The sequence below is a fragment of the Massilibacterium senegalense genome, assembly GCF_001375675.1.
Classification (GTDB): Bacteria; Bacillota; Bacilli; order Bacillales; family Massilibacteriaceae; genus Massilibacterium; species Massilibacterium senegalense.
Window position 1 is genome coordinate 64488 of the sequence record NZ_LN831786.1, and the last position, 57671, is coordinate 122158.

56 protein-coding genes, 2 riboswitches and 1 other annotated feature (2 of these 59 cut by a window edge) are annotated in these 57671 nt (G+C 35.6%); of the genes, 52 read left to right on the plus strand and 4 right to left on the minus strand.

All coding sequences use genetic code 11. From position 1 onward, the window contains the following. The 25 genes from BN1372_RS03720 to bioF form a co-directional block, all read left to right on the plus strand. Positions 1 to 222: the 3' portion of a rhodanese-like domain-containing protein gene (locus BN1372_RS03720; RefSeq protein WP_062197515.1), read on the plus strand. 156 nt of this gene lie to the left of the window's left edge; 222 of the gene's 378 nt are visible here — the last part of the coding sequence; its start codon lies beyond the left edge, outside the window; it ends in the stop codon at positions 220 to 222. 15 nt (positions 223 to 237) lie between these two features. Further along, positions 238 to 540, plus strand: coding sequence for a rhodanese-like domain-containing protein (locus BN1372_RS03725; RefSeq protein ID WP_062197516.1), 303 nt, complete (start codon positions 238 to 240; stop codon positions 538 to 540). A gap of 13 nt (positions 541 to 553) precedes the next feature. Continuing rightward, the gene (locus tag BN1372_RS03730) at positions 554 to 1123 is read left to right on the plus strand and encodes a sulfurtransferase TusA family protein (RefSeq protein ID WP_407656431.1); all 570 of its coding nucleotides are present in this window, start codon (positions 554 to 556) and stop codon (positions 1121 to 1123) included. A gap of 43 nt (positions 1124 to 1166) precedes the next feature. Further along, entirely contained in the window at positions 1167 to 1562 is a 396-nt protein-coding gene (locus tag BN1372_RS03735; protein ID WP_062197518.1) for a DsrE/DsrF/DrsH-like family protein, read from the plus strand. 26 nt (positions 1563 to 1588) lie between these two features. Next, a complete protein-coding gene (locus BN1372_RS03740) occupies positions 1589 to 1816 on the plus strand; it encodes a sulfurtransferase TusA family protein (protein WP_062197519.1) in 228 nt (75 codons plus the stop codon). A 146-nt stretch (positions 1817 to 1962) separates the two neighbouring features. Further along, positions 1963 to 4161 (plus strand): MMPL family transporter, encoded by a 2199-nt coding sequence (locus tag BN1372_RS03745; protein ID WP_062197520.1) that lies wholly within the window; start codon positions 1963 to 1965, stop codon positions 4159 to 4161. Positions 4162 to 4676: 515 nt separating this feature from the next. Next, positions 4677 to 5246: a TetR/AcrR family transcriptional regulator gene (locus BN1372_RS03750; RefSeq protein WP_062197521.1), complete on the plus strand. Its 570-nt coding sequence runs from the start codon at positions 4677 to 4679 to the stop codon at positions 5244 to 5246. A gap of 139 nt (positions 5247 to 5385) precedes the next feature. Next, positions 5386 to 6009: a phosphatase PAP2 family protein gene (locus tag BN1372_RS03755; RefSeq protein ID WP_062197522.1), complete on the plus strand. Its 624-nt coding sequence runs from the start codon at positions 5386 to 5388 to the stop codon at positions 6007 to 6009. Between the two features lie 177 nt (positions 6010 to 6186). Beyond that, entirely contained in the window at positions 6187 to 7227 is a 1041-nt protein-coding gene (gene hemE, locus BN1372_RS03760; protein WP_062197523.1) for a uroporphyrinogen decarboxylase, read from the plus strand. Positions 7228 to 7237: 10 nt separating this feature from the next. Further along, entirely contained in the window at positions 7238 to 8176 is a 939-nt protein-coding gene (gene hemH / locus BN1372_RS03765; protein WP_062197524.1) for a ferrochelatase, read from the plus strand. 4 nt (positions 8177 to 8180) lie between these two features. Continuing rightward, complete coding sequence (hemY, locus tag BN1372_RS03770) at positions 8181 to 9587, plus strand: protoporphyrinogen oxidase (protein WP_062197525.1); 1407 nt, start codon at positions 8181 to 8183, stop codon at positions 9585 to 9587. Between the two features lie 103 nt (positions 9588 to 9690). Continuing rightward, entirely contained in the window at positions 9691 to 10266 is a 576-nt protein-coding gene (locus tag BN1372_RS03775; protein WP_062197526.1) for a TetR/AcrR family transcriptional regulator, read from the plus strand. A gap of 77 nt (positions 10267 to 10343) precedes the next feature. Then, positions 10344 to 12908, plus strand: coding sequence for a YhgE/Pip domain-containing protein (locus BN1372_RS03780; protein WP_062197527.1), 2565 nt, complete (start codon positions 10344 to 10346; stop codon positions 12906 to 12908). Between the two features lie 115 nt (positions 12909 to 13023). Further along, on the plus strand, positions 13024 to 13473 hold the full coding sequence (locus tag BN1372_RS03785) for a YueI family protein (protein ID WP_062197528.1): 450 nt from the start codon (positions 13024 to 13026) through the stop codon (positions 13471 to 13473). 84 nt (positions 13474 to 13557) lie between these two features. Then, a riboswitch (glycine riboswitch) is annotated at positions 13558 to 13630 on the plus strand. A 98-nt stretch (positions 13631 to 13728) separates the two neighbouring features. Continuing rightward, positions 13729 to 14007, plus strand: a complete 279-nt coding sequence (locus tag BN1372_RS03790; protein WP_062197529.1) for an ACT domain-containing protein — start codon at positions 13729 to 13731, stop codon at positions 14005 to 14007. A gap of 12 nt (positions 14008 to 14019) precedes the next feature. Next, positions 14020 to 15381: a PFL family protein gene (locus BN1372_RS03795; protein ID WP_062197530.1), complete on the plus strand. Its 1362-nt coding sequence runs from the start codon at positions 14020 to 14022 to the stop codon at positions 15379 to 15381. 107 nt (positions 15382 to 15488) lie between these two features. Further along, entirely contained in the window at positions 15489 to 16478 is a 990-nt protein-coding gene (locus BN1372_RS03800; protein WP_062197531.1) for a lipoate--protein ligase, read from the plus strand. A gap of 570 nt (positions 16479 to 17048) precedes the next feature. Continuing rightward, entirely contained in the window at positions 17049 to 17426 is a 378-nt protein-coding gene (locus BN1372_RS03810) for an EAL domain-containing protein (protein ID WP_062197533.1), read from the plus strand. Between the two features lie 154 nt (positions 17427 to 17580). Further along, a complete protein-coding gene (locus tag BN1372_RS03815; protein ID WP_062197534.1) occupies positions 17581 to 19131 on the plus strand; it encodes a long-chain-fatty-acid--CoA ligase in 1551 nt (516 codons plus the stop codon). A 157-nt stretch (positions 19132 to 19288) separates the two neighbouring features. Then, positions 19289 to 20278: an ABC transporter substrate-binding protein gene (locus BN1372_RS03820; RefSeq protein ID WP_062197535.1), complete on the plus strand. Its 990-nt coding sequence runs from the start codon at positions 19289 to 19291 to the stop codon at positions 20276 to 20278. Positions 20279 to 20304: 26 nt separating this feature from the next. Further along, positions 20305 to 21318 (plus strand): ABC transporter permease, encoded by a 1014-nt coding sequence (locus BN1372_RS03825; protein ID WP_062197536.1) that lies wholly within the window; start codon positions 20305 to 20307, stop codon positions 21316 to 21318. Further along, the gene (locus BN1372_RS03830; RefSeq protein WP_062197537.1) at positions 21302 to 22096 is read left to right on the plus strand and encodes an ABC transporter ATP-binding protein; all 795 of its coding nucleotides are present in this window, start codon (positions 21302 to 21304) and stop codon (positions 22094 to 22096) included. The genes BN1372_RS03825 and BN1372_RS03830 overlap by 17 nt, the downstream gene beginning before the upstream one ends. A gap of 92 nt (positions 22097 to 22188) precedes the next feature. Further along, complete coding sequence (locus BN1372_RS03835; RefSeq protein WP_062197538.1) at positions 22189 to 22683, plus strand: hypothetical protein; 495 nt, start codon at positions 22189 to 22191, stop codon at positions 22681 to 22683. Further along, the gene (locus tag BN1372_RS03840; RefSeq protein ID WP_062197539.1) at positions 22667 to 23425 is read left to right on the plus strand and encodes a 6-carboxyhexanoate--CoA ligase; all 759 of its coding nucleotides are present in this window, start codon (positions 22667 to 22669) and stop codon (positions 23423 to 23425) included. The genes BN1372_RS03835 and BN1372_RS03840 overlap by 17 nt, the downstream gene beginning before the upstream one ends. After that, entirely contained in the window at positions 23422 to 24552 is a 1131-nt protein-coding gene (gene bioF, locus BN1372_RS03845; protein ID WP_062197540.1) for an 8-amino-7-oxononanoate synthase, read from the plus strand. The genes BN1372_RS03840 and bioF overlap by 4 nt, the downstream gene beginning before the upstream one ends. A 68-nt stretch (positions 24553 to 24620) precedes the next feature. Here the strand turns inward: bioF and BN1372_RS03850 are convergent, their stop codons facing one another. Then, positions 24621 to 25178, minus strand: a complete 558-nt coding sequence (locus BN1372_RS03850; RefSeq protein ID WP_062197541.1) for a helix-turn-helix domain-containing protein — start codon at positions 25176 to 25178, stop codon at positions 24621 to 24623. Positions 25179 to 25275: 97 nt separating this feature from the next. Between BN1372_RS03850 and BN1372_RS03855 the strand changes: the two genes are divergently transcribed. From BN1372_RS03855 to BN1372_RS03900, 10 genes are all read left to right on the plus strand, one after another. Continuing rightward, positions 25276 to 25989, plus strand: coding sequence for an AzlC family ABC transporter permease (locus tag BN1372_RS03855; RefSeq protein WP_062197542.1), 714 nt, complete (start codon positions 25276 to 25278; stop codon positions 25987 to 25989). Further along, on the plus strand, positions 25979 to 26284 hold the full coding sequence (locus BN1372_RS03860; protein WP_062197543.1) for an AzlD domain-containing protein: 306 nt from the start codon (positions 25979 to 25981) through the stop codon (positions 26282 to 26284). The genes BN1372_RS03855 and BN1372_RS03860 overlap by 11 nt, the downstream gene beginning before the upstream one ends. A 92-nt stretch (positions 26285 to 26376) precedes the next feature. After that, positions 26377 to 27576, plus strand: coding sequence for an MFS transporter (locus BN1372_RS03865; RefSeq protein ID WP_062197544.1), 1200 nt, complete (start codon positions 26377 to 26379; stop codon positions 27574 to 27576). A gap of 273 nt (positions 27577 to 27849) precedes the next feature. Next, positions 27850 to 28614: a TerC family protein gene (locus tag BN1372_RS03870; RefSeq protein WP_062197545.1), complete on the plus strand. Its 765-nt coding sequence runs from the start codon at positions 27850 to 27852 to the stop codon at positions 28612 to 28614. A 66-nt stretch (positions 28615 to 28680) separates the two neighbouring features. Next, on the plus strand, positions 28681 to 29271 hold the full coding sequence (locus BN1372_RS03875; RefSeq protein ID WP_062197546.1) for an undecaprenyl phosphate transporter UptA: 591 nt from the start codon (positions 28681 to 28683) through the stop codon (positions 29269 to 29271). 347 nt (positions 29272 to 29618) lie between these two features. Then, positions 29619 to 31214 carry a malate synthase A gene (aceB, locus tag BN1372_RS03880; RefSeq protein ID WP_062197547.1) on the plus strand — a complete coding sequence of 532 codons (1596 nt, stop codon included), beginning with the start codon at positions 29619 to 29621 and terminating at the stop codon, positions 31212 to 31214. Positions 31215 to 31258: 44 nt separating this feature from the next. Further along, positions 31259 to 32542, plus strand: a complete 1284-nt coding sequence (gene aceA / locus BN1372_RS03885) for an isocitrate lyase (RefSeq protein ID WP_062197548.1) — start codon at positions 31259 to 31261, stop codon at positions 32540 to 32542. A 274-nt stretch (positions 32543 to 32816) separates the two neighbouring features. Further along, positions 32817 to 33788, plus strand: coding sequence for a magnesium/cobalt transporter CorA (gene corA / locus BN1372_RS03890; protein ID WP_062197549.1), 972 nt, complete (start codon positions 32817 to 32819; stop codon positions 33786 to 33788). Between the two features lie 55 nt (positions 33789 to 33843). Continuing rightward, positions 33844 to 33976: riboswitch (cyclic di-AMP (ydaO/yuaA leader) on the plus strand. A gap of 99 nt (positions 33977 to 34075) precedes the next feature. Beyond that, on the plus strand, positions 34076 to 34729 hold the full coding sequence (locus BN1372_RS03895) for a potassium channel family protein (RefSeq protein WP_062197550.1): 654 nt from the start codon (positions 34076 to 34078) through the stop codon (positions 34727 to 34729). A 7-nt stretch (positions 34730 to 34736) separates the two neighbouring features. Further along, positions 34737 to 36095: a TrkH family potassium uptake protein gene (locus BN1372_RS03900; RefSeq protein ID WP_062197551.1), complete on the plus strand. Its 1359-nt coding sequence runs from the start codon at positions 34737 to 34739 to the stop codon at positions 36093 to 36095. 13 nt (positions 36096 to 36108) lie between these two features. Here the strand turns inward: BN1372_RS03900 and BN1372_RS03905 are convergent, their stop codons facing one another. Beyond that, a complete protein-coding gene (locus BN1372_RS03905) occupies positions 36109 to 37407 on the minus strand; it encodes a hemolysin family protein (RefSeq protein ID WP_062197552.1) in 1299 nt (432 codons plus the stop codon). 303 nt (positions 37408 to 37710) lie between these two features. Between BN1372_RS03905 and BN1372_RS03910 the strand changes: the two genes are divergently transcribed. Further along, positions 37711 to 37881 (plus strand): twin-arginine translocase TatA/TatE family subunit, encoded by a 171-nt coding sequence (locus tag BN1372_RS03910; protein WP_062197553.1) that lies wholly within the window; start codon positions 37711 to 37713, stop codon positions 37879 to 37881. Positions 37882 to 37973: 92 nt separating this feature from the next. On the opposite strand, the gene BN1372_RS03915 is transcribed toward BN1372_RS03910, so the two are convergent. Next, positions 37974 to 38135, minus strand: coding sequence for a hypothetical protein (locus BN1372_RS03915; protein WP_154662971.1), 162 nt, complete (start codon positions 38133 to 38135; stop codon positions 37974 to 37976). 169 nt (positions 38136 to 38304) lie between these two features. Between BN1372_RS03915 and BN1372_RS03920 the strand changes: the two genes are divergently transcribed. The 3 genes from BN1372_RS03920 (at position 38305) to BN1372_RS03930 (ending at position 41683) form a co-directional block, all read left to right on the plus strand. Next, complete coding sequence (locus tag BN1372_RS03920; protein WP_062197555.1) at positions 38305 to 39012, plus strand: VIT1/CCC1 transporter family protein; 708 nt, start codon at positions 38305 to 38307, stop codon at positions 39010 to 39012. Positions 39013 to 39061: 49 nt separating this feature from the next. Continuing rightward, positions 39062 to 39272 (plus strand) — a binding site (T-box leader). 6 nt (positions 39273 to 39278) lie between these two features. Next, positions 39279 to 40433, plus strand: coding sequence for a glutamate 5-kinase (gene proB, locus BN1372_RS03925; protein WP_082418940.1), 1155 nt, complete (start codon positions 39279 to 39281; stop codon positions 40431 to 40433). 2 nt (positions 40434 to 40435) lie between these two features. Then, positions 40436 to 41683, plus strand: a complete 1248-nt coding sequence (locus BN1372_RS03930; protein WP_062197556.1) for a glutamate-5-semialdehyde dehydrogenase — start codon at positions 40436 to 40438, stop codon at positions 41681 to 41683. A 71-nt stretch (positions 41684 to 41754) separates the two neighbouring features. Here BN1372_RS03930 and BN1372_RS03935 read toward each other — a convergent pair whose 3' ends face one another. Next, positions 41755 to 42510 carry an alpha/beta hydrolase family protein gene (locus tag BN1372_RS03935; protein ID WP_062197557.1) on the minus strand — a complete coding sequence of 252 codons (756 nt, stop codon included), beginning with the start codon at positions 42508 to 42510 and terminating at the stop codon, positions 41755 to 41757. 328 nt (positions 42511 to 42838) lie between these two features. Between BN1372_RS03935 and BN1372_RS03940 the strand changes: the two genes are divergently transcribed. From BN1372_RS03940 to BN1372_RS04000, 13 genes are all read left to right on the plus strand, one after another. Next, entirely contained in the window at positions 42839 to 43468 is a 630-nt protein-coding gene (locus tag BN1372_RS03940) for an FMN-dependent NADH-azoreductase (protein ID WP_062197558.1), read from the plus strand. 122 nt (positions 43469 to 43590) lie between these two features. Further along, positions 43591 to 43788: a hypothetical protein gene (locus BN1372_RS03945; RefSeq protein WP_062197559.1), complete on the plus strand. Its 198-nt coding sequence runs from the start codon at positions 43591 to 43593 to the stop codon at positions 43786 to 43788. A gap of 122 nt (positions 43789 to 43910) precedes the next feature. Next, the gene (locus BN1372_RS03950) at positions 43911 to 44231 is read left to right on the plus strand and encodes a phasin family protein (protein ID WP_062197560.1); all 321 of its coding nucleotides are present in this window, start codon (positions 43911 to 43913) and stop codon (positions 44229 to 44231) included. 3 nt (positions 44232 to 44234) lie between these two features. Beyond that, positions 44235 to 45917 (plus strand): ABC1 kinase family protein, encoded by a 1683-nt coding sequence (locus BN1372_RS03955; protein ID WP_062197561.1) that lies wholly within the window; start codon positions 44235 to 44237, stop codon positions 45915 to 45917. Positions 45918 to 45991: 74 nt separating this feature from the next. Then, complete coding sequence (locus tag BN1372_RS03960; protein WP_062197562.1) at positions 45992 to 46615, plus strand: flavin reductase family protein; 624 nt, start codon at positions 45992 to 45994, stop codon at positions 46613 to 46615. 51 nt (positions 46616 to 46666) lie between these two features. After that, positions 46667 to 47122 carry a pyridoxamine 5'-phosphate oxidase family protein gene (locus tag BN1372_RS03965; protein WP_062197563.1) on the plus strand — a complete coding sequence of 152 codons (456 nt, stop codon included), beginning with the start codon at positions 46667 to 46669 and terminating at the stop codon, positions 47120 to 47122. 172 nt (positions 47123 to 47294) lie between these two features. After that, positions 47295 to 47918, plus strand: a complete 624-nt coding sequence (locus BN1372_RS03970) for a TVP38/TMEM64 family protein (RefSeq protein ID WP_062197564.1) — start codon at positions 47295 to 47297, stop codon at positions 47916 to 47918. A gap of 107 nt (positions 47919 to 48025) precedes the next feature. Then, complete coding sequence (locus BN1372_RS03975; RefSeq protein WP_062197565.1) at positions 48026 to 48226, plus strand: hypothetical protein; 201 nt, start codon at positions 48026 to 48028, stop codon at positions 48224 to 48226. Between the two features lie 2 nt (positions 48227 to 48228). Beyond that, the gene (locus BN1372_RS03980; RefSeq protein WP_062197566.1) at positions 48229 to 48747 is read left to right on the plus strand and encodes an endolytic transglycosylase MltG; all 519 of its coding nucleotides are present in this window, start codon (positions 48229 to 48231) and stop codon (positions 48745 to 48747) included. A gap of 173 nt (positions 48748 to 48920) precedes the next feature. Then, complete coding sequence (addB, locus tag BN1372_RS03985) at positions 48921 to 52388, plus strand: helicase-exonuclease AddAB subunit AddB (protein WP_062197567.1); 3468 nt, start codon at positions 48921 to 48923, stop codon at positions 52386 to 52388. After that, the gene (locus BN1372_RS03990) at positions 52378 to 53616 is read left to right on the plus strand and encodes a UvrD-helicase domain-containing protein (protein ID WP_062197568.1); all 1239 of its coding nucleotides are present in this window, start codon (positions 52378 to 52380) and stop codon (positions 53614 to 53616) included. Before addB ends, BN1372_RS03990 begins: the two co-directional genes overlap by 11 nt. A gap of 732 nt (positions 53617 to 54348) precedes the next feature. Next, complete coding sequence (addA, locus tag BN1372_RS03995) at positions 54349 to 56808, plus strand: helicase-exonuclease AddAB subunit AddA (RefSeq protein ID WP_062197569.1); 2460 nt, start codon at positions 54349 to 54351, stop codon at positions 56806 to 56808. Positions 56809 to 57112: 304 nt separating this feature from the next. After that, on the plus strand, positions 57113 to 57671 hold the 5' end (the start) of the coding sequence (locus BN1372_RS04000; protein WP_062197570.1) for a long-chain-fatty-acid--CoA ligase. 1028 nt of this gene lie beyond the right edge of the window; 559 of the gene's 1587 nt are visible here — the first part of the coding sequence; the start codon lies at positions 57113 to 57115; its stop codon lies off the right edge, out of view.

The following is a 57671-nucleotide window of genomic DNA, read 5'->3' on the forward strand; positions in this document are numbered from 1 at the left end:
GAATTTAAAAGTGGGCACGTTCGCGGATTTAAAAATATTCCATTACAAGCTTTGCATGCAAAAGCAAGTACATTAGATCCAAATAAAAAAACGATCATTATTTGCCGAAGCGGGAACAGAAGTAATACGGCTTGTAAAATGTTAAAAAAGAAGAATTTTGCACAAGTTATTAATGTTAAAGGTGGCATCATTCAATACCCAGGTAGAATTGTTCAAAAGTAAGGGGAGAGGATTTACATGAACACAATTACAGTGCAAGAAGTAGAAGAGTTAATCGCGAACGGTGTTCCAGAAAACGTTGAATTAGTAGACGTACGTGAACCGTTTGAATTAGCAGCAGTAAAAATTCCAGGTGTAAAAAACATTCCACTAGGGGAACTACCAGCACATCTCGATGAATTTAAACCTGGAAAAACATACATCATGATTTGCCGTAGTGCAAACCGCAGTGGAGTGGCAACAAATTATTTGAACAGCTTAGGTATGAACGCAACGAACATGCTTGGGGGAATGGTTGCGTGGGCTGGACCTGTAGAATAAGGAGGGAATTGTGTTGAGTTTAAAAGCTGACCAAACACTTGATTGTAAAGGACTTAGCTGTCCAATGCCAATTGTTAAAACAAAAAAAGCAATTGATGCAATGCCTGTTGGTGAAGTCTTAGAAGTACAAGCAACAGATAAAGGTTCTTTAGCTGACTTACAAGCTTGGGCCAAACGTACTGGACATAATTATTTAGGTACATTAGAAGAAGGAGATGTATTAAAACATTACCTTCGTAAATGTAATGTGGACGGGGAACGAGAAGAAATGAAATTTGCGAACACTGTCCAAAACGATGAATTAAAAAGCAAATTAGGGGAAAATATTATCGTTTTAGACGTACGTGAAGAAGCAGAATATTTCTTTAGTCATATTCCTAATGCAGTTTCTATTCCACTAGGAGAACTAGAAGAAAAAGCAAATGATTTAGATAAAGAAAACGAAATTTACGTTATTTGTCGTACAGGCAATCGTAGCGATTTAGCTTGTCAACAACTAGATGAAAAAGGGTTTAAACATATATTTAACGTTATTCCAGGTATGAATGAATGGGATGGTCCCACAGAATCAGACAAAGAATAATGTTGAAAAATAAATGAATCAAACAATTAGGAGGAAGATGATAATGAGTAAAAAAGTAGCGATTATTGCAGCAAACGGTGGATTATTTGATGCATACAAAGTATTTAACATTGCAACAGCGGCAGCAGCAACAGATTCTGAGGTAACAATTTTCTTCACGTTTGAAGGATTAAACTTAATTCATAAACAAGGAATGCAACAATTACCAATGCCTGCTGGAAAAGAGCATTTTAAAGAAGGTTTTGAAAAAGCGAATGTACCAGCAATTCCTGAATTAGTTGAGATGGCAAAAGATCTAGGTGTAACATTTATTGCTTGTCAAATGACAATGGACGTAATGGGCTTAACAAAAGAAGACTTTACAGATGGTATTGAAGTAGGCGGAGCAGTAACATTCCTAGAATTTGCTGGAGAAGCAGACGTAACATTAACATTCTAACTTTAAAATGAGGGGGCATTTTATCAATGAATAGCGATTTTTTTGTAGATGCAACAGGACTTAGTTGTCCAATGCCAGTAGTGAAAGCGAAAAAAGGGATCGATACATTACAATCAGGTCAAACGCTTGAAATTCATACAACAGACCAAGGTTCAAAAAGTGATTTAACAGCTTGGGCAAAATCAGCTGGTCATGAGTTAGTGAATGTAGAAGAAGTAGATGGCGTTTTTAAATTCTTTATTAAAAAGGCATAAGTGGGATTTTCCCTCTTATGCTTTTTTTATGAAAAGGCAGAGAAGAGAAATCAATTGACACTTTTGTCGGAATCATATACCATAACGTTAGATTATTTTTTTATTACTATTTCCGACACTTTTGTCGATTTGGAGAGGTGACACATATGTTTAATATAATCCACAAAATTACTGACTTTTCAAGCAGTAAAAAAGGAGCAAAGTTAGTTGTTCTTTTTTGGATTATTCTTGCCGTTGTGCTAAGTGGCGTAACAGAAGGCGCCAAAGCATACAAAACTGGTTTGAATACAACTGGTTTACCCGATGATGCAAAATCAGTGATTGCATCTGAAAAAGTGGACCAGTATTTTAAGGAAGATACGGGTGTACCTGCATTGTTAGTCTTTTATAAAGAAGAAGGACTAACGAATGAAGATGTAGAAAAAATTTCATCTATTAGTAAAACGATTGAAGATGAAAAGTTTGATACGGTAAAAGAAGTAGTACCTGTATATAATCTTCCGCCACAAGCATTAGGACAATTCATGTCTGAAAATAAAAAAGCGATGATTTTGCCAGTTATTTTGAAAGACGAATTAGAACGCTCTGTGATGAGAGATACTGTTAAAGAAATGAATGGACTTGTCAAAGATGAGTTAGGAAAAAATAGCGATATTACATTTAAAACAACTGGTCCAGCAGGAATTGTATCAGATATGTTATCACTATTTGCAAGTGCTGACATTGTCTTATTATTATCTACCGTTGTTTTAATTTTTGTCTTATTAATTATCATTTATCGCTCTCCAATTTTAGCATTAGTACCATTAATTGCAGCAGGTATTATTAATCAAGTAGTAGGACAAACGCTTGGCTTTTTCGGAAAAGCTGGTATGTTAATTGAAAGTCAATCATTATCCATTATGTCAATCTTATTATTTGCTGTGATTACCGATTATTCCTTATTTATCGTTTCTCGTTTTAAAGAAGAGTTAGTAAAAGAAGAAAATAAATTTGTTGCGATGAAACGTGCGATGAGAGAAGTAAGTGAAGTAATCTTCTTTAGTGGAAGTACCGTTTTAGCAGCAATGCTTATTTTATTTGCAGCTATCTATGTACCATATCAAAACTTTGCGCCGATTTTCTCGGTTGCACTTGTCATTATTTTGCTTGCTGGTCTTACATTACTTCCAGCGCTATTCGTTTTATTTGGTAGAAAAGCATTTTGGCCAGCCATTCCAAAAGTTGGCGCTCAAAAACTTGAGAAAAAAGGATTTTGGGACAAGTTTGCAGCTGGTGTGACGAAACATCCTGTTACAAGTGGAATAGTCGTTGTCGCATTGTTAGTTGTGTTCTCTTTAAATGTGTTTAATATTCATTATTCTTTTAACTTAATTAAATCATTCCCAGACGATATGGAATCACGGGTAGGATTTGAATTGTTAGAAGAAAACTATTCACCAGGTGATTTGGCACCGATAAAAGTTGTGATAGAATCAAACGAAGCTTTAACAATGGACCAAATTAAACATATACAAAAAGAGTTAGAAAAACAAGACGGTGTTGCCTCAGTGACACCAGCGTTCTCCAATCCAATGGAAGAAGCCCGTTTTAAAGAAGAATCGATGCGTAACAATGATAAAGTTGCGAAGATAGAATTAACATTTGAAAACAATCCATACGACTTAGGAACGTTAGCTCAACTAGATAAAATAAGAGATAACGAAAAAGATATCATGAAAAAAGCAGGATTAGCCGATGCTTCCCTTCATTTTGCAGGGGAAACAGCAACACAAGCAGATACAAAAGCAGCAAGTGAGCGAGATACGATGGTAGTTGCTATTTTAATCACGGTCTTAATCACGTTGTTACTTGGTTTCCAAACAAAATCGCTTATTGCACCAATTTATATGATGATTACTATTCTTTTCTCTTTCTTTGCCGCACTTGGTATTAGCTCCTTTATTTTTGATAAAGGATTTGGTTTAGACGCGATTAGTTATCGAATTCCATTATATTCCTTTATCTTCTTGGTGGCATTAGGTGTGGATTACAATATTATGTTAATCTCACGGATTAAAGAAGAAGTAAAAACTCATCCAATTAACGAAGCAATTGAAATTGGTTTAGCGAAAACTGGCGGGGTTATTTCATCAGCAGGATTAATTCTTGCCGCAACATTTGCCGTTTTAATTACACAACCAATTATGGAACTTTACATGTTTGGGGCAACGGTTGCTATCGGAATTTTAATCGATACATTTTTAGTGCGTACCGTACTTGTACCATCGATTATGATGAAACTTGGTAAGTGGAGTTTATGGCCACAAAAATTAGAAATTTCAAAAGAAAAAGTAGAAAAATAAAAATAGGTAGTTAGTCATGCGTTTTTGTAACGTGTACTACTTAACTAGAAAGCATTTGATAATAGAGAAAAAGAAAACTCTTTTATTAGATGCTTTCTTTTTTTTTAGAGTATGATGCTTGTCGCCCTAACCTGAGCCTCCTCTGCTTTTTTATGTAATCCAGCTCTGGACGCTAGTGGCTCGAGTCATAAGCTGTATTGCTCCATGAGGAAAGACCGCCTCATTCCGCAATCCATCTTATGCTTGTCGCCCCAACCCGAGCGTCCTCCGCTTTTTTATGTAATCCAGCTCTGGACGCTAGTGGCTCGAGTCATAAGCTGTATTGCTCCATGAGGAAAGACCGCCTCATTCCGCAATCCATCTTATGCTTGTCGCCCCAACCCGAGCGCCCTCCGCTTTTTTATGTAATCTAGTTCCGAGAGGCTACGGACAGAGCCTTCCTCCACTTTTTTGTGTGTTTGTGGTTGTGCTTTGTGTTATAGTGGTTATAAGACGTTTAATAAGGTGAGATTATCATGGCCCGTAAAAAATTAGAATACAATGAGCTTATGGATGCTACAGAAAAGTTATTGCTTGAACGAGGATACGGTGGATTTAATTTTTCCGTTTTAGCACAAGCTTTAGGGATTGGAAGAAGTACATTATATGAATATTATTCAGCAAAAGATGAGTTAATTGCTGAGTATATGAAAAATGTAATGGACAATTTTAATTGCGAATTACGTTCTATTTCTCTTCAGCAAGATGCAAAAGAACAATTACAAGCATTAATTAATTTAATGTTAAAATATTCACAAATCCATAGCATCATTAAAATATTACCTCTATTAGAAAATAATTCAGAATCAGTCATTCAAATGAAAGAACAATTTAAACAAGAGCATTTGGATATCTTACAACATGTAAAAGATATAATCGAGAAAGGGAAACAAGACTTGGTTATACGTTCTGAAATTCCAACAGACATTCTTTCTATGTTGTTGTTTAATACGATTAATGATGCTGGCTTTTTGCCTGTTGATCCAGAAGTATGGGCAAAGTGGATTTGGGATATCCTTTATAAAGGAATAGAACCTAGAGTATAGAATTAAAAGTAAATAATATGCCGAAACCTTCATTTCATATAGAATGAAGGTTTTTTTATGTTCGTATAATAATATAAGCGTTGCTTAAGGTACTTTAGTATAATAAAAAATATCGCCTAGGAAAGGGGAGGTTTATTTGATGAAAAAAAGAAAACAGGTAATCGGGATTGCAGCTTGGGTTAGCGCAGTCGTTATCCTTATTTGGCTAGCGAGCGTCGTACCAAAAAAAGGTCCCATGTTGTTCGATGAGCAAGTCATACGTATCATAGAAACGTTTCAGTCTAATTGGATGACGAATGCGATGGAATGGATTACAGAACTTGGTGGGAAGCCATTTCTTATTTTTGTTTTGCTTGCGGGTACTGCATTCTTTTTGTTTATTTATCGCTCTTATTTCATAACGATTTTATTTGTGATTATAGTGCCCCTTAGCGCCCAGTTAAATCATATGTTAAAACAAGTGTTTGTTAGAGAGCGTCCAGCGATTAATCCGTTAGTAGATGCGGTTGGTTACAGTTTTCCGAGCGGTCATTCAACAAGTTCGATGGTTGTGTATGGATTTTTTATTTTTATTTTTCAACAAAGTGAGTGGAAGTATAAAAATATAGCCATTGTTTTTTTGGCGCTTTTCATTTTACTAATTGGTATATCAAGAATTTATTTGCATGCGCATTATCCAACTGACGTGCTTGCGGGATTTGCATTTGGTTTTATTATTTTCTATCCGTGTACTCGCTTGTTCCACTTATTAAAGCAACGATAATAAGGGGGAAAGGTTACCATTTTTTTCAGAATTCTCGGCAAATTTTCGACATTTGTTCATTCTATATACATAATTGGTGAATAAACGATATAGTAGGGTGTAGAAACATGACTTTTCTGTCGGTTTTTAATACAATGTAATGGGGAAAGAGGAATATTTCGAGAAAGGTGTGGACCAATGACTAAACAATTTAACGATCGTTTTATTAAGGCTTGTAGAGGAGAACAAACAGATTATGTCCCAGTATGGTATATGAGGCAAGCGGGGCGTTATCAACCAGAATATAGAGAAATTCGTTCAAAATATACATTTTTTGAGGTTAACCATCAACCAGAAGTAGCTGCGGAAGTAACACGTCTTCCGGTGGAGCAATTAGGAGTAGATGCAGCTATTTTATTTGCGGATATTATGACACCACTTCCATCACTTGGTATTCAAGTAGATATTGAATCAGGAATTGGCCCTGTTATTGACAATCCAATTAAAAATGAAGAAGATATCGACAAATTAGGAATTTTACAACCAGAAAAAGACGTTCCATATATTATGGAAACGATTCAATTATTACGTGAACAACTAAATGTTCCTTTAATCGGATTTGGTGGAGCGCCGTTTACGTTAGCGAGCTACATGATTGAAGGTGGACCTTCTAAAAATTATAATAAAACAAAAGCATTTATGCATAGCGACCCAAAAGTATGGGGAAAATTAATGGACAAATTAGCCGACATGACAGTGGCTTATTTATCTGCTCAAATTGATGCTGGCGCTCAAGCAATTCAAGTATTTGATTCTTGGGTTGGCGCGTTAAGTAAAGAAGATTATGCAAAATATATTAAACCTGTGATGCACCGTGTCTTTGAACAATTAAAAGGAAAAGGTGTGCCACTCATTATGTTTGGTGTAGGAGCTAGTCATTTGATTAAAGAATGGAATGAGCTTCCGGTAGATGTACTTGGCTTAGATTGGCGTTTAAGTGTGAAAGAAGCACGGGAAATGGGTGTAACGAAAACGTTACAAGGAAATTTAGATCCTGCGTTGCTATTAGCACCTTGGTCTGAAATTGAAAAGAAAGCAACTGAAATTTTAAATGAAGGTATGGAACAACCAGGCTTTATTTTCAACCTTGGCCATGGATTATTCCCACAAGTAAAAGTAGAAACCGTTCAACGTTTAACAGAATTCGTGCACGAATACTCGTTCAAAAATAGAAAGTAGAGGGATAGCGATGGAGAAAAAAGTAATTGGATTACTTGTTATGGCGTACGGTACTCCACGCAGCACAGAAGAGATTGAATCTTACTATACACATATTCGTCGTGGACGACGCCCAAGTGATGAACAATTAGGAGACTTAACGAGACGATATGAATCAATTGGGGGAGTTTCTCCGTTAGCAAAAATTACCGACGAACAAGCGATAAAACTAGAAAAACGTTTAAATGAGCTTAGTGATGAAGTGGAATTTAAAATGTATTTAGGATTAAAACATATCGATCCATTTATTGAAGATGCTGTTCGTCAAATGAAAGACGATGGCATCGAAGAAGCAGTGGCAATTGTTTTAGCACCTCATTATTCTACTTTTAGTGTGAAGTCGTATAATGGTCGAGCAATAGAGGAATCGGAAAAAATTAGTGGCCCTAAAATTTATGCGGTTGATAGTTGGTATAAAGAATCGAAATTTATTCAATATTGGGTAGAACAAATTAATGACACCATGAGAAAGATGAGCGAAGAAGAAACAGAAAAAGCAATCGTTATTTTCTCTGCACATAGTTTGCCAGAACGAATTATTAAAATGAAAGACCCTTATCCAGAGCAATTAAAAGAAACAGCTGATGTAATTGCGAAAGAAGTAGGAATTCCTCATTATACAATCGGTTGGCAATCTGCTGGAGCAACACCAGAACCATGGATTGGTCCAGATGTTCAAGATTTAACACGGGATTTATATGAACAAGGATATCGCTCGTTTGTATATTGTCCAGTTGGATTTGTAAGCGAGCATTTAGAAGTGCTATATGATAATGATTACGAATGTAAAGTAGTAACAGATGAACTAGGAGCAAATTATTATCGTCCAAAAATGCCAAACGCAGATCCATTATTTGTGGATGCGATGGCAACGGTTGTGTTAAATAAGCTACAAGAAGAAAGTAAGTGATCGTATGGCGAAAAAGGTATTTATTATTGGTGCTGGTATTACTGGACTAACTACTGCTTATTATTTGCAAAAAGCAGCAAAAGAAGAAAATATACCAATCGATGTAACGCTAGTAGAAGCAACAAATCGTATTGGCGGACAAATGCAAACGGTTGTGAAAGATGGTTTTGTTATTGAACGTGGTCCAGACTCCTTTTTAGTTCGGAAAGAAAGTGCTTCCCGTTTAATTCGGGAAGTAGGGCTAGGGGACGAACTTGTTCGAAATGCGACCGGACAATCGTATGTTGTAGTAGGAAGTGAGCTTCATAAAATGCCAGAAGGCTCTTTTATGGGGATTCCAACACAAGCTGGACCGTTTATTGCTTCTGATTTATTTTCCTGGAAAGGAAAATTACGTGCAGGATTGGATTATATTTTGCCACATGAAAAAGAAGAAGGAGACCAATCAGTTGGGAATTTCTTCAGAAAACGTTTAGGAAACGAAGTCGTTGAAAATTTAATTGAACCATTGCTATCAGGTATTTACTCTGGGCATATTGACCGATTAAGTTTACGGGCTACTTTTCCACAATTCGAAAAGGTAGTAGATAAAAATCGCAGTCTTATTCTCGGAATGAAAGATGCGATGCCAAAACCTAAAAAAGCACCAGCGGATCAACCGAAGAAAAAAGAAGGTATTTTTTATACAGTCAAAACAGGATTAGAATCGGTTGCAAAGGCTATTGGTTCTCAATTAGATACCGAATCTATTTTATTAAATACATCTGTTTCTTCTATCGAAAAACAAGAAGAAGGATATAAAATTACGACAGATGATGGCAGAACGTTTGACACGGACGATGTTGTATTAACTGTTCCACATCATGTAGCAGCAAACATCTTAAAAGGGTTCCAAAAGCAAAAAGAGTTAGCGTATGCGCCACTTGGTTCTGTTGCAACCATTGCGATGGCTTTTGATCAAGACGCGGTCGAAGATGATGTGGATGGTACTGGATTTGTCGTATCACGAAATTCTGATTATACGATTACGGCATGTACTTGGACACATAGAAAATGGCCGCATTCTACACCTGAAGGAAAAGTGCTACTTCGTTGTTTTGTCGGACGAGCAGATGATGATGTGATTGTCGATGAAGATGACGATACAATCGTACAAACAGCTATTCGTGATTTAAATAAAGTAATGACGATTACAAAAAAACCGGAATTTTCTATCGTCACAAGATGGAAAAAAGCACGACCACAATATGTGGTTGCTCATAACACACGTATCGAACATGTAGAAAAAGAATTAGAAAAAAATTGGCCAAACGTATATATTGCAGGTTCGTCTTATCACGGGGCGGGCATTCCAGATTGTATCGATCAAGGAGAAAAAGTAGTTCAAACGATTCTAGAAAAAATGCGCTAAGTTATAGCGCATTTTTTTATTGCTTTTTATATAAAAAGGTGGTAATATGTGTATGTGAATATATGACTAAATTGGTTTTTTGGTCATATAGGGAGGTGAGAACATGACCGTCGATCGAAAACAATCTATTTTAGAAGCAGCCGCAAAATCGTTTACGTTATTCGGATATAAAGCAACAACGATGGATCAAGTAGCTAAATTAGCGAATGTAGGAAAAGGAACGATTTATAATTTTTTTAAAAACAAAGAAGAACTTTTTAATGAAATTATTGAATCATTAATTATCGAAACGCGTACAATTGCAGAAGATAGTATTTCTAAAGAAGAACCGTTTCATAAAAATTTACATCGTGCCTTGTATCGTATTTTAGAATATCGAAAAAAGCATCAATTAACGATTAAGTTATTCCAAGAACAACGTGAAATTGGGACAGTTGTCGTGCAAGAGGCAATGAATCGGTTAGAACAAGAAATTTTATCATTTCTTCGCACATACGTACAAAAAGCAATTGATAAAGGCGAAATAAAGCAATGTGATCCAGAATTTACTGCTTTCTTATTGCTTCGACTGTATGTGTCGCTCATCTCTGATTGGGAAAAAAATCATGAGCCGTTTTCAAATGAAGAAGTGTCCCATATTTTTCAACTGTATTTAATGGAAGGATTGTCGACAAGATAATCCTTTTAGTTAGCAATGATATGACTGAATGAGGAAAACGGTCATATATTTTAAAGGGAATAAGGAGGTAACAAATAATGCGAGGCTTTCAATTGTTGAAAGAAGAAATTGTCTCCATTTTTTCGAATAAAAAAATGCTTATTCCAGTCATTGCTGTCATGTTTGTTCCAGTTTTATACGCGGGGCTATTTTTATGGGCGTTTTGGAATCCTTACGAGAAACTAGATAAATTGCCTGTAGCAGTCGTGAATAAAGATATTGGGGCAGAGATGGAAGATAAGCGATTGGAAATCGGAAAAGATTTAGAAGACGAACTTAAGAAAAATACAGATTTTGGGTGGAGTTTTGTTTCCGAAAAAGAAGCAAAAGATGGGTTAGAACACCGTGAATATTATATGATGGTTGTCATTCCAGAAAACTTTTCTGAAAATGCCTCCACCGTTTTAGATGATCATCCCAAACAGCTAGAAATTAAATATATTCCGAATGCAAGTTCTAACTTTTTATCGGCTCAAATTGGCGGAACTGCAATGGAAAAAGTAAAAGAAAAAGTAGCAAATGAAGTATCAAAATCATATGCAGAAGTATTATTTGACAACTTCGACACCATTTCAGATGGATTCCAAAAAGCTGCCGATGGTGCCGGAGAATTAAATGACGGCTCAAACCAACTTAACGATGGTGCTAATCAGCTTAATGATGGTATCCAAACAGCTGAAAAAGGGGCAAACGACTTACATGATGGTGCCGTAAAAGCAGAAAAAGGAGCTAATGACTTAAGCAACGGAATTGGCACAGCAGCAAACGGTACAAATGAATTAAAGAAAAATATTTATCTTTTAGCCGAAAATCAAACGAAATTAGCAGATGGCGTCAATACAGCTAAAGCAGGCTCTAGCAAGTTACAAGACGGTGCTGGGCAATTAAAAGAAGGCACTAATACATTAACGAATGAATTAACGAATAAAAAATCAAGTATTTTAGCTTTAAACGAAGGAGCGCAAGCTGCTAGTGAAGGAGCGCAAAAGCTAAATACTGGACTTAATCAATTAAATCAAGACATTCCGAGCTTAGTCGCTGGATCTCAAAAACTAAATGATGGTATTAATGGCGAAAAAGGTTTAAAAGTAGGGGCTCAACAATTAGCATCAGGAACAGCATCGCTTGGTGTAGGAGCTCAAGAATTAGATAATGGATTAAATGCTTTGAGTCAAGGAGTTCAAGATTTTAGTGATAAGGCAAATGGTATTTTAACTTCTCCTGATTTGACAGATGAACAAAAGGTAGTAGCTATGCAACAACTGATGAACAATGATAAAATGAAAAAATTAGTTCCAAATGTTAATGCATTATCAGAAGGAGCTCAACGATTAAATTCTGGCATTAATGGGGAAAAAGGTTTAAAAATAGGTGCTCAACAATTAGTATCAGGAGCAGAAATGCTTGGTGCTGGATCTGAACAATTAGCAACAAGTTTAGAAACAAAAGTAAGTCCAGCTGTAAACCAATTAGCACAAGGTTCTAATCAATTAGTAGATGAACAAAAAGGATTACCTGCATTAGCAGCGGGAACAAATACGCTAGTCGCTGGTTGGGATGGTGCGATTGCTGGTGCTTCTAAATTAGATGCTGGTGTTGGTCAACTACAAGGTGGTATTAATGAGTTGGCTGGCGGTATGAGTCAATTGCAATCAGGTTCTAGCCAATTAGCAGACGGTTCTTGGAAACTAGCTGCAGGGTCTGATCAATTAGCAAATGGAATGGGACAATTACAAGATGGTTCTACGAAATTAGCAAGTGGATTAGGTTCTTTAAATGAGGGAACATTAAAATTATCAGATGGTATGCTTCAACTTGCTGATGGTTCAGGTAAGTTAGCGGAAGGTACAGAGAAGTTAACGGACGGTTCAGATGAACTAGCCACGAAACTTCAAGATGCAGCGGATGAAATAGGAGATGTGAATGCTAACGATGAAACGTATACGATGTTTGCAGATCCGGTAAGTTTAAAAGAAGAAGTATTAAATGAAGTGCCAAACTATGGTACAGGATTTGCACCTTATTTTATTTCATTAGGAATTTACGTAGGTTCATTAATTTTATCTATCGTATTAGTGTTTAAACAACCAGCAGCTAAACCGCGTTCTGCATTCTCATGGTACTTTAGTAAATTTTTATTAATTAACTCAATTGCAATCATGGAAGCACTTATCGTGGATGTACTTATGTTATTTGGATTAGGTTTAGAAGTTCAAAGTGTCGGATACTTCGTATTATTTAGTATCGTAACAGCGGTTACCTTTGCAACATTAATTCAATTTTTAGTGACATTATTAGGAGACCCAGGTCGCTTTATTGCAATTATTCTCTTAATCTTACAATTGATTTCGAGTGCAGGTACATTCCCACTTGAACTTGTACCAAACTTTGTTCAAGGATTTAACGCTTGGTTACCAATGACATATACTGTGTTTGGATTTAAAGCGGCAATCTCTAGCGGGGACTATGCATTCATGTGGCAAAATATTGGAGTTCTCTTTATCTTTATCGGTATTCATATAGTGCTGACGCTTTTATACTTCATGCGTCAATATCGCTTAAATTACAGCGGTTTTGCCCAAGAAGAAGCAGCAGAAGCATAAAAACAAAAAGGCTTTCTTACTTCATTTTGAGTAAGAAAGCTTTTTTTGAAATTGCTTTGTTGTTAGTTTTATCATGCAAAGGGAAAAGACTTGAATAAGAGAGGAGAAAAAAATCATGAGGAATAAGCCAAATATAGATGATTATTTACAAGAAGGTATTTATGGTGCTAGGGAAACACTGCCTGATGAGAGAAGAAAGTTTTTAGGAACGATTCGAGAACGGATTGTCATTGCTTTAAAGAAAGGGCAAGTACGTGAAGAAGAAATATATCCAGAAGTAGAACAGGCGATTCAACAACATAAAGAAGTGAAGATGTACTTAAATGGTCATATGAATTATGAGCCACTTGTAAAATATACTCGTCTAGCAGATAAACATGAGATACGATTTAAAATGGTAACAAATCAAGACTATAATTCAGAAATTGGTTTAATCATTGCTTGTGATGATGCTATTGATAAAGAAACTATTTATGTACCCAAACGACCGGAAAAAGAAGAAGAAACAAAACAACGAAAGTCGTTCATTGAGCGATTATTTGATATATCAGAAACGAAAGAGTAAAATTCCTTCATTTTTCTATGATGAAAAAAAGAAAGAAAAGGTGTATAATAAGAAAGCTATGAATGTTATGGGAAGACTATAGCAGGAGCAGCTTCTGGAGAGACCATTATGGCGCCGAAGGGTTCACGATCTCAGGCAAAAGGACAGAAGACACAAAAATACATCATCTACTTATATATTTTTGTGTTTTCCTTTATCCTAAAGTCCTGATGAAATATTCAGGTCTTTTTTATTTTAGAAAGGAAGATGAAAAGAATGAAGCAACAAAGAGCAGTAGTAAGCGTAATAGGAACAGATAAAGTAGGGATTATTGCAAATGTTACTAAAATTTTAGCTGATCACAAAGTAAATGTGTTGGACATTAGCCAAACAATTATGCAAGAGTTTTTTACAATGATGATGGTGGTTGATTTAAAAAATATTACGGTTCCCGTAGACGAAGTCCGCGAGATGCTTGAAAAAGTAGGAAATGAGATGGGATTAACAATCCGTCTACAACAAGAAGAAATTTTTCATGCGATGCATCGTATTTAAGGGGGCTTTGAAATGGAAATTCAAATAAATGAAATGTTAGAAACGATTCGTATGGTCCAAATGGAACATTTAGACATTCGGACGGTAACGATGGGGATTTCACTGCAAGATTGTGCTAGTGACGATTTTGAAAAAGTAAAAGAAAACGTATATAAAAAAATCACCACGTATGCTAAAAACTTAACGGAAGAAGCAGAAAAAGTAGAACGTGAATTTGGTATTCCGATTGTAAATAAACGAATTAGTATTACTCCGATTGCGAATATTATTGGGAAAGCAACGGAAGAACAAGTGGTAGAGTTAGCAAAAGTAATCGATCGTTGTGCAGAAGAATTACGAGTTGATTTTATCGGTGGATTTTCCGCACTGGTTCATAAAGGAATGACTAAAAGTGATGAAACATATTTAAATGCGTTACCGAGAGCGTTAGCAGAAACAAAATATGTGTGTGGTTCTGTTTCTATCGGTTCCACGCGTGCGGGGATTAATTTAGATGCCGTAAAGAAAATGGGCGAAATTGTGAAAGATGCAGCGGAATTAACAAAAGATACACAAGGATTAGCATGTGCCAAATTCGTTGTTTTTTGTAACCCAGTAGAAGATAACCCATTTATGGCAGGTGCATTTCACGGAACAGGTGAAGGAGAAGTAACGCTAAGCGTTGGGGTAAGTGGACCAGGTGTTGTGTTAAATGCATTAAAACGATATCCTGATGTTTCAATTGATAAAGTGTCGGAAGTGATTAAACAAACTGCCTTTAAAATTACTCGAGCAGGGGAATTAATCGGTCGAGTGGTGGCAGAACGACTTAACGTTCCATTTGGTATCGTCGATTTATCGTTAGCACCAACGAATGCGATGAATGATAGTGTGGCAGAAATATTAGAAGAAATCGGATTAGAAAAATGCGGAACGCACGGGACGATTGCTGCTCTTGCATTAATGAATGATGCTGTGAAAAAAGGAGGAGCGATGGCTACTTCTTTTGTTGGTGGATTAAGTGGAGCTTTTATTCCAGTTAGTGAAGATAATGGGATGATTTCATCGGTAGAGCAAGGGGCACTTTCACTTGCAAAGTTAGAAGCGATGACGTGTGTTTGTTCGGTTGGTTTAGATATGATTGCACTTCCTGGTGATACACCGGCAGAAACAATTGCTGGTATTATCGCAGACGAAGCTGCTATTGGGATGATTAATAAAAAAACAACTGCTGTTCGTGTCATTCCGGTTCCAGGAAAATCGTGCGGAGAAATGGTTGAATTTGGCGGATTACTCGGTCGTGCTCCTGTTATGGAAGTATTACCATTCTCATCTAAACGAATGATTAATCGCGGTGGACGGATTCCGGCACCATTACAATCGCTGATTAATTAAAGATAAAAAGATAGATAATCGTTGAATAAGATAACGATATCTATCTTTTTTAGAATCGCTTAAAAAATTGGTATAATGAATAAAAATAGTTAATAGGGGGCCATATAATGAAATTTATTAATAATCAAAATATTACCGACCCAACGATAAACTTAGCAATCGAAGAATATGCTGTATCTGAATTAGATCCAAATGAAACATATTTATTATTTTATGTAAATGAACCTTCTATTATTATCGGAAAAAATCAAAACACGATAGAAGAGATTAATGATACATACGTAAAAGAAAATGGTATTCATGTCGTACGTAGATTGTCAGGTGGCGGGGCAGTATATCATGACTTCGGTAATTTAAATTTTAGTTTTATTACAACAGACGATGGAGATAGTTTTCATAATTTTAAAAAGTTTACCGATCCAGTTGTGACGGCACTGCAACGTTTAGGAATTGATGCAAAGTTAAGCGGAAGAAATGATATCCAAGTCGGGGAACGAAAAATTTCTGGAAATGCACAGTTTAAAACAAAAGGTCGTATGTTTAGTCACGGAACACTTTTATTAGATTCTCACTTAGATGATGTTGTCAAAGCATTACATGTGAAAACCGATAAAATTGCGTCTAAAGGGATTAAGTCTATTCGTTCACGCGTTGCAAATATTAATGAATTTTTACAAGAACCATTAACGATGGAAACATTTAAAAAACAATTACTTGTCTCTATTTTCCAAGGGGAAGAAAATATTTCATTTTATGAATGGACAGAACAAGATTGGGAACGGGTGCATGAAATTTCTGAGCAACGTTACCGTAATTGGGATTGGAATTACGGTAAATCACCAAAATTTAATGTTCAACATGCCAAACGATTTCCTATCGGACAAATTGAAGTTCGTTTATTCGTAGAAAAAGGATATATTGAAGAAGCTAAAATTTTTGGTGATTTTTTCGGGGTGAAAAATGTACAAGATATCGAAAAGGCATTAATAAAAAAACGCTATGTACGAGAAGAGATTCAATCCACTCTTGAAACATTTTCATTACCCGAGTACTTTGGGAATGTGACGCTAGATGACATATTGGACATGTTATGTTAACAGAAGGAACGCAGATAAAGATTACTTATCTGCGTTTTTTAATAGTCAAATAAATATGAAAGATTTAATACGTAAAGCAGAAACGGCCTTTTCTTTTTCGCGAAAACAACCAGTCATTTACGCTGCTACGTACACGCAAGAGAGAAGTGAGATACTCAAAAAGAAAATGAGGATTATGAATCATATGAACGTGGCGTTAGAATAGGATGAATTATCTGTATATCTGCAACCAAAAGTGAGTTGTGGAGATAAAGAGATTGCGAGCGTGGAGGATTAGTTCGTTGGCATTCAAAAGAACTTGGATTTGTGTCTTCAGCAGACTTCCTCCTAGCAGCAGAGAGTATTGGTAAAATTATGGACGTTGATAATGTTGTCATTATAAAAGTAGTGGCATGGCTTCGAAAACGCCAAAGCGCGGGGAAAAAAACTGTATCGAGTGGCGGTGAATATTTCACCAGAACATTTTTTTACACCTAATTTTGTAAAATGTTTACCATTTCCAGTAAATACTTATGAAGTAAGTCCGAAAAATCTTATTATCGAAATTACTGACATATCGGACTTGTAGATATGGAAAAAGCAATTAATATTAGGAAAGAATTAAGGAAATATGGATTTATCATTTCAGTCGACGATTTTGGTGTAGGCTATTTCTTATTGCGTTACGTACAAAAGCTACCTTTCGACGAATTCAAAATTGATTGTAGTTTTACAAATAAAATAACAGAAAAAGGTACAGAAGCTGTTGTTCGTGCGATTATTCAACTGGCACAATTTTTTGAAATGGAAACAGTAGCTGAAGGAATTGAATCTGAAGAAGAAGCTAGTATTTTGAAAACAATCGGCTGTTCCGCAGCACAAGGTTTCCTTTATTATAAACCGATGCCAATAGAACAAGTAGAACTATTATTGGATTCACTTCGTTCATTATTAAAAATAATCATATAGTGCCTATGATTTAAAGTAGAAAAAGTAGGGGTATTTGATTGTATATAAAGTTAAAACAGAAAAATTAGGATTTTACTATTGTTCTTTCTTGCTTCTTTTTTTATAATAAAAATGAATGAATACTCATTCTTTTTTAAAAAAGGAGGATGGAACGATGTTATTTGAAAAATTACGAATAATAAGTTCAGAAAATTCAGGTAAATTGGCGTACAAGTATTTGGGAAAAGAAGTAACGTATAATGAGTTACAGCGAAAAATCGATGCATTTTCGAAAAATTTGTTGCAAATAGGTTTTCGGCAAGGAGATCATATGGCAGTTATTGTAGCAAACAGCCCAGAGTTTATCATCGCTGTGTATGGTGCAATGCAAATTGGAGTAGTCGTAATTCCGATGAATCCAACGTATACGAAAGATGAAATGGAGTTTATTTTACGAGACTCTGATGCAATGGGGTGTGTAGCTTATACACAACACCAACCAATCTTCGCGATTATTGATGCAACATTACCGAAGATGAAGCATTATTTTCTCCTATCAAATGAAGGAGAAGAGCAACCTGAATTTCCATCCATCCATGAAAAAATAACTCCTTTTTCTACTCTTTTATCTTTTACAAACAATCCACTCGTCGATGTTACGATTACAGAAGAAGATGTAGCTGTCATTTTATATACATCTGGTACAACGGGGCATCCGAAAGGAGCAATGTTAACGCACCGTAATATCTATTCGAACGCTAGAGATATTTCCGATTATTTAAAAATCGGAAAAGGCGATCGTTTCGTTTGTGTATTACCGATGTTTCATGTGTTTTGTTTTACCATTGCAGTAAATGTGCCGTTAATTAGCGGCGGGACGATATTAATTCATCCTAAATTTAGTCCGCAAGAAGTGATTAGCTCGATAAAAGAAGACAAAGCGACCGTTTTTGCAGGTGTACCAACGATGTTTAGTTTCTTATATCAATATAAAGATACAAAGCCAGAAGATTTGGCTTCGCTTCGACTTTGTATTTCAGGCGGAGCAGCGTTGCCAGTAGCGTTATTAGATAACTTTGAGAAAAAATTTAATGTGGAAATGTATGAAGGATATGGTTTATCGGAGGCGTCACCAGTCTGTACGTTTAATCCGATTGATCGTAAACGAAAAGCAGGATCGATTGGGACAAGCATTACAAATGTGGAATGTTATATTTTTGATGAATTAGGTAAGCGCTTACCACCGCATGAAGTTGGAGAATTAGTAGTAAAGGGACCGAATGTAATGAAAGGGTATTATAAGCTACCTGAAGAAACGGAAAATGCCATTCGAAACGGGTTTTTAGATACAGGAGATTTAGCTTATCAAGATGAAGAAGGGTACGTTTTTATTGTAGACCGCAAAAAAGATATGATTGTCGTTGGGGGATTTAATGTTTATCCAAGAGAAGTAGAAGAAGTGTTGTATAAACATGAATTAGTCGTTGAAGCAGCGGTCGTTGGTGTTCCTGATATTGATTACGGCGAAGCAATCCGAGCGTATATTGTTCCAAAAAGCGAATCGTTAACGAAAGAAGAAGTGCTTTCTTATTGTAAAGAACATTTAGCCAAATATAAAATTCCGCATGAAATCGAATTTTTAAAAGAATTACCAAAAAATACTACCGGAAAAATATTAAGACGTGCATTACGAGACAAAGCGTTAGCAAAAACAAGTCTTTCTTAGTTTCTGATTTGTAAGAAAGAGAAAAAGACTAATTTACTAGAAAATTAGTCTTTTTTTGGTGCAATTGTTCTAAAAATAGTCAAAAAATTATTTTAGGATAAGGTATTGAATTTTCGAATAATTATGATTAATATTATTTAATAAGGAGGGATTTTAGTTGAAAAAAGCGTTAAAGTATTTATCTATTACAACGTTAATGAGTGCATTATTTTTAACAGGCTGTGGAAATGGCGATAAAAAGGAAGCAGGGAATGGGGATAAAAGCGATTATACAATTGGTGTGACACAATTCGTAGAACATCCGTCTCTAGATGCTGCATATGAAGGCTTTCAAAAAGCCATAAAAGAAGAAGGATTAAACGTTACGTATAAAGAAGAAAATGCGCAAGGCGATATGAATAATAGTCAAACCATTGCAACGAATTTAGTTGGGGAAAAAGTAGACTTAATCTTTGCAAATGCAACACCTAGTGCGCAAGCTGCAGTAAATGCAACAAGTGATATTCCTATTGTATTTACTTCAGTAACAGATGCAGTCGGTGCAAAATTAGTGGATTCGATGGATAAACCGGGTGGAAATGTGACGGGTACCGTTGATATGCATCCGGATGCTATTCCTAATACCGTGAAGTTTATTAGCGAACAAATGGGTGCAAAAAAAGTAGGAATGATTTTTAATGCTGGTGAACAAAACTCTGTTGCACAAGTAGAAGTAGCGAAAAAAGAAGCGAAAAAATATAATATTGAAGTAGTGGAAAGAAGTGTTGCTACATCTTCTGAAGTAAAAACAGCAGCGGAATCATTAGTTGGAAAAGTAGATGTATATTATATTATTACGGATAATACAGCAGTTTCTGCATTAGAATCTGTTGTAGAAGTGGCAGAAGAAAAAGACATTCCATTATTCGTTGGAGAACTAGACTCTGTAAAACGTGGTGGATTTGCAGCATACGGGTTTAATTATGAAGATATCGGTTATCAAGCTGGTAAAATGGCCGCTGATATTTTGAAAAACGGAAAAAATCCAAAAGACATTAAAGTGGAATACCCAGCAAACTTAAAATTAGTTATCAATAAAAAAGCAGAAAAAGAAATGAAGATTGAACATAAAGCCGAGTGGGATAAAGAAGCAGAATTTATCGAGTAAGAGATAAAAAGAAAGGTCGTGGCAGCATGTTTACAGCAATGTTCGGGGCTGTGGAAGCAGGAGTAATCTTTGCGATTATGGCCCTTGGCGTCTACCTCACCTTTCGTATATTAGACTTTCCGGATTTAACTGTAGATGGAAGTTTTGTGACGGGAGCGGCAATAGCGGCGATGTTAATTGTATCAGGAACAGATCCTTTTATCGCTACGCTGGCCTCTCTTGGCATTGGTTTTGTTGCGGGGAGTATAACAGGTGTGTTGCATACGAAAGGGAAAATTAATCCATTATTATCAGGGATTTTAATGATGATTGCCTTGTATTCTATTAACTTACGAATCATGGACAAAAAATCAAATGTTCCTTTAAGAGGGGAAGAAACGATTTTTACAAAAATAGAAGCGTGGTTTAATGGATTAGGAATAAATGAAGGTATGAATCGTTTGTTAGAAATGATTGGTCTTGGAAATTATACACCAAAAACATGGTCGGTTCTCTTTTTTATGATTATCGTTACGTTATTTGTAAAAGTTTTTGTTGATTGGTTTTTAAAAACGGAAATTGGTTTAGCGCTTCGAGCAACCGGAGATAACCAACGAATGATTCGAAGCTTTTCAGCAAATACGGATTACTTTATTATTTTAGGTCTTGGTATCTCGAATGCGCTCGTTGCAACGAGTGGCGCATTATTTGCACAATATACATCATTTGCTGATATCGGAATGGGAATTGGGATGATTGTCATTGGGTTAGCTTCTGTTATTATTGGGGAAGCAATCGTTGGAACGAAAACCATTGCTCGTGCCACGTTAGCAGTGATTATCGGTGCGATTATTTACCGAATTGTACTAGCGTTAGCGTTACAAATTGATTTCTTCGATACGGGAGATATGAAATTAATTACCGCTTCTATCGTTATTATTGCGTTAATTATTCCGAGAATTTTACAAGTAAGAAAAGAACAAGCGCGGAAAAAGAAACGGATGCAAGATCATCGTTTAGCTATGGGAAAAGAGGGGGAAGACGTTGCTACAATTAAATAATATATTTAAAGTGTTTAATGAAGGAACGCTCGATGAAAAAATTGCCCTTAATCATCTGAATTTACATTTAGAAGATGGTGATTTTGTAACGGTAATTGGTAGTAACGGTGCTGGGAAGTCAACGGTAATGAATATGATTTCAGGAGGATTATTACCTGACCTAGGAAGTGTAGTAATCGACGGAAAAGATGTGACGAATTTACCGGAATTTAAACGTTCTAAATATATCGGACGTGTATTCCAAGACCCGATGGCAGGTACAGCTCCGACGATGACGATTGAAGAAAATCTTGCCATTGCTTACGGTCGAGTAAATCGTCGAGGATTACGTTTTGGAGTATCAAAAAAAAGATTAGATTTGTTTAAATCGGCACTCGAAACATTAAACCTTGGTCTTGAAAACCGATTAAACGCAAAAGTAGGATTATTATCTGGTGGTGAACGTCAAGCATTATCGTTGTTAATGGCTACATTTACAAATCCAAGAATTTTATTGTTAGATGAGCATACAGCGGCTCTCGACCCATCTCGAGCAGAATTGATTACGAACTTAACAAAAGAAATTGTTGAAAAGTCAAAATTAACGACCTTAATGGTCACTCATAATATGCAACAGGCGATTGAATTAGGGAATCGACTTATTATGATGGACAAGGGACAAATTATTTTTGAAGCTTCAGGAAACGAAAAAGAACAATTGACAGTAGAAATATTGTTACAAAAATTCCAGGAAATTCGCGGTGAACAAATGGCAAGTGATCGTGCGGTACTTGGATAATCAGAAAAAGCCTTTCAAAAGAAGGGCTTTTTTTTATTTCGTTTATATGTTAACTTTAAAAATAAAATAGTTTACATATTAGGAGGGAGAAAATGAAAGGAAAAGTTTATTCTTTAGTAGAAATTAGTTTACTCGCTGCCTTCATTGCGGTTAGTGGTTCGATTAAAATTCCATCTGGTATTCCAGGAAGCGAATTTCAAGTATCCGCTCCGATTGCAGTTGCCATTTGTGCCGTTTTTGGTTTTAAACGGTATATTGTTGCAGGTATTTTAGCGAGTAGTGTGTTGTTTATTTTAGGAATGCATAATCTGTTTAATATTGAAATTGCGATGGTATATCGCGTAATTGCTGGTGGTATTGTTGCCTTTTTTGGAACACGTTTACCTATTATTGTCATCGCAGGCCCACTCGGTACGTTATCTGCGCGACTTGTCCTCGCTTACACTTTACAGGTTCCTGCATTACCACTAATTATTGCAGCTATACCAGGGATGATTTTTACTGCAGTCATGAGCTATCCAATGATGAAAATATTTCAAAATGTGTATGAAAGAACGAAGGTGAGCAGATATGGAAAAGTGGTATAGCATTCGTATGCGTGCGAGTGAAGGTGGACCACACGAGAAAGGTGGATGTCACATTTCTGGTGCTGAACGGATAATCGAAGAAAAGGAACTCGAACAAGTAGCAGCTAACATGATAAACAGAGCGTTAACGCATTCGCGCGGAGAACCAGATTTCATTTCATTAAAAGTAGATAAAATCGAACAGGAAGCGATGCATATCATTTCACCTGTTCAAGTGCAAAAGATAGACAATAAAACACAATCTGAAACGAAAGAAGTGTTGAAAAAACTATTAGCTCCTTTGTCGTTAAAAGAAGAGGTGCTTTTTTCACTTTATGATTGGATGATAGAAGACGATCAAACAAGGGGTGCTATTATTGTAGATATACATAGTGGAAAACGAATAGACAACCAAGGACTTAGCGGGGTACGCGTTTCTCATTTTGATTGGGACAAATCTTTTCGAAAAAAATGGGTCCGAAACAAGAACGATTTTCATAACGAACGGCGCCTAGAAGCTGTCGCCTTAGCTTCAAAAGTAGCAAAAGCGGGAACGATTTGTGAACTTTGCTGTTCCGATGACCCGGAATATACGACAGGTTATGTGACTTTTCAACATACATACGTGCAAATTCCGAATATGAAAAAGAAAGGTGTGCCGCGCGGAGGACGTGTTTTTCTTGTAGATGCGTCTACTATTGACTTGGATGCATACATGCATTATTTAGAAAAAACACCTGTATTGATAGGGGGTTCAAAATGAACAATTGGATAGAAAAGGAATTGGCAAAACAGAAGCAATCACCTCTTTATCGAACATTAGTGATGGCGGATAAAAATGAACCAGAAACAATGATCAATGGACAACGAAAAATTTTAGCTGCTTCTAATAATTATTTAGGCTTAGCAACTGATCCGAGAGTAAAACAGCGAGCAAAAGAAGCGATTGAACGTTTCGGTACAGGAAGCGGGGGGTCTAGGTTAACGACAGGTAATTTACCTATTCATGAACAATTAGAAAAAGAGCTAGCCCATTTTAAACAAACGGAAGCAAGTTTACTTTATTCGAGTGGCTTTTTAGCGAATGTAGGGGTCATTAGCGGACTTAGTGACAAAGAAACCCTTATATTTAGCGATGAATTAAACCATGCTAGTATTATTGATGCGTGTCGATTAAGACGTGGAAAAGTCATCGTATACCGTCATAATGATATGGAAGATTTAGAGAAAAAATTATCTTCCTACCAACATCATGCGAAAAAAATGATTGTGACGGATGGTGTGTTTAGCATGGATGGTGATCTTGCTCCTTTAGATAAACTTGTGTATTTAAAAAATAAATCCGATGCGTTGTTAGTAGTCGATGATGCTCATGCAACAGGGGTCGTTGGGGAAAAAGGTCGTGGAAGTGCAGAATATTTTCATGTAGAGGTTGATGTAACAATTGGTACGATGAGTAAAGCAATTGGTAGTGAAGGAGGGTTTGTTTGTGCGAATCGCTCCATTGTTGATTACTTGATTCAAAAATCCCGCCCATTTATTTTCCAAACCGCCCTTGCACCAGCAACGGTCGCGGCAGCGCTTGAAAGTGTCCACATTATCCAATCAGAGCCAGAAAGACGAAAACATCTTTTGGCGATGGCTGCTTTAGTAAGAAAAGAGTTAAGAGAAAAAGGGTATGATGTTCTAGAAGGGATTACCCCAATTATTCCGATTGTAATAGGAGATGCGAAAGAGGCAACGAATAAGCAAAAACAATTAGAGGAAAACGGTGTGTTTATCCCAGCTATTCGTCCACCGACGGTACCAGAGGGAACGAGTCGTCTTCGATGTGCTTTGATGGCAACGCATACGGAAGAACATATTCAAGCAATTATACATGCTTTTTAACTACAGTCCCTACTCCTAGTTTAGAGTAGGGAATCATTTTTTTATCATTTTACCAATAAAAGCTTTCTTTATGGGTAATAAATGAGCATCGTTACATGGACTTCTTCTGTCGTCCGGTTCTCATAAATATGTTCATAATTAGCAGAAAATTTAATGGCATTTTTTTCTATTAGTTTATACGATTCATGATTAATTGTTAAATGCAATGTTCCTTTTTCCATAATGATGTATTCTTCTACTCCATCTGGATGTGGATGAGATACATATTTGCAGTTTGGTTTGATGATAATATGAAAAATTTCATATTGTTTGTTTCGTTCGATTGGAAAAATAGGTAATGCAACAAACAAACCACTTTCTTCTTCTAACGTTTCACATTGATCAAAATGAATCATTTGTACTTCAGGTTTCCCTTCATCAATAAAAGAAGTAAAAGATACGCCTAAACCATTAGCAATTTTCCATAATGTATTGACAGTAGGATTCGATTCTCCGCGTTCTATTTGCGCTAACATTGGTTTGCTTACACTAGTAATTTTACTTGTTTGCTCTAAGGAAAGGCCTCGGGTCGTTCTGATTTGTTTTAACTTTTTTCCAATCATTTTCGTTAAATTTTTTGACTCCATTTCAAATTCTCCTTGCAACTCCCAATTTATTCACATACAATATGTTTATTATAACATACTTATTGTATTATTTAGCATACAACGAAAGGAGGAAAACATGGAGCTAACAACTACGATGAAACAATCACAAATCCGAAAAGGGCTCCATGACGGAGTTCCGATTGCACTGGGATATGCACCAGTTGCGATGACTTTTGGATTGCTTGCAAAAACAACAGGTCTTAATTTTTTTGAAACGGTTGCGATGAGTTTGTTTATTTTTGCAGGTGCCGGTCAATTTATTGCTATTAGTTTAATTGGAATAGGTGCTGGTGCATTTGAATTAATCTTTACAGAATTTGTTGTAAATATTCGTCACTTGTTAATGAGTGCTTCCTTAAGTAAAAAAGCAGACGATGACCCAAAATGGATGAAGGCTATCTATTCGTTTGGGTTAACAGATGAAACATTTGCTGTGTCTAGTTTGAAAAAAGGCTCTGTTGGTGCTTTTTATATGTTCGGCTTAACGTTTATTTCGTATTCTAGTTGGGTTATCTCTTCTGGAGTAGGACACGTTATCGGTCAAAGTTTACCAGCTACTTTACAAGAAAGTCTCGGTATTGCACTTTACTGTATGTTTATCGGATTATTAGTTCCATCAATTCGAAGAAAGTTATCCATTATTATTTTACCGCTAATTGCAGGTGCCTTTAACGCCTTTTTTATGTTAGTGTTACATGTTTCTATGGGATGGTCTGTCATTATCTCAACGATTATCGCTGCGGTAATAGTGGAAATGATGAAGAAAGGAAGAGGAAAATATGGATCTTAATTTATTACTTATCATTATCGGGATGGCAGTTGTGACGTATATCCCACGGATGGTTCCTCTTGTTTTTTTGAGTCATTTAAAGTTGCCACCTTTTGTAGAAGGAGTATTAGAAAATGTTCCGTATGCTATGTTAGGTGCATTGATTATACCTGGTATTTTTTTAGAAAATGAAGATATTTGGTTTGGTATTATCGGATTAGTTGTTGCTTCCTTTGTGTCTTACTTTGGTGGTACGTTAATAGTTGTTATTTTAAGTGCTGTTTTGGCTGTTTTTTGTTATTCTATTTTATTTTAATCATTCACCTGACAATAAGACCACTTCAAAGAAAAGAAGGATACATAGTATAATAGACAAAGTGACCGTTTGAAAGGGAAGGAGCATGATGCATGCGTTATATAGAAAAAGGATCAAAAACTTTCAATACGGCAATTTGGATGTTATTTTTTGGTGGTTTTGTCACGTTTGCGATTTTGTATAGTACCCAACCAATATTACCGTTATTATCAAATGAATTTCATATCTCGCCTGCTATTGCCAGTTTATCGCTATCCGTTTCAACAGGAGCATTGGCGATTTCGATGATTATTTTTGCCTCCATTTCTGAAGTATATGGGCGGAAAAAAATGATGGTTATTTCGTTATTATTATCGTCTTTGTTTGTGATGCTTACTGCTTTTAGCCCGAATTATGGAACATTGTTAATATTACGAACGATTCAAGGAATTGTATTAGCTGGTCTCCCAGCAATTGCAATGGCTTATATTAATGAAGAGTTCCATCCTGCTAGTTTAGGGCTTGTCATGGGGTTATATATTAGTGGGAACTCGATTGGTGGGATGAGTGGACGGATTATTTCAGGAATGTTAAGTGATTTCTTTTCTTGGCGAGTAGCGATGTTTGGTATCGGATTAATCAGTCTAGTGTTAAGTGTTGTTTTTTTAAAAGGATTACCGCCATCTGAAAACTTTAAGCCACAGGCGTTTCGAATTCATCACTTGACGAAAACATTAGTACATCATTTAAAAGACCCAGCTTTATTTATGTTATATTGCACTGGTTTTATTTTAATGGGAAGCTTTGTCACCATGTATAACTATATTGGTTATAAATTGATTGAACCTCCATACCATTTAAGCCCTAGTTTAATTGGGTGGTTATTTATCGTTTATATTGTTGGAACATTTAGTTCGACATGGATGGGAAAATTATCGGATAAAATTGGTGTTTTTAAAACATTAATTATTAGCATTGTCATCATGTTTTTAGGGGCTATTTTAACAATGATTTCTCCGCTTATTTGGATTTTGATTGGTCTTGCCATTTTTACATATGGATTCTTTGCTGCACATTCGGTCGCAAGTAGCTGGGTAGGAAAACGGACAAGCCAAGAAAAAGCGCAATCTAGTTCCCTATACTTATTTTTTTATTATTTTGGTTCTAGTATTGGTGGATTTGTCGGAGGATATTGCTGGATTCATTTTGGTTGGATTGGGGTTATTACGATGATTAGTAGTTTTATGATCATTGGTATTTTATTATCCTTTGCATTGAAGCTATTTGAAGGAAAAAAAGAAACAACGATGTGAAAAAAGAAAAAAACAAAGGAAAAAAATGTTGACGAATCGTCCTTTTATCGATTATTCTAATACTAACAATAAAATACTACCTTTACATATCAAAGGGGAGTAGCTTAACACGATAAAGTCGTCATTACGGGAGTAACATCCTCGGCTTTATTGGCAACGAATGTTGTAAGCAAGACCTTTGCCGTTCACTAGACGGTAAAGGTCTTTTTGTTTGGAAAAAGACGTTTACGTGTGAACGGCAAGTAAAGGTTTTTCAAACAAAGGAGGACCATAATGGAATTATCTTTATTTTTAGAGTATGGTTGGGTATTTTTAATTCTCGTTGCATTAGAAGGGATTTTAGCTGCTGATAATGCATTAGTGATGGCGATGATGGTGAGACATTTACCACCAAAAGAGAGAAAGAAAGCATTGTTTTATGGATTAGCTGGTGCATTTATTTTTCGAATTGGATCGCTCTTTATCATTTCGTTATTAGTAGACGTATGGCAAGTACAAGCAATTGGAGCGATTTATTTAATCTTTTTATCGCTAAATCATCTCGTGAAAAAGTTTGTACTTAAAAAACAAGCGCACCAAGAAGTGAAACCAAGCAAAGGCTCCGGTTTTTGGATGACAGTTTTAAAAGTAGAAGTAGCTGATATTGCATTTGCAATTGACTCTATTTTAGCTGCGGTTGCTCTTGCTATTACCTTACCAAAAACGTCTCTTCCTTCGATCGGTGGAATGGACGGTGCACAATTTATTGTCGTATTTCTTGGTGGATTTATTGGGGTTATTTTAATTCGATTTGCAGCAACATTTTTCGTTAATTTATTAAATCGTAAACCTGGATTAGAAACAGTAGCCTATTTAATCGTTGGTTGGGTTGGGGTTAAATTATTAGTGATTACGTTGGCGCATCCTGAAATTGCGATGTTACATGTACACTTTCCACATTCTGCAATTTGGAAAATCATTTTCTGGGGTGTATTAATTGGTATGGCAGTATTCGGTTGGTTATTTTCAAAAGAACAAAAAGAAGTGCAGGACAACTAGTACTAATTTTTGGTTAATAGATGTATAATAGACCAAGAATATCAAGAGTGAAGGCTGGGTTTTGATATGAAAGAATTTATTATGACGGTTTTGATGTGGCTTGCTGATTTAGAATATTTTGGAATAGCTATTGGACTAATGATCGAAATCATTCCGAGTGAAATTGTATTAGCATTTGGTGGATATATGGTTTCCATTGGTAAAATAAATTTCATTGGGGCAGTCATCGCTGGAACGATTGGGGGCGTGATTGCCCAATGGTTTATTTATTGGATGGGGTATTACGGAGGGAGACCTTTTTTATTGAAATATGGAAAATACATATTTATTAAAGAAGAACATATTAATGTAGCAGAAACGTGGTTTCAACGTTATGGAGTAGGTGTTATTTTTACAGCTCGGTTTGTACCAGTTGTAAGACATGCGATTTCGATTCCGGCAGGGATTGCCAAAATGCCGTTTGGAAAATTTACGCTTTATACGACACTTGCCGTTATTCCGTGGTCTATCTTTTTTATTTATTTAGGACTGACCCTCGGGGAAAACTGGGAAAATGTAAAAACCATTGCTGCTCCTTATGTAAATGTGCTTGCTACCATCGTGATTGTTGGATTAGTATTTTATTTTGGCTGGAAAATGATAAAAAAGAATAAATAGTTTTCGCAACGGAATGGCGCAGTTTTTTTGTATAAAAGACTGCGCCATTTCTATTAAAATAATAGATAAAAACAATTTTTTTGTATTAATTTGTATTAAATGGTTCACAAATAAAAAAATGTATGATATGTTGTATAACAGAGGATGTTCTATAACACTTCTAATCTATATTGTTATGCATCAGTGTGATTTAAATGTTGTTAAATCAATGTGTACATTATATTTTCTAAAGATTTAAAATTTTTAGAAAAAAGTTGTTGCATAACACAATAAACTGTTATATATTAAATGTAATAATACAACATTGTTTTATAACAGAAGGGGTAAAAAAAGAAAGGGTGAGGAGGATGAGCGTGAAATTAGACGGTATTGAAGTACTTGGTTCTATTAAACCAGGATTTGAAGAAATTTTAACAGAAGATGCACTTCAGTTTGTCGCTTCGCTTCAAAGAAAGTTTAATGGTACACGTGAACAACTTCTTGAACGTCGTCAAAAACGTCAACAAGAAATTAATCAAGGGAAACTACCAGACTTTTTACCAGAAACAGAGCCTATCCGTAATGGAGATTGGACAATTGCTCCGTTACCGAAAGACTTACAAGATCGCCGTGTAGAAATTACCGGACCAGTCGATCGAAAAATGATTATAAATGCTTTGAATTCAGGGGCAAAAGTATTTATGGCAGATTTCGAAGATGCAAACTCTCCAAACTGGAATAACAACATTCAGGGGCAAATTAACTTACGTGATGCAGTAAATCGTACGATTACTTACACAAATGAAAGTAACGGAAAAGAATATCGTTTAAACGATGAAATTGCAACACTTGTTGTTCGACCACGTGGGTGGCACCTTCTTGAAAAGAAAGTATTAGTGGATGGTAAACCAATCTCAGCAGGACTTTTTGATTTTGGATTATACTTTTTCCACAATGTTAACAATCTATCGAAAAAAGGAACAGGTCCATATTTCTATCTTCCGAAAATGGAAAGTCATCTTGAAGCTAGACTTTGGAATGAAGCATTTGTTTTTGCACAAGATGCACTAGGTATTCCACAAGGTACGATTAAAGCGACAGTATTAATCGAAACGATTATGGCTGCTTTTGAAATGGATGAGATTTTATATGAATTACGTGAACACTCTGCGGGATTAAACTGCGGACGCTGGGATTATATATTTAGTTATCTGAAGCGTTTACGCAATCAACCAGAAGTCATTTTACCTGATCGCGATCAAGTGACAATGACAGTTCACTTCATGAGAAGCTATTCGCTTTTATGTATTAAAACATGTCATAAACGAAATGCACCAGCAATCGGTGGAATGGCTGCGCAAATTCCAGTTAAAGGTGATGAAAAAGCAAATGAAGAAGCATTTGCTAAAGTAAGAGCAGATAAAAAGCGTGAAGCAACAGATGGGCATGATGGTACATGGGTAGCACATCCAGGACTCGTACCTGTTGCAAAAGAGCAATTTGATGAGCATATGTCAACACCAAATCAAATTGATCGCAAACGCGAAGATGTTCAGGTTACTGCAAAAGATTTATTGCAAGTACCAGACGGAACGATTACAGAAAAAGGGTTGCGTACCAATATTAACGTTGGGATTCAGTACATTGAATCTTGGCTTCGGGGGCAAGGGGCGGCTCCAATCAACAACTTAATGGAAGATGCAGCAACTGCTGAAATTTCTCGTGCACAAGTATGGCAATGGATTCGTCATAAAAAAGGTATTTTAGATGATGGACGCAAAGTAACGATGGAAATGTTCCAAAAATATCTAGGTGAAGAGCTTGAAAAAATTAAGGAACAATTTGGTCCTGAATTAACTGCTCAAAGCCGTTTGAAAGAAGCGTCTGAAATTTTCGAAAAATTAATTGTTAGTGACGATTTCATCGAATTCTTAACAATTCCGGGGTATGAATACATCGATTAAACATCGGTGATAGGTTACGCATATACGAAAGGGGACAATTCATAATGACACAATTATCACGTGAAGAACAAATTCGTCAATTAGAAGAAAGCTGGGAAAATGATGAGCGCTGGAAAGGGATTGAACGTACGTATTCAGCAGAAGATGTAGTAAACTTACGTGGATCTTTAACGGTAGAGCACACATTAGCTCGCCGCGGTTCTGAAAAACTTTGGAACTTACTTCATACAGAAGACTACATTAACGCTTTAGGTGCATTAACTGGTAACCAAGCAGTTCAACAAGCAAAAGCAGGTTTAAAAGCAGTATACCTTTCTGGTTGGCAAGTTGCTGCTGATGCAAACTTAGCAGGACAAATGTATCCTGATCAAAGTTTATATCCAGCAAACAGCGTTCCAGCTGTCGTAAAACGTATTAACCAAGCGTTACAGCGTGCAGACCAAATCCAATGGTTAGAAAAAGAAGGAGATACGGATTACTTCTTACCAATCGTTGCAGATGCGGAAGCTGGTTTCGGTGGTCAATTAAACGTATTTGAATTAATGAAAGGTATGATCGAAGCTGGAGCTGCAGGTGTTCACTTTGAAGACCAATTAGCTTCTGAGAAAAAATGTGGTCACTTAGGTGGGAAAGTATTAATTCCAACGCAAAACGCAATCCGTAATTTAACAGCAGCTCGTCTTGCAGCAGACGTTTTAGGTGTACCAACAATCGTGGTTGCTCGTACAGACGCTGATGCAGCTGACTTAATTACAAGTGATATTGACGAAAGAGATCGTGAATTCATCACAGGCGAACGTACTTCGGAAGGATTTTTCCGTACAAATGCTGGTATCGATCAAGCGATTGCTCGTGGTTTAGCGTACGCTCCATATGCTGACTTAATCTGGTGCGAAACTTCTAAACCATCTCTTGAAGAAGCGCGTCAATTTGCGGAAGCAATTCATGCAAAATACCCAGGTAAAATGTTAGCATATAACTGCTCACCTTCATTTAACTGGGAAGCAAATCTGGACAAAGAAACAATCGAAACATATCAACAAGAAATCGCGAAAATGGGATACAAATTCCAATTCGTTACACTTGCAGGATTCCATGCGCTTAACTACAGCATGTTCAAACTTGCTCGTGGTTACCGCGATCGTGGTATGGGTGCTTACTCTGAATTACAACAAGCTGAATTTGCTATGGAGCAAGATGGATATTCAGCAACTCGTCACCAACGTGAAGTTGGAACAGGTTACTTTGACGAAGTAGCACAAGTAGTAACAGGTGGAACTTCATCTACAACAGCTTTAAAAGGTTCTACTGAAGCTGAACAATTTTAATCGTAACAATTTTTCATTGGTCAAGTTTTTAAAATTTTATTGAATATGAATCTTCTTGTTTGTCGCTTCATCTTCTCTATGTAGGAAAAGTGGTATGGTATGGATAAGAGCTTAATATATATTTTTTCCCTAGCACCGTTTGCTAGGGATTTTTTTTGCTTTTGAATATAGAAAAAGGATATAAAAGAAAAATAATAAAGTTTCTCTAAAGGATATTTATCTGCAAGAAGGGAGAGTGTTATACTTGTAGTAGAAATGAAAAAGGGGTGAAAGGATGATCAAATCTTATTTTTATGAGCAGGAAACGAATCGTATGCATCATGATATTGATTTGCAAGATATTCCTGACTATTTACATTCCAAAAGTGATTTACTTTGGATTGACTTATACGACGTAAAACTAGAAGAATTAAAACGAATAGCGAAGATTTTTAACTTTCACCCATTAGCGATTGAAGATTGCCTTCACGATAGTCCAAGAGCTAAAATGGATGATTACGAAGAGTATTATTTCTTTGTGTTTCATGCACTCCGATATAATGAAGAAAGTGATGAAGAAATTTCAACTGTGGAACTAAATGTTTTTTTAGGACCAAATTATGTTGTCACGATACATAAGAAAAAGTTATTCGGTTTAGGGAAAATTGCAGCGGTTAGTTTGCATCATCCTCGTTTTTTAGAAAAAGGAGCAGATTATCTTCTTTATGCGATGATTGATAGTATTACGGATGAATATTTTCCAATCTTAGATCGCATTAATACACGGATTGATGAATTAGAAGATGAAATGTACGAACGTAAAAACAAAGAAGTAACCGAAGAATTTTTAGCGTTAAAACGAACGATTATTTTAATTCGTCGGGTGATTTTGCCACAACGACGGATTTTTTCGAATAGTAATGGAAAGTGGCAATTTGAAATGACAGAATCGAACGTTCCGTTTTTTATCGATTTAATTGATCATTTAGAACGAATTGTTGATTCGACAGAAACATGTCGTGATCTCGTGAATAGTGCCCTAGATACGTACTATTCTATCGTTAGTGCAAATCAAACAGAGAAGTTAAATATTTTAACGATGATTTCCACGATTATGTTACCGTTAACGTTTATAACAGGATTTTTTGGGATGAACGTTCCTCTCCCATACCAAGATTCTCCATGGATGACAGTCGTTATTTTTACGATATTAGGAGCTCTGACGTGGATGATGTATCGTTTCTTTAAAAAGAAAAAGTTTTTATGAATAGGTTGACAAGCAAAAAATACAAGAGTAAAGTATAGCTACAAAAATAGTATATTGCCTTAAATCGCTGAATCATTTCAGAGTGAGCGGGGGAACCAATTTTTGGGGTGAATTTATCATTTGTATAAAGGGGAAACTCTCATTCCCTAATCCGACAGCTAACCTCGTAAGCGTTATAAAGAGAGAAGGTTTCTGAAAAAAAGGACCGTTTCTTTGAATCGGTCTTTTTTTGTCCCTCATAAGGCAACAATGGTTGGCTTACTTCAAATGTGAGGAGATTGGATAACATGAAAAAGCAAATTGCAGTCATCGGTTTAGGTCGTTTTGGCGGGACCGTGTGCGAGGAACTACAAAAATTAGGCGTAGAAGTATTAGCGGTTGATACCAATGAACAAAAAGTAAATGAATATGTTTCGATTGCTACGCATGCTGTTACGGCGCAAGGAACAGACGAAAAAGCGTTAGAAGCATTAGGTATTCGCAATTTTGATTGTGTCATTGTCGCAATTGGAGATGATTTGCAAGCTAGTATTTTAACAACTTTATTATTAAAAGAGCAAGGGGTGAAAGAAGTTTGGGTAAAAGCAAAAAATGATTACCATGATAGAGTCTTGCGTAAAATTGGTGCAGATAGGATTATCCATCCTGAACGGGATATGGGAGAAAAAATTGCGCAGTATATTTTATCTGATAACATTATGGATTTTATTGAACTTTCCCCTGAATATAGCATTGTAGAAGTAGTTGCAATGAAACGTGTAATAGGAAAAACCCTAGCAACATTAGATTTTCGGGCTAAATATGGATGCAATATTATTGCCATTAAACGAAATGATAAAATGATTGTTTCACCAACAGCGGATGAAGTAATCAAAGAGGATGATCTGTTAGTCGTCATAGGAGCAAATAAAGATATTGCACGATTACGTCGAGAAGGATAAGAGAATCATGAGACGACAACAAACTGTAAAACATGTACAAAATAAAACATTACCATTTAGTCCACCGCAAGTTTTAGCGTTAAGTTTTTTCTTGTTAGTGATGATAGGAACGATGGTATTAAAATTACCGTTTGCAACGAAAATGCCTGTTTCCTGGTTAGATGCATTATTTACGGCTATGAGTGCAGCGACGGTGACAGGATTAAATGTAGTAGATACCGGAACAACATATACTTACTTCGGACAGTTCGTTATTTTAGCACTGATTCAAGTTGGTGGTTTAGGAATTATGTCGTTTGCTTTATTAATTTTTATCACGTTAGGAAGAAAGATAGGGGTAAAGCAAACGATTATTTTTCGTGAAGCACTAAATCAAACGTCTTTTCAAACGATTTTACCGTTAGTAAAAAGTTTATTTTGGTTTTCTATGATTGTTGAATGTAGTGTAGCGGTAGTACTACTTTTTCGCTTTGTTCCGGATTATGGTTGGATAAAAGGGAGTTATTATAGCATCTTTCATAGCATTTCTGCTTTTAATAATGCAGGATTTTCCCCTTTTCCAACCAATCTAGTAAGCTATGTAGGGGATCCTATTGTAATGATAGCCATTACGACTGCGATTATTTTAGGAGGACTTGGTTTTCCGGTTGTAATGGATATGTTGGAAAAAAGAAAGTTTAGAAAATTAATGATTCATTCTAAGTTAATGATTATTGGTACAATATTTCTTAATTTGTTTGCGATGATTACATTGTTTTTTTTAGAATATACGAATCCACAAACGTTACAATCACTTCATTCTTTAAGTGATAAATTATGGGCTGCTTATTTTCAATCGGTAACGTTGCGGACAGCTGGATTTAATACAATTGACATTCAAAGTGTGACAGAATCTTCTGCAATTTTGATGATTGCGCTTATGTTTATCGGTGCTGGTAGTACATCTACGGGCGGGGGGATTAAGCTCACGACGTTTATCGTTATTTTGTTAAGTGTGATTACTTTTATTAAAGGAAAAAAAGAGCCTGTGATTTTTCAACGTTCGATTAAAGAAAGTGTGATATATCGTTCGTTAGCCATAAGTGCTGTTAGTATGATGTTTATTTTTATCGCACAATTTATTTTAGGAATAACAGAGAAGGTAAGTTATTTACGCATTTTATTTGAAGTGGTATCTGCCTTTGGGACGGTCGGATTATCTATGAACGTAACGCCAGAATTATCGTCTATTGGACGGATTATTATTATATTTCTGATGTATATTGGAAAAATTGGACCATTGACGCTAATCTATTCGTTAACAAAACAAGACGACAGGAACAAAGCGAATATTCATTATCCAGAAGGGGATATCTTTACTGGATAAAAAATCATCCCTTTCAAGGTTGAGGGATGATTTTTTTTGTTACTTTTACTTTTTTTATTTGATGCCCTTCTGTTTCCATTACCTCAAATGTAACATTTTCGTATGGAAGCACTGAACCGACATCTGCATCAACGTCTTCTGCCAATACCCAACCACCGATTGTATCAAGTTCGGAGTCGTCCAAATCTAAACCGAATAAATCGTTTACTTCAGAAATAAGAACTTTTCCATCTAAAACGGTTGTGGAAGAATCAAACTTTTGAATCATCGGTTGTTCGTCAAAATCAAATTCATCACGAATTTCTCCAACAATTTCTTCTAAAATATCTTCTACTGTTACAAGCCCAGCTGTTCCACCGTATTCATCAACTAAAATAGCCATATGAATCCGTTCTCGTTGCATTTGAACAAGTAAATCCTGAATAGGAATCGTTTCAATTACTTGAATAATTGGACGGATGAAGTCATGTAATGAAGCATTTTTATTCGAAATATACCCGGTAAGTACTTCTTTAAAGTTCACTAAGCCGATAATGTTATCTTTATCTCCTTTTGCAATAGGATAACGTGTATATTTTTCATTTTTCATGATTTCAAAACATTCATCAAGCGATGTGCCTTCATAAAATGCTGTAATTTCTGTACGCGGAACCATGATTTCTTTTGCAATACGATTATCAAATTCAAAAATATTTGTTACATATTTATATTCTGATTGATTAATTTCCCCGCCTTCTAGACTGTCAGATAAAAGTAATCGCAATTCATCTTCTGAATGAACCGCTTCGTGTTCTTTCGCTGATTTTAATCCCAACATCCTTGTTAATAAAATGGCGGAACCATTTAATAACCAGATAAATGGATACATTACTTTAGCGAAAAAAATAATCGGTTTTGCTACGATTAAACTAATAGCTTCTGCTTTTTGAATCGCAAAAGTTTTCGGAGCTAATTCACCTAAAACGACATGTAAAAAGGTAACTAAAAAGAAAGCAACAGCAAAAGATAATGTTTTATTTACACCTTCCGGTAAGTTCATCCATTCGAATAAAGGATGAAGTAATCGTTCAACAGTAGGTTCACCTAACCACCCAAGCCCTAGAGCTGTTACCGTAATTCCTAATTGACAAGCAGATAAATATCCGTCAAGATTTTCTAAAACTCGTTGTACTGCTTGAACATTTGTATTTCCGTCTTCAGCCAGTTGATCAATTCTTGATTTTCGGACTTTCACAATTGCGAATTCGGTTGCAACGAAAAAAGCCGTTAAAATGATCAAGATAATAATAATTAATATATTAGTAATAAGCACTATTTTATTTCCTTACTCATGATAGTAAGGAATTCACCTCCCATATGGAATAAATAATATAATGGAATAAAGCAGAGTGCTACTAACATAATAGTCTAGACTGAAGTAACAATTTTAACTGAAAACATCTGTCAAAAATGAGCCTGTCGTAGTTCATTTTTCACCTCATAAAAAAGATTATATAAGTTATATTTTACTTTATTTTAAAATAGTACGTCAAATATTTTCTGATTATTGTTTGCCCATAAAATGAATTGCATGATATAATGATAAAAGTTTAAGAAAAAAAGAGGTGAATCCAACGTGTCATTAGGATTTGGTGAAATCTTTTTAATTGTAATGGTAGCATTATTAATTTTTGGACCAAAAAAATTGCCGGAGTTAGGTCGTGCTGCAGGACAGACATTGCGGGAATTTAAACAAGCGACGCATGGGATTATATCTGATGATGAAGATACAAAAAAAACAAAATAAAAAGTTGCGGAAGGGATTTCGCAACTTTTTATTTTGTTTTTTTATATATGTAGGCAACGACAGAATAAGCATGCTTCCATCGTTGAGGGTTATTATGATTTTACTCGACTCATTGTTTTTAATTGTTCATATTGTTCTAACATTTCTTTACGTAGTTTAATTGCTTCGTGAGGAGTCGTGCAATTTTCATATTCTAACCATAAAGTCATCAATGACTTAGCTTTTTTACGAGAAAGATTATACACACGATTCAAAATTACATCCCCCCATATCATTTTTAAAGATAAGTTTCATCATACCATACGTTACTCCTTGAATTCAATTATACATTATGAAAACGTTTTATTCAAAATGTATGTTTCATCACGCAAATTTTGGGTATATTTGATTATAAGTTAATTATATGAAAGAGGTGGATGAAAAATGCCTCAAACACCACATATTGAAAAACATTTCCAAGCTTCTGATTCTGTTCGAGACGTAGTAATCGGAATGGCCGATGGTTTAACGGTTCCATTTGCGCTTGCTGCAGGGTTATCTGCGGGTCTTGCGAATACACAAGATGCTACAACGATTATTTTAACAGCAGGGGGAGCAGAAATCGTAGCAGGTGCTATCGCAATGGGACTAGGCGGTTACTTAGCTGCTAAAACAGATGCGGAACATTATGAAGCGGAGTTAAAACGTGAGCATGAAGAAATTGTGAATCTTCCTGAACGAGAAGCAGAGGAAATCCGAGAAATATTCCGTGAGTATGAGATAGAAGAGCAACATATTGAACCAATTATTCAAAAACTACAACAAAAGCCAGATAAATATGCTGATTTTATGATGAAATATGAATTAGGTTTAGAAAAGCCGGACCCGAAACGAGGATTAAAAAGTGCGTTAACGATTGCTCTTTCTTATGCTTTCGGAGGAATGGTTCCTTTATTGCCATATTTCTTTATGCCGACGCCTAAAGAAGCACTAGGTGTTTCTGTGATTCTAACATTAATTGTATTGTTTATTTTCGGTTTCATAAAAGGAAAGTTTACGGGTGCAAAAATGTGGAAAAGTGGAATTGAAACTATGCTTGTAGGTGGGCTTGCGGCTGGTGCTGCCTTTTTCCTAGCATCGATACTCTCTTAAGTCCCTTGACAAATTCGTCTTTTTTTAAAATAATAGCAAGTAAGTTAATAAAATTGCGAGGAAAGGGCCAAGTAAATAATAGACATAGAATGTTAGAGAGGAAACTCATCGGCTGAAAGGTTTCTCATTCTACTATTTTTGAACCTACCCTAGAGCAAGTTAAGGAAACTTAACCGTATGTCTACGTTACAGACATAAGAGTGGATGTTTTTACATCAACAAAGGTGGTACCGCGGAGTATAAAGTCTTCCGTCCTTTTTAGAAGGATGGCAAGGCTTTTTTTATTTTATAAAAAGGGAATGATGATGATTTTAAAACGACGGATTGTAGTTAAAATAGGAAGTAGTTCATTGACAACGCCACAAGGTGAATTAAGTAAAGAAAAAATAACAGAGCATGTGAAAGCTATAGCGAAGTTAAGAGAATATGGGCATGAAGTAGTCCTTATTTCATCAGGGGCAGTTGCTGCTGGTTTTGGGGAACTTGGATATCTGAATAGACCTGTGACTATTTCAGGAAGACAATCTGCTGCTGCCGTTGGGCAAGGATTATTAATACAAGCATATGCGGAAAAGTTTCGCTCTTTCCATATTGTCGTAGGACAATTACTCGTAACGAGAGATGATTTTGCCGATAAAAAACGGTATTCTCATATTCATCAAACATTATCAGAGCTTCTTAGTCGCGGAGCTATTCCGATTATTAATGAAAATGATTGTGTTTCCATCGACGAATTAACGTTTGGAGATAATGATATGTTATCCAGTTTAGTTGCGGGATTAATTCATGCAGACTTTTTAGTCATTTTAACCGATATTAATGGCATTTATGACGGAGATCCACGTAAAAATGAACAAGCGAAAAAATATCACTTTTTACCTCGGATTACAAAACAATTAGAACAACAAGCTTCCGGTGCTGGAAGTAAAGTCGGTACTGGTGGAATGCGATCAAAAATTGAAGCCGCTAAAACGGCTCTTTCCCTTGGTGTGAATTTATTTATTGGACGCGGGGAAGGGGAAAATAAGCTAGTAGATATTTTACTCGGTAAAGGAGATGGCACATATATCGGGTATCCGAATCAAACATCAATTACGAATAAAAAGCAATGGATTTCGTTACATTCGGTCGTTTCTGGGCAAGTAGTGATTGACAAAGGTGCAGAAGAAGCGATTCTTGGACATGGGAAAAGTTTATTACCTGCAGGAATTATCCAAGTAGATGGTGATTTTCTTGCTGGTGAAGTTGTCGAAATTATCAATCAAAAAGGGGAAGTAATCGGAAAAGGAGAAGTTCATTATTCTTCCACCGAATTAAATATGATTAAAGGATTAAAAAGTGAAGAAGCGAAAAGTATGACAAATCGTACGGAAACAGTCGCAATCCACCGGGATGGATTAATTATTTTGAAAGGGGAATGAATATGGGAGAATTACTGACAAAAGCAAAAAAATTAAAAGATGTGACGCAACAGCTTGCTGTATTAACTACAGAACAAAAAAATGAAGCATTACAAGCGATTGCCGATGAATTAAGAAACGAAAAAGCATTGATTTTAACAGAAAATGAAAAAGATGTAACAGCTGGAAAAGAAAAAGGTTCGACAAAAGCGTTGCTTGACCGGCTGGCGCTAACAGAAGAACGCATTGAAGCGATGGCTAGTGCAATGGAAGATTTATGTAAACTAGATGATCCAATCGGGGAAGTGTTAGAAGCGTGGAATCGATCAAATGGTTTATCGCTAAAACAAGTGCGTGTACCACTTGGTGTAATTGGGATGATTTATGAGGCTCGTCCGAATGTAACAATTGATGCAGCTAGTCTTTCTTTAAAAACAGGTAATGCTGTATTATTGCGCGGTAGTTCTTCTGCTATTTATTCAAATAAAGTATTAGTAAAAGTAATTCACCAAGCACTAGAAAAAACAGATGTTCCAGTAGATGCGGTGCAATTATTAGAAGATACTAGTCGTGAAATGGCAAATGAAATGTTTAAATTAAATGATTACCTAGATGTATTAATTCCACGAGGTGGTGCTGGTTTAATTAAATCCGTCGTACACAATTCATCGATTCCTGTTCTTGAAACAGGATCTGGAAATTGCCACGTGTATATCGATCAATCAGCGCAAAAAGAGATGGCCATCGCTATTGCAGTAAATGCTAAAACACAACGTCCGAGCGTATGTAACGCAGCAGAAACTATCATCGTACAAAAAGATTGGGCAAAAGAACATCTTCTAGAACTTGTGGCAAGTTTGCAAGAAAAAGGGGTAGAAATTCGTGGAGACGAACAAAGTCGTCAACTTGTGCCAGAATTAAACGTTGCCACGGAAGAAGATTTTGCGGAAGAATTTTTAGATTTAATCGTTGCTTTCAAAACAGTCGACGATGTAGATGGGGCAATAAAACATATTAAAATGTATGGAACAAAACATTCTGAAGCAATCGTTTCTGAAACAGCAGAAAACGTTGCGAAATTCTTTAATTATGTGGATGCTTCTACCGTATATCATAACGCATCGACACGATTTACTGATGGTTTTGAGTTCGGATTTGGTGCAGAAATAGGAATTAGTACGCAAAAATTGCATGCTCGTGGTCCAATGGGATTAAAAGCATTAACATCAACAAAATATATTGTAGAAGGAAATGGACAAATTCGTTCCTAACATAAGAAACGCTGTCACAATGTGTGGTGACAGCGTTTGTTTTTTTAAGGGAAGAAGGCGTAATACCTAATTCAAGCTATAGCTTTGACAGATGATAACCATTTTATGGTTCGTTCATATAAGTATTGTTGATGAAAACCATTAGAAAATGTATGATTGGCATTTTCTAAAACAACAGTCTCTACTTTTTCTTTTCCGTATTGTAACCCATGAAGAAGTGGGATATCTTCATCGTCACTTCCATGAATTAGAAAGGCTTTATTTTGATACGTTTTTACCGTTTCGAGCGGATGATAGTTAGCTAAGCTTTGGAAAAAAATCGTGGGTAAGGAAAAACCAAAGTAATCCGTTTCACCGCTTTTTAGTGCTTCTACGTAACGTTGTTCTCCGACGATGGAAATAATGTTGGAAAATGGATAAGCTACCGGTGCCCAAAGTGTAATCGTATCTGGATTTAAAAGAGGTGCCAATATACTCGTCACAGCACCTCCTAAACTATGACCAATCATATGAATCGAAACAGGATTCAATGTTTTTTGGATAAATTGATACACTTCTTTAGTTTGATCTAATAAATCATCAAATCCATTTTTTACGTATACTCCTTCACTTTCTCCACAACCGAGGTAATCAAAACGAACAATTGTATAGTCATATGATTCAAAAAAACGAGCTGCTTTTACGAATAATCGATCGACGCCAACTCGATTTCCGATAAATCCATGGCAAATTAAAATGACACGTTTATTCGTAAAATCTCCTTTTTGCTGATGGATAGTAGTAGCAATATGCCCGTTCGCTGTTTTTATTTGAATGAATTTTTCCATCTAAATACTCACCCCTTCACAGTAGTGAAATAAATGTTCTGTTAGTTGGTAATGTCATTATAAGATAGTCTATTTTTAAAGTCAATAATTCATATAAAAATAATATGAATTATTGACTTTAAAAAAACAAACCATTTGTGTATAAAAGAGAAGAAGGATAGACTGAGGATAATTAGCAACAGTATTAAGAGATGTGCTGAATAAAGAGAAGCAGCCTAAAAAAAATGTTTCAACGGTGGTAATAATAAAATAGTTGACTTGCATGGGTAACTAAATTATAATAACTAACGAAAAGTAAGTTAATATATTTTTGGGAGGAATTGAAAAGATGGCAAAATTATTATATGTAACAGCAAATCCAAAACCAATGGAACTATCTTATGGATTACAAGTTGGGGAGTACTTTATAAATGAATATAAAAAAGTAAATCCAAATGATACAGTAGAAACGTTTGATATTTACAATGAAAATGTACCATTGATCGACGGAACAGTTCTTAGCGCATGGGGGAAATTAGCAGCACAAGCAGAACTTACAGAAGAAGAAGCAAAAGCAGTAGGAAGAATGAATGAAATTTTAGAACAATTTTTAAGTGCAGATAAAGTAGTTTTTGCAACACCAATGTGGAATTTAAGTTTCCCACCTATGTTAAAAGCGTATATCGATAATTTAGTCATTGCAGGAAAAACATTTAAATATAATGAACAAGGACAACCAGTTGGATTAGTAGAGAATAAAAAAGTTCTTCATATTTTCTCTTCTGGTGGTGTGTATTCAGAAGGACCAGCGCAGTCTTGGGACTTTACAAATCCATTTTTACAAAGCATCTTAGCTTTTATCGGGATTACAGATTACTCTGTTGTTCGTGTAGAAGGAATGAATGCTTTTGCTGATAAAGTAGACGAAATTGTTGCAGCAAGCAAACAAAAAGTAGAAGAAGTTGCAAAAACATTTTAATGAAAATGCCCAACCATTTTTAAAATACGGTTGGGCATTTTGCTTGAATAATGATAAAATTGGGTAAGAATGTCAAGGGTTCATTTTCATCTAGTCGCGCCTAAAAGAAGGAGGCACCATTTGTGTCAAAGGAAGATCAACAACACATTTTTGAAATTATGATAAAGTTAATGAAACGAAAAGAGTATGGTGCTGCTCTTTGTTTTGGTATTGTTATGTTTCGAGATGATAGAATCCGTTTTTTTTATTACACACATTTATATTTACAAACATACCTTTGTGCTTCCTATATTTATTATACGTTAAAAAATAAGAAGTAAGATTGATGTATACATCAATTAGACAAATAATCATGGATTAACAAAGTATATAATTGGGAATTTTAATAGGAAGTAGCTATAATAAAGGTAATAATGGTTATACGAAAAAGGGAGGAATCGGAATGGTTAATGAATTTTTAAGAAAAGGCTTTTTAATGGGGCTAGGTTTTGCCGCAATGAGTAAAGAAAAAATGGAACGTTATATGGAAGACTTAGTGGTGAAAGGGCAAATTGCTCCGAAAGAAGCGCAAGAATTAATGGATGCTTACGTAAAAAAAGGCGAAGAAACGCAAACAGAATGGAAAAATCGTATGCAAATGGACATGGGTGCTTGGGCGAAAGAATTTGGTTTTGTATCAAAAGAAGAATTTGATGCATTACAAGCACGGGTGGAGCAAGTAGAAAAGAAACTAAGTGAGCAATCAGCAACAAAAGGAGAATAAACATTGGATAGAATAAAACGAATTCGTCATCTCCAACGATTTCGAGAAATAGCTGGAGCCTGTGTAAAGCATGGCTTTGGCTATTTTATTGAGGAAGTCGGTCTTTTTAACATGCTATCTTTTCCAAAAAAAATACTTTCGAAACAATATAGTGCTAAAGAGTTAGAATCAGCGGCAGTTAGACTGCGGTTGTTAATGGAAGAACTCGGTCCTACGTTTATTAAATTCGGTCAAATTTTAAGCACACATCCAGAAATGTTACCCCAACACTTTATTGAAGAATTTAAAAAATTACAAGATGATGTACAATCTTTTTCATATGAACAAATAAAAGAAACGATGGAAGTAGAATTTGGTGTTTCAGTAGAAGAACTTTTTGCTTCTTTTCAAAAAGAACCTCTTGCTGCAGCGTCTATCGGACAAGTTCATCTAGCTACTTTACCGACGGGTGAAGAAGTAGCTGTAAAAGTACAACGACCGGATATTAAACAAAAAGTAGACACGGATATCGATATTTTACATGAACTAATTCGCCTAGCAGAAAAACGGTTTGATTGGGCAAAACGATATCAATTACAAGATATGTTAGATGAATTTGACCGATCTATTCATGAAGAACTGAATTATTTAGTTGAAGCAAGATATACAGATAAAATGTTTCATTTAATGAGTAACGATGAACACGTGAAGATTCCTAAAATTTATTGGGATTATACAACGAAAAAAGTATTGACGATGGAAAAAGTATCTGGTGCGAAATTGAAGGAAGTAATGGAAAATAAAGAAAATATTTATGACCGAAAAGTATTGTCAGACGTACTCGTTAATTCTTTTTTGAAAAATGTATTGTATGATGGATTTTTTCACGGGGATCCACATCCAGGAAATTTATTTTTTCTTCCTGAAAATAAGGTGATTTTTATTGATTTTGGACAAGTCGGTCGTTTAAATGAGCGGATGCGGTACGGTTTTTCTTCACTTGTGATTGGATTAATGCAACGTTCGACTGATGCCATCATCAATGCATTAGAGGGGATTGTGTTATTTCCTATTACGATTAATTTTGATGATTTACGGATGGATATCGATGATTTACGAGATAAATATTACGATATTCCTTTTAAAGATTTACGACTCGGGGAAGCTATTAATGATTTATTAGTAGCTGCGCAAAAGCATGACATAAAAATCCCAAAAGATTTTACTATTTTAGCAAAAGCATTAGTATTAATTGAAGGGACAGCGGAAAAATTAAATCCAGAATTGAGTATTTTAGAATTAGCAGAACCGTTTGGAAGAGAGCTTCTTAGAGAAAGATTACATCCAAAAAATCGAATGAAAACATTATGGGATGAAAGTGTCGCATATAGTGAGCTTCTGTTTAGCTTACCAAAACAAATGAAAGGATTGTTAACAGAAATACAGCGTGGAAAATTAAAAGTAAATATGCACGTATCAGATACAGAAAAAATATTAATGAAGTTAGATCGAATTAGTAATCGAATTTCGTTTAGTGTGACGTTATTGGCCTTTAGTATTGTGATGGTTGCACTCATTATTGGCTCTACGTTCGGAAATACATCTTCCTTTTTAACGAAACTTCCTGCTGTTGAAATTAGTTTTGTTGTTTCCTTTATCATGTTTTTAGGATTACTCTGGTCTATTTATCGGTCCGGTAAATTTTAAGTATCTAATAACAATTCTTGACATAGTACGCTATAATAGGACTATAAGTGTGTTGGGAGAACAGGGGGAAAATGATGATATTTGATTCGAATGAACTAACTAGAGATAAAAATGCTGAACTGATTACAGGGTGTGTAGTTCCTAGGCCTATAGCTTTCGTAACAACTTTAAATCATGCAGGAAGAGTCAATGCTGCACCATTTTGTTTTTTTAGCATTGTAAGTATTGACCCGCCCATATTAAGTATTTCTTGTATGCGTAAAAGAGATGGGCAAATGAAAGATACAGCTTATAATATTTGGAAACAAGGAGAATTCGTCGTACATATTGTTGATGATATCCATTTACACGATTTAGTCGCTTGTTCGAAGGAATATTCGTATGATGTGAGTGAAATAGAAGAAGTTGGACTACATCTAGAAGAAAGTCACTTTGTTTCCGTTCCTTCTTTAAAAAATGCTAAAATTAAATTAGAATGTGAACTATATGATATGATTCCATTAAAAAATGACGACGGGAAAGCATCTGGGGAAATGCTTTTAGGTCGTGTAAAAGGATTTAATGTTGATAACTCTTTATTAGAGGGTGATCGAATTGTTCCAGAACGAGTAAAACCAATTTGTCGTTTAGATGGGGAACACTTTAGCCAAGTAACAGACATGTTTACGATAAAAAAATCACTTTATCAGCATTGTTAAATATATTTCTTAATAAGGTAGAAATAATAAAAAAGAAAGGGTTGATTGTAAATGGCAGAAAAAGAATTAATTACGAGACTATCGAATGAATTGAAAGATTATATAAACGAAGAACCATTAATTATTTTAACAACAATGGAAGCGGAGTCTAAAGCACCAAATATTGCTGCAATTTCTTGGGTAAAACCGACCGATGAAAAACATATTCGATTTGCAGTAACAAATAATTCACGAATCGTGACAAATATAAAAGCGAATCCAACGGTTGTATTTACAGTAATCGGATTAGAAAATGTGTTTGCGATTTACGGAAAGGCAACGATTGTAGAAGAAACAATGGGGAACGTTTCCTTAAAATTAGCTAAAATCGAAGTAGAAATTGATCGAATTTTTGAAAGTATGTTCTGGGGAGCAAAAATCGATCAAAATCCTACGTATGTGAAAACATATAATCCTGATGCAGCGAAGAAATTAGACGGAGAAGTATACGCAGCATTGTTAAAATAAAAGGTCTCCTATCAGTGGAAGATAATATTATGATTGTAAGAGGGAAGACTTAGGCTATTGTCTAGGTCTTTTTTTTACGAAAAAAACATGGAAACTTCAAATGAATAGTAGTAAATGTGGAGATAATAACGAATAATTATAAGATACTCTTCAAATGAGGGAGATTTTTTGGATGGACATGCAGACGTTGACAGAGTTTTTTTCACCAGAAAATATATATAATTGGATGGAAAAATATCGTTCTTTCGGACCGCTTCCTGGCATATTATTACCGATGGCGGAAGCGTTTTTCCCATTTTTACCTTTGTTTTTATTTGTTGCTTGGAACGCAAATGTATACGGATTATTTGTAGGATTTTTGTGGTCGTGGATGGGAGCGGTTAGTGGAGCGCTACTTGTTTTTTTTACGATTCGTTCGTTGCAACATATCCGAATTTTTCGTTGGTTACAAAAACAACCGAAAACTCAACACTTTTTACAATGGATAGAGGAACACGGATTTGGCCCGCTTTTTTTATTACTATGTTTTCCGTTTACTCCTTCTTCCATTATTAATATTGTCGCGGCATTATCAAAAGTAAGCATCTATCAATTTATTCTAGCTGTGATGTTGGGGAAAATGGTCATGATTTTTACGATTTCCTTTATCGGACACGACATCCGTTCATTAGTCAAACAACCAGTAGAATTGATTATGATGACTATTTTTATCTTATTTTTATGGTATATAGGGAAGAAAATTGAACAAAAATATGCTAAAAGACTTACCAAGAAAAATAAAAACAATGTCGAATAATATCAATGAAAAGTAGCTTTTCCTGCGTAAACATTGTACAATAAAAATTGTGTGATTTTGTAAATTGAAAATGTAATAGATAACGATACATAAAAGGAGTGACTAATATGCAAGTTGCGATTGTGTTATTATTTATCGTAGCCATCGTCTTACTAGTATTATCTTTTTTCAAAAAGGAAGATTTATCAGAAATTCATAATGAAATTGACAATGTGTCGATTCAAACATTCCAAGAGATTTATCAGTTGAAAAAACGTGTCAAAACATTAGAAAATGAAGTATTAGGTTCAGATGAAGAGAGGGTCTAAACATGTCAAAAAAAGAACTGAGAGGAATTGCAATAGGTATTTTAGTTGCAACTAGTCTGTTGGCATACTTTTTTTATTTTACTGATAGCGCGAAACGTGATGTGACAGAAGAAGATGTAAAAACGTATTTAGCGGCAAACGATAAAGTTGCAGTTAGTAGTAAAGAGTATGAAAGTTTGTTAGATGCAAAGCGTGTTACATTGACGAACGAACCAGCAACACCACAACCTGAAGCAAACAAACCAGCTGCAGAACCAGCACCTGCAAAAGAACCAGCTCAACCTGAACAACCAGCAGAAGAACAACTTTATTCAACTGTGTTAACGGTATCGGAAGGGACATCTATTTATGATGTTGCGGAGCGGTTAGAGAGTGAAAAAATTATCGCGGATCGAAAAGAATTAATTGATTATTTACAAACTAATGGATTGGAAAAGTATTTACAATTAGGAACATACGAATTAAATAGTAAAATGACCATTGAAGAAGTAGCAAAAACGATTGCTACTCCAAAAAGTTAAATAAAAAAATAGACGACACATGTACAAAACCACTGTACATGTGTTTTTTTGCTCATAACGGATAAAAATGATGGAAGACAGTCTTTTCCTGTTAAATGGAAGGAAGTTAGGGTATTATTTACACAGGAAAAAGAATCATAGAACTTTTGCCTGAAAAAGAAGGAGGGAGTAGGGTGAGCTTGCAATTTATTTTAGGTCGTGCTGGTACCGGAAAAACGACCTATTGTTTAGATGAAATAGCGAAAAAATTAAAAGAAAATCCACTTGGACCACCGATTATTTTCATCGTTCCGGATCAAATGACGTTTCAAATGGAATATGAATTAGCGAATCGTTTAGAACATGGGATGATTCGTGCACAAGTATATAGCTTTAAACGATTATCATGGAAAATATTACAGGAAACTGGAGGATTGAATTATCCACATTTATCTCCTTTAGGTGTAAAAATGCTTCTTCGAAAAATAGTGGAGCAACATCACAATGAATTAAAAGTGTATCGAAATGTATCAGATCAGCTTGGATTTTACGATCAATTATCGGAAATGGTCGTGGAATTGAAACGATATTGCGTAGATCAAGATACCTTATCGCAAACGATGCAGCAATTTGAACAACGTCCGGAAGCAAAATATCAAACAATGATTGAAAAATTACACGATTTACAAATCATTTATGATGCATTTGAAAAAGAAATCGACCACACCTATTTAGATACAGAAAACTATTTGCAATTATTAGCGAGTAAATTATATCACTCTGCATGGCTGAAAGAAGCTACTATTTTTTTAGATGGTTTTGATACGTTTACTCCACAAGAAATACTTGTGATTGAAGCATTCATGAAACACGCACGAAAAATACATGTCGCCCTTACGTTAGATATGAATGAATTAGGAGGAGTACCAAGTAAATTAGAACTTTTTTATCGTTCTAAAAAAACATATACTACGCTTTTGAACTTAGCCGAACAAACGAATATAGAAGTGGATGAAACGCTATCTTTTACGACTAATTACCGTCATAGTAAAACGCCGTCTTTACAACATTTAGAACAAAATGTGTATCAAATTCCGCTGGAAAAGTACGGAGAGACACCAGCGATTTCGGTTTGGGGATGTGTCAATCGCCGCATAGAAATAGAGTCGATTGCAAAAGAAATACAGCGTTGTATTCGGGAAGAAAACTATCGCTTTCGAGATATCGCGTTATTAGTACGGGAAGACAATGCGTACTTTGATTTAATTGAAGCAATTTTTAAAGAATACGATATTCCTGTTTTTATTGACCAAACTCGGTCGATGCTCCATCATCCGCTTATTGAATTCATCCGCTCGTCCTTAGAAGCAGTTTTACATCAATGGCGTTATGACTCGGTTTTTCGTGCTGTGAAAACAGACTTTTTTGTACCAGTCGAACAGTTTGGAAAGCGAAAATATTTTCGCGAAAAATTTAATCAATTGGAAAACTTCGTATTAGAACGAGGAATTTACGGAAAGCATTGGCAAAATGATGAGAAATGGAAATTATCTTTTAGTGGGCAACAAGAAGTAGAAGAATACCGTTCTTACATCGTTCAATCATTGCGATATTTAGAGAAAAAGGTAAAAAAAGCAACGAATGCGATAGAAATGTGTGAAGCGATTTATGATTATATGAATGAGTTAGATATCGTGAAAAAAATAAATATGATTCGGAAAGAAGCATATGACCAAGGCGAAATCGAGCTCGTCCGTGAACACGACCAAGTATTTAAACAACTAATGGATTTATTTGAACAACTTGTACTCGTACTACCAGAACAAAAAATGACCGTTTCATTTTTTGAAAAAGTAATGGAAGCTGGATTTGAGTCGCTTCGATTTGCATTAGTACCACCAGCAATCGACCAAGTGCTAGTCGGCAATATCGATCGTTCTAAATTTGCTAATGTGAAAGCGTTGTTTATTTTAGGTGTAAACGATGGTGTGTTACCGAAAAAAATAGATGGGGAAGGCATATTAAGTGATGAAGAACGAGTAATGTTAACGGAAGAAAATATCCAACTAGCCCCGCCGCGTTCTGAAGAATTATTAACAGAATCATTCGTTATCTATCAAACACTCACTACCCCGAAAGCTAAGTTGTATCTAACGTATCCGTTAGCTAATGAAGAAGGAAAGGCGATGTTGCCCTCTTTACTCGTTGGCCAATTAATGGAGATGTTTGAAGCGTTAACAGAAGAAATAAAACTAGATGACCCAGAGTTAGAAAAAGAACGAGAAGAATTACTTACGCTCGTAAATGAACGAAAAGCGTTATCTACGCTTGCTTCACGATTAAGTCAGAAGAAAAAAGGGTACCCGATTTCGGAGATTTGGCTAGATGTGTATAATGAAATGCTCGAACGAATTCCAGCGCAAACATATGCCATTTTAAGCAGTTTATTTTTTGAAAATAAGGAAAAACCGTTATCTAAATCAACTAGTGAACATTTATATGGAAAGCATTTGCAAGCAAGTGTAACACGATTAGAGATGTATGGAAGATGTTCATTTCAACAATTTGCAAATTACGGTTTACAATTAAAGGAACGAAAAATGTATAAATTAGAATCGATGGATATGGGATCGTTATTCCACGATTCGTTAAAAGATATTTTAGAAGTATGGCAAGTGAAAGAAGAAAAATTAGACCAATTAACAGAAAAAAAGTGTATGGAATTAGCGCAAGAAGTAGTAGAAAAAAATGCAGAAAAACTACAGCATCAAATTTTATATAGCTCGAATCGCTATAAATATATTAAACGAAAATTACAACAAATTGTCGGCCGAGCAACAAATGTATTGCGACAACAAGGAATGAAAACAGGATTTATCCCGCAAGCATTAGAATTACCTTTTGGAAAAAATGAACGTGTGCCAGAATTAGCCTATCCGTTAAAAAATGGGGCGAAAGTGGAGCTTTCTGGACGAATTGATCGGGTAGATGTTGCACAGCTCAATGATCAATATTATATGCGAATCATTGATTATAAATCCGGGAATCGATCTTTTGATTTAGTAGAAGTATATTATGGTCTGGCGTTACAGATGCTCGTTTATTTAGACGTAGTGGTCACACATGCCGAAAAATTAATCGGTCACTCGGCACTTCCAGCTGGATGGTTTTATTTCCGTTTACACAACCCGATGATTAAACTATCCCCGCCTGTGAACAATGAAAAACTACAAGAAGAGCTTTTAAAAGAGTTTAAGTTAAAAGGAATGATGATTGAAGAGGAAGCGGTGATTCAATTAATGGATGAAGGGTTAGAAGCGGGACAACAATCCTTTATCGTGCCAGTAGGAATAAAAAAGACGGGGGAATTAACGAAAAATTCAGCAACGATGACGTTGCATGATTATCAAGTTTTAAAACAATATACCGAGCAAATCATTTTAGAATATGCAGAAGGAATTACTGATGGCTGTATTGATATTGCACCTTACCGCTTAAAAACAAAAACACCTTGTACGTTTTGTTCCTTCCGCTCTGTGTGCCAGTTTGATAGTGGTATGGATCATAATGAGTACCGGACGTTAAGAACCATCAAGTCAGACGATCAAGTGTTGCATCGAATGAAAGAAAAGATAGAGGAAGGTGAATCACATGAGTCATGAAGCGAAGGTAATGTGGACAAAAGAACAAACAGCTGCGATTGAACAAAAAGGGAGCAACATATTAGTTGCCGCTGCAGCTGGTAGTGGAAAGACAGCAGTACTTGTAGAACGGATTATTCATAAAATTACAAAAGCAGACCCTCCTGTTGATTTAGACCGTTTATTAATTGTGACGTTTACAAATGCTGCTGCGCAAGAAATGCGGCAACGGATTGCAAAAGCAATTGAAGATGCGGTACAACAACAACCTGGTAACTATCATTTAAGAAGGCAACAAGCATTATTAAATAAAGCACTTATTTCAACACTTCATTCTTTTTGTTTACACGTACTACGAAAATATTATTATGTTATTGATTTAGATCCGAAATTTCGTCTCGGGGATGAAGTAGAGATTGCGTTATTGAAAGAAGAAGTATTAGAGGAATTGTTAGAAGAATATTACGGAAAAGAGGAAAACGACGATTTTTTCCGAGTGGTCGATATGTATAGTAGTGACCGCGGGGATGATTTGCTTCGCTCTATTTTGTTCATGATTCATACGTTTTCAAAAAGCCATCCGTTTCCTGATCAATGGTTAGAAGAGCAAATACAAGGTTATGAAAAAGAATATACATCGCTTCAAGATTTGCCTTACTACCCTCTTATAAAGGAGGATATTGGGAATCAATTAGAGCAAGCGATTGATGTTATGAAAAAAGGATTACAAGTAATTCAGGGTGATGACACATTTGAAAAATATCAACAATACGGAGAACAATTACTAGATGCTTTAGAGGAAGCAAAAGCTAGTACAAGTTGGGATCAGTATCGAGAAGCGTTGCAACGTTCATTCGGCCGTTTCCCGACGATTCGAAAATGTGAAAACAAACAGGCACAAGAGCAGTTTAAAATGTATCGAACAACAGCAGAAGACATTAAAAAGTCTTTGCTAGCAGATTATTTTTTAAGAAAAGAAAGCGATTATTTAAACGATTTGGCTACGTTACAACCAGTCATTCGGACGTTGGTTACGCTCGTGAAACAATTTGATGAACGATTACAAATACAAAAGCGCGAGAAAAACATGTATGAATTTGAAGATTTAGAACATTATGCGCTAAAAATTTTAGCCAAACAAGAATCAACAATCGACCATCTCGTTCCATCGGATATTGCGCTTACGTATCGGGATTATTTAGAAGAAGTACTAGTAGATGAATACCAAGACAGTGCGACACGTTACTAACGAAAAAGGTTAGTCACTAGCAAACATGCTAGGAGAACTAATAGCTTGAAGAGTCGAATGAAAGGGTAACGCCTTGAAAGGCTCTCTCTAATACTCCGAATAGCTGTTTATTAAGTAAGTAGTAAATGGTTATAAGCTCGGTGAAGTCGGTTGAGAGTTGCCGAAACGGTCATGCCGTCGAAAGTCTTTTAGAGGTAAAAGATGCAACCTATAAACCGGGGGTCTATAAAATCTCTATGGTGAGAATGATGCGTGATATCTGACGAAGTTCTGAATGTACGGCTCTATAGGTATATACATTAGAAATGATGTACGAAGTTAGTGAGGTAAAGTAAAACTTGTCTTTATGAAATACCTTATAATGTTACAGGCATTATCAAGCTAACAGGGCTAGAGGAACCACCTAAGGGGATACATGGATAGATAAAGCTATTGGAACGTGGAAAGCTGACAACGTGGAAGACTTACTTTCTAATGAAACGGTGCAAGGGAAAACATAACTTTGCTTTATGTTAGTGAGAGTGGTGGCATCGTACTAATGAAGCAATGATAATAAGTTGTGGAGGGATAGCCACTAGTCTTTTTACAAAAGGAAACAATGTGGTGATGTAACTTGTTCTTTTTGTAAAAGGATGGAACGCCGTATGCTGGGAAACTCGCACGTACGGTGTGAATGGGGGGAAAAGCTAGCGGGTTTTTTACTCAAAAGTTGACCTATCCATATCGAATTTAGTGCAAGAAGCCATTATTCGTCTCGTTTCGAAACCGGACGAAAAAGCAGGAAATTTATTTATGGTTGGGGATATTAAGCAAAGTATTTACCGGTTTCGATTAGCGGAACCGACGCTTTTTATTTCTAAATACAAACGGTATACGTCAAGAAATGACACGGGTCTTGTTATCGATTTAAATCAAAACTTCCGAAGCCGCAAAGAAATTTTATCTAGTACGAATATGATTTTTGAACAAATCATGGATGAAGACGTCGGGGAAATGCCGTACGATAAACAAGCTGCTCTTTATTTTGGCGCTTCCTATTACGAAGAAAAAGAAATAACCAACGAGCTGTTGCTGATTGATATGGATGAAGAAAAAGTAACGGTAGAAGATGAAGAGGAGGAAGATTTAACAAAAATCCAATTAGAAGCTCGGATGATTGCTAAAAAAATTAGTGAATTAATGGAAAAACAAGAAAAAGTATTTGATAAATCGTTAAAAGCGATGCGACCTATTAAATTTCGCGATATTGTCATTTTATCTCGTTCAGGACAAGTGAATTCTCCTATTGTAATAGAAGAGCTAAAGCAATTTGGGATTCCAGCATATGCAGATTTATCGTCTGGTTATTTCGAAGCAATGGAAGTGGCCATTATGTTGAATGTGTTAACAATCATTGATAATCCGTATCAAGATATTCCATTAGCTAGTGTGCTTCGTTCTCCTATTGTTGGGTTAACGGGAGAAGAGTTGGCACTTATTCGTATTGAAGGAAAAGAGCGTACTTCTTATTACGAAGCAGTAAAAACATATTTAAAAATTCGTCGTTCCGGTAGCGAATTGTATACAAAACTAGATGCGTTTATGAAGAAAATAGATCATTATCGCGACTTAACGCAACAAATGTCCCTATCAGAATTAATTTGGTTTATTTATCAAGATACCGGCTATTACGATTTTGTCGGAGGAATGCCAAATGGCGTACAACGTCAAGCAAATTTACGTTTATTATATGACAGAGCTCGTCATTATGAACAAACGAGTTTCCGTGGATTATTTCGCTTTTTACGCTTTATCGAACGTTTAAAAGAAAAAGGTTCTGATCTAGGGGTTGCTCGTGCATTAGGAGAGCAAGAGGATGTTGTTCGAATTTTAACGATTCATAAAAGTAAAGGATTAGAGTTTCCGGTTGTTTTTATCCATGGACTAACGAAACAATTTAATGAAATGGATACGCGGAAAGCTGTACTTCTTCATAAAAATCTCGGTATCGGTACGTATGTCATCGATCCCGAAAAACGGATGAAGTATGAAACGTTGCCTTTCCAATTAGTGAAAAAGGCGATGAGAAAAGAAATGATTGCCGAAGAAATGCGAATTTTATACGTTGCATTAACGCGAGCAAGGGAGAAACTCTATTTAGTTGGTGCGGTAAAAAAAGTAGACAATGAAACAGAGAAATGGAAAGAAACTTTGACGACAGAGCAGTTTTTAGCAAAGGGAAAGCGACAAAGTGCGAAAAGTTATTTAGATTGGATTGCCCCGTCTATGATGCGTCATCCGTCCGGTATTGAAACATTTGAAATAGATCCGTCTTTTCAAAAATATGACGAACCGAAATGGAACATTGAAATTGTGCCTCAAGAAGAACTGTTTGAAGCAAAACGAGAAAAAAGTGTACAAGATGACTGGTTAGAAAAGATTCAGAAAAAAGAACGTCTCGTATCGAGTAAAAAATGGAAGGAAGAAATTACGAAGCAGTTATCCTATCGTTATCCTTATGTAGAAGATACACAATTTTTAGCGAAACAATCGGTAACCGAATTAAAGAGAAACCAAGCATTTATCGGCCATGATGGTGGCGATGAGTTCGTGAAACCACCATTTGCTCCTATCGTTGACCGACCGTTGTTTATGCAACAAAAAATGTTGACATCTACGGAAAAAGGAACGTTAATGCATTTAGTGATGCAACATCTTCCAATTGAAAACATAAATACAAAGGAAGATTTAGAACAATTTATTCAACAATTAATTGAAAAAGAAGTCATTACGCTAGAACAGGAGCAATGGATTAATCGTACGTACATGATGACGTTTCTCGAAAGTGATTTAGGAAAAAGGATGCGTCAAAATGTTCATACGATGAAACGAGAGTTACCATTTAGTTATACCGTAAAGGCAAAGGAAATTTATAAAGATATTCATTCGGAAGAAAAAGTGTTAATCCAAGGGGTAATTGATGCTATTTTTGAAGAAAATGGTCAATATATTATGGTGGATTATAAAACGGATAACATTTCGGACCGATTTAAAGGTGATTTTCAAGCTGCCTTACCAGTATTGAAAAAACGATACGAAACGCAAGTTCGAATGTACCGAGAAGCAGTAGAGAAAATTGTGCAAGTAAAAATAAACGAAAGTTATCTTTACTTTTTTGATGGGGGCTATTTAGTAAACATTGAAAATCTATAATATTTTTCCTTCGTCGAGACGATAGGTAGGAAAATAAAGGGTGTAGTGCGTGGTGCTACACTCTTTATTTTTTTTGAAAAAGAAGGAAAAAATACGGATAACACGAATAATAAAAAAAGAGTCTGTATGGCAAAAAGAAGTATGATTATATTAAAATTTTCTACTTCTACTTTATTTTTTCTACAATAAACTAAAAAATCCTAAAAAATAGTTCTTTTTTCAACTTTCTTTTGTTATAATACAGGCAATAATTAATTTTGTATTTTATAACAGCGTGAAGCATTTTTGTAAGGAGGAGAGAAGGATGTACGTACCATTAGTTTTAACTCAATTTTTAGATCGAGCTGTCAGTTTGTATGGTGATAAGGTTGCGACAATTGATGATGAAAGAGTTTTTACGTATCATGAATTAAATGAACGCGTGAATCAATTATCACATGGTTTACAAGCGTTTGGGGTACAAAAAGGAGATCGTATAGCTTACTTAACACCGAATACAGTAGAAATGTTAGAAGGTTTTTACGGTGTTTTTCAGCTTGGAGCAATTATGACTCCGTTAAATATTCGTCTTAAACCAGAAGATTATCTGTTCATTTTAAATCACAGTGAAAGTAAAGTATTATTTGTAGATGACGAATTAGTGTCGTTAATTGATCCGATTCGCAATCAATTAACGACTGTTGAAAAAATTATCGTTCATTATAAAGAAGAATCAGATGCCCAAGGATTAGCTTATGAAGAATGGTTAAGTCAATTTCCGAAAACTCCGTTTGACCGTGTAGAGATAGACGAAAGAGATATCGCTTCTCTTTTATATACAAGTGGGACAACAGGAAATCCAAAAGGGGTTCTGTTATCTCATC

Bases quoted from the DNA above. Each gene is read 5' to 3' on its own strand.
- BN1372_RS03725 (WP_062197516.1), top strand. From the start codon at position 238: ATGAACACAATTACAGTGCAAGAAGTAGAAGAGTTAATCGCGAACGGT.
- BN1372_RS03735 (WP_062197518.1), top strand. From the start codon at position 1,167: ATGAGTAAAAAAGTAGCGATTATTGCAGCAAACGGTGGATTATTTGAT.
- BN1372_RS03740 (WP_062197519.1), top strand. From the start codon at position 1,589: ATGAATAGCGATTTTTTTGTAGATGCAACAGGACTTAGTTGTCCAATG.
- BN1372_RS03745 (WP_062197520.1), top strand. From the start codon at position 1,963: ATGTTTAATATAATCCACAAAATTACTGACTTTTCAAGCAGTAAAAAA.
- BN1372_RS03750 (WP_062197521.1), top strand. From the start codon at position 4,677: ATGGCCCGTAAAAAATTAGAATACAATGAGCTTATGGATGCTACAGAA.
- BN1372_RS03755 (WP_062197522.1), top strand. From the start codon at position 5,386: ATGAAAAAAAGAAAACAGGTAATCGGGATTGCAGCTTGGGTTAGCGCA.
- hemE (WP_062197523.1), top strand. From the start codon at position 6,187: ATGACTAAACAATTTAACGATCGTTTTATTAAGGCTTGTAGAGGAGAA.
- hemH (WP_062197524.1), top strand. From the start codon at position 7,238: ATGGAGAAAAAAGTAATTGGATTACTTGTTATGGCGTACGGTACTCCA.
- hemY (WP_062197525.1), top strand. From the start codon at position 8,181: ATGGCGAAAAAGGTATTTATTATTGGTGCTGGTATTACTGGACTAACT.
- BN1372_RS03775 (WP_062197526.1), top strand. From the start codon at position 9,691: ATGACCGTCGATCGAAAACAATCTATTTTAGAAGCAGCCGCAAAATCG.
- BN1372_RS03780 (WP_062197527.1), top strand. From the start codon at position 10,344: ATGCGAGGCTTTCAATTGTTGAAAGAAGAAATTGTCTCCATTTTTTCG.
- BN1372_RS03785 (WP_062197528.1), top strand. From the start codon at position 13,024: ATGAGGAATAAGCCAAATATAGATGATTATTTACAAGAAGGTATTTAT.
- BN1372_RS03790 (WP_062197529.1), top strand. From the start codon at position 13,729: ATGAAGCAACAAAGAGCAGTAGTAAGCGTAATAGGAACAGATAAAGTA.
- BN1372_RS03795 (WP_062197530.1), top strand. From the start codon at position 14,020: ATGGAAATTCAAATAAATGAAATGTTAGAAACGATTCGTATGGTCCAA.
- BN1372_RS03800 (WP_062197531.1), top strand. From the start codon at position 15,489: ATGAAATTTATTAATAATCAAAATATTACCGACCCAACGATAAACTTA.
- BN1372_RS03810 (WP_062197533.1), top strand. From the start codon at position 17,049: ATGGAAAAAGCAATTAATATTAGGAAAGAATTAAGGAAATATGGATTT.
- BN1372_RS03815 (WP_062197534.1), top strand. From the start codon at position 17,581: ATGTTATTTGAAAAATTACGAATAATAAGTTCAGAAAATTCAGGTAAA.
- BN1372_RS03825 (WP_062197536.1), top strand. From the start codon at position 20,305: ATGTTTACAGCAATGTTCGGGGCTGTGGAAGCAGGAGTAATCTTTGCG.
- BN1372_RS03835 (WP_062197538.1), top strand. From the start codon at position 22,189: ATGAAAGGAAAAGTTTATTCTTTAGTAGAAATTAGTTTACTCGCTGCC.
- BN1372_RS03840 (WP_062197539.1), top strand. From the start codon at position 22,667: ATGGAAAAGTGGTATAGCATTCGTATGCGTGCGAGTGAAGGTGGACCA.
- bioF (WP_062197540.1), top strand. From the start codon at position 23,422: ATGAACAATTGGATAGAAAAGGAATTGGCAAAACAGAAGCAATCACCT.
- BN1372_RS03850 (WP_062197541.1), bottom strand. From the start codon at position 25,178: ATGGAGTCAAAAAATTTAACGAAAATGATTGGAAAAAAGTTAAAACAA.
- BN1372_RS03855 (WP_062197542.1), top strand. From the start codon at position 25,276: ATGGAGCTAACAACTACGATGAAACAATCACAAATCCGAAAAGGGCTC.
- BN1372_RS03860 (WP_062197543.1), top strand. From the start codon at position 25,979: ATGGATCTTAATTTATTACTTATCATTATCGGGATGGCAGTTGTGACG.
- BN1372_RS03865 (WP_062197544.1), top strand. From the start codon at position 26,377: ATGCGTTATATAGAAAAAGGATCAAAAACTTTCAATACGGCAATTTGG.
- BN1372_RS03870 (WP_062197545.1), top strand. From the start codon at position 27,850: ATGGAATTATCTTTATTTTTAGAGTATGGTTGGGTATTTTTAATTCTC.
- BN1372_RS03875 (WP_062197546.1), top strand. From the start codon at position 28,681: ATGAAAGAATTTATTATGACGGTTTTGATGTGGCTTGCTGATTTAGAA.
- aceB (WP_062197547.1), top strand. From the start codon at position 29,619: ATGAGCGTGAAATTAGACGGTATTGAAGTACTTGGTTCTATTAAACCA.
- aceA (WP_062197548.1), top strand. From the start codon at position 31,259: ATGACACAATTATCACGTGAAGAACAAATTCGTCAATTAGAAGAAAGC.
- corA (WP_062197549.1), top strand. From the start codon at position 32,817: ATGATCAAATCTTATTTTTATGAGCAGGAAACGAATCGTATGCATCAT.
- BN1372_RS03895 (WP_062197550.1), top strand. From the start codon at position 34,076: ATGAAAAAGCAAATTGCAGTCATCGGTTTAGGTCGTTTTGGCGGGACC.
- BN1372_RS03900 (WP_062197551.1), top strand. From the start codon at position 34,737: ATGAGACGACAACAAACTGTAAAACATGTACAAAATAAAACATTACCA.
- BN1372_RS03920 (WP_062197555.1), top strand. From the start codon at position 38,305: ATGCCTCAAACACCACATATTGAAAAACATTTCCAAGCTTCTGATTCT.
- proB (WP_082418940.1), top strand. From the start codon at position 39,279: ATGGCAAGGCTTTTTTTATTTTATAAAAAGGGAATGATGATGATTTTA.
- BN1372_RS03930 (WP_062197556.1), top strand. From the start codon at position 40,436: ATGGGAGAATTACTGACAAAAGCAAAAAAATTAAAAGATGTGACGCAA.
- BN1372_RS03935 (WP_062197557.1), bottom strand. From the start codon at position 42,510: ATGGAAAAATTCATTCAAATAAAAACAGCGAACGGGCATATTGCTACT.
- BN1372_RS03940 (WP_062197558.1), top strand. From the start codon at position 42,839: ATGGCAAAATTATTATATGTAACAGCAAATCCAAAACCAATGGAACTA.
- BN1372_RS03950 (WP_062197560.1), top strand. From the start codon at position 43,911: ATGGTTAATGAATTTTTAAGAAAAGGCTTTTTAATGGGGCTAGGTTTT.
- BN1372_RS03960 (WP_062197562.1), top strand. From the start codon at position 45,992: ATGATATTTGATTCGAATGAACTAACTAGAGATAAAAATGCTGAACTG.
- BN1372_RS03965 (WP_062197563.1), top strand. From the start codon at position 46,667: ATGGCAGAAAAAGAATTAATTACGAGACTATCGAATGAATTGAAAGAT.
- BN1372_RS03970 (WP_062197564.1), top strand. From the start codon at position 47,295: ATGGACATGCAGACGTTGACAGAGTTTTTTTCACCAGAAAATATATAT.
- BN1372_RS03975 (WP_062197565.1), top strand. From the start codon at position 48,026: ATGCAAGTTGCGATTGTGTTATTATTTATCGTAGCCATCGTCTTACTA.
- BN1372_RS03980 (WP_062197566.1), top strand. From the start codon at position 48,229: ATGTCAAAAAAAGAACTGAGAGGAATTGCAATAGGTATTTTAGTTGCA.
- BN1372_RS03990 (WP_062197568.1), top strand. From the start codon at position 52,378: ATGAGTCATGAAGCGAAGGTAATGTGGACAAAAGAACAAACAGCTGCG.